The sequence below is a fragment of the Enterobacter sp. P82 genome, from assembly GCF_037053385.1.
Lineage (GTDB): Bacteria > Pseudomonadota > Gammaproteobacteria > Enterobacterales > Enterobacteriaceae > Enterobacter.
Genome location: NZ_JBALHX010000001.1, coordinates 230,685 through 288,355, shown reverse-complemented (window position 1 = coordinate 288,355; position 57,671 = coordinate 230,685). Strand labels below are relative to the sequence as shown.

General features: G+C 54.1%; 58 protein-coding genes (2 of these 58 cut by a window edge). 12 read left to right on the top strand and 46 right to left on the bottom strand.

The genetic code is table 11. The features are described 5' to 3' along the window. The 5 genes from menH to WB237_RS01320 form a co-directional block, all read right to left on the bottom strand. Positions 1 to 557: the 5' portion of a 2-succinyl-6-hydroxy-2,4-cyclohexadiene-1-carboxylate synthase gene (gene menH, locus WB237_RS01340; RefSeq protein ID WP_336209579.1), read on the bottom strand. 220 nt of this gene lie to the left of the window's left edge; the window shows 557 of its 777 coding nt (coding positions 1-557); it begins with the start codon at positions 555 to 557; the stop codon falls past the left edge of the window. After that, positions 554 to 2,224, bottom strand: coding sequence for a 2-succinyl-5-enolpyruvyl-6-hydroxy-3-cyclohexene-1-carboxylic-acid synthase (gene menD, locus WB237_RS01335; protein ID WP_336209576.1), 1,671 nt, complete (start codon positions 2,222 to 2,224; stop codon positions 554 to 556). Before menD ends, menH begins: the two co-directional genes overlap by 4 nt. A gap of 88 nt (positions 2,225 to 2,312) precedes the next feature. Continuing rightward, positions 2,313 to 3,608, bottom strand: coding sequence for an isochorismate synthase MenF (gene menF / locus WB237_RS01330; RefSeq protein WP_336209575.1), 1,296 nt, complete (start codon positions 3,606 to 3,608; stop codon positions 2,313 to 2,315). A gap of 96 nt (positions 3,609 to 3,704) precedes the next feature. Then, complete coding sequence (elaB, locus tag WB237_RS01325) at positions 3,705 to 4,010, bottom strand: stress response protein ElaB (protein ID WP_236919688.1); 306 nt, start codon at positions 4,008 to 4,010, stop codon at positions 3,705 to 3,707. Positions 4,011 to 4,063: 53 nt separating this feature from the next. Further along, positions 4,064 to 4,525 carry a GNAT family N-acetyltransferase gene (locus WB237_RS01320; protein ID WP_336209569.1) on the bottom strand — a complete coding sequence of 154 codons (462 nt, stop codon included), beginning with the start codon at positions 4,523 to 4,525 and terminating at the stop codon, positions 4,064 to 4,066. A 71-nt stretch (positions 4,526 to 4,596) separates the two neighbouring features. Between WB237_RS01320 and rbn the strand changes: the two genes are divergently transcribed. Then, positions 4,597 to 5,514, top strand: coding sequence for a ribonuclease BN (gene rbn / locus WB237_RS01315; RefSeq protein WP_336209567.1), 918 nt, complete (start codon positions 4,597 to 4,599; stop codon positions 5,512 to 5,514). Positions 5,515 to 5,578: 64 nt separating this feature from the next. After that, entirely contained in the window at positions 5,579 to 6,583 is a 1,005-nt protein-coding gene (locus WB237_RS01310) for a chemotaxis protein (protein ID WP_108090827.1), read from the top strand. 92 nt (positions 6,584 to 6,675) lie between these two features. Here WB237_RS01310 and nuoN read toward each other — a convergent pair whose 3' ends face one another. The 14 genes from nuoN to lrhA all read right to left on the bottom strand — a co-directional run bounded on the left by nuoN (position 6,676) and on the right by lrhA (position 23,184). After that, positions 6,676 to 8,133 carry an NADH-quinone oxidoreductase subunit NuoN gene (gene nuoN / locus WB237_RS01305; RefSeq protein WP_114977649.1) on the bottom strand — a complete coding sequence of 486 codons (1,458 nt, stop codon included), beginning with the start codon at positions 8,131 to 8,133 and terminating at the stop codon, positions 6,676 to 6,678. 6 nt (positions 8,134 to 8,139) lie between these two features. After that, complete coding sequence (nuoM, locus tag WB237_RS01300) at positions 8,140 to 9,669, bottom strand: NADH-quinone oxidoreductase subunit M (RefSeq protein ID WP_028016248.1); 1,530 nt, start codon at positions 9,667 to 9,669, stop codon at positions 8,140 to 8,142. Positions 9,670 to 9,745: 76 nt separating this feature from the next. Then, entirely contained in the window at positions 9,746 to 11,587 is a 1,842-nt protein-coding gene (gene nuoL, locus WB237_RS01295) for an NADH-quinone oxidoreductase subunit L (protein ID WP_336209563.1), read from the bottom strand. Next, a complete protein-coding gene (gene nuoK / locus WB237_RS01290) occupies positions 11,584 to 11,886 on the bottom strand; it encodes an NADH-quinone oxidoreductase subunit NuoK (protein ID WP_003861496.1) in 303 nt (100 codons plus the stop codon). The genes nuoL and nuoK overlap by 4 nt, the downstream gene beginning before the upstream one ends. Next, complete coding sequence (gene nuoJ, locus WB237_RS01285; protein WP_047346614.1) at positions 11,883 to 12,437, bottom strand: NADH-quinone oxidoreductase subunit J; 555 nt, start codon at positions 12,435 to 12,437, stop codon at positions 11,883 to 11,885. The genes nuoK and nuoJ overlap by 4 nt, the downstream gene beginning before the upstream one ends. A gap of 10 nt (positions 12,438 to 12,447) precedes the next feature. Then, positions 12,448 to 12,990 carry an NADH-quinone oxidoreductase subunit NuoI gene (gene nuoI, locus WB237_RS01280; RefSeq protein ID WP_003861491.1) on the bottom strand — a complete coding sequence of 181 codons (543 nt, stop codon included), beginning with the start codon at positions 12,988 to 12,990 and terminating at the stop codon, positions 12,448 to 12,450. Positions 12,991 to 13,003: 13 nt separating this feature from the next. Then, entirely contained in the window at positions 13,004 to 13,981 is a 978-nt protein-coding gene (nuoH, locus tag WB237_RS01275) for an NADH-quinone oxidoreductase subunit NuoH (protein WP_008500211.1), read from the bottom strand. Further along, a complete protein-coding gene (nuoG, locus tag WB237_RS01270; RefSeq protein WP_336209559.1) occupies positions 13,978 to 16,701 on the bottom strand; it encodes an NADH-quinone oxidoreductase subunit NuoG in 2,724 nt (907 codons plus the stop codon). Before nuoG ends, nuoH begins: the two co-directional genes overlap by 4 nt. Before the next feature lie 54 nt (positions 16,702 to 16,755). Then, complete coding sequence (gene nuoF / locus WB237_RS01265; protein ID WP_023312536.1) at positions 16,756 to 18,093, bottom strand: NADH-quinone oxidoreductase subunit NuoF; 1,338 nt, start codon at positions 18,091 to 18,093, stop codon at positions 16,756 to 16,758. Beyond that, positions 18,090 to 18,590, bottom strand: a complete 501-nt coding sequence (gene nuoE, locus WB237_RS01260) for an NADH-quinone oxidoreductase subunit NuoE (RefSeq protein WP_006176513.1) — start codon at positions 18,588 to 18,590, stop codon at positions 18,090 to 18,092. Before nuoE ends, nuoF begins: the two co-directional genes overlap by 4 nt. 2 nt (positions 18,591 to 18,592) lie before the next feature. Next, positions 18,593 to 20,395, bottom strand: a complete 1,803-nt coding sequence (nuoC, locus tag WB237_RS01255; protein WP_023312537.1) for an NADH-quinone oxidoreductase subunit C/D — start codon at positions 20,393 to 20,395, stop codon at positions 18,593 to 18,595. 89 nt (positions 20,396 to 20,484) lie between these two features. Next, positions 20,485 to 21,159: an NADH-quinone oxidoreductase subunit NuoB gene (nuoB, locus tag WB237_RS01250; protein WP_003861482.1), complete on the bottom strand. Its 675-nt coding sequence runs from the start codon at positions 21,157 to 21,159 to the stop codon at positions 20,485 to 20,487. Between the two features lie 15 nt (positions 21,160 to 21,174). After that, positions 21,175 to 21,615, bottom strand: a complete 441-nt coding sequence (nuoA, locus tag WB237_RS01245; protein ID WP_014171000.1) for an NADH-quinone oxidoreductase subunit NuoA — start codon at positions 21,613 to 21,615, stop codon at positions 21,175 to 21,177. A 630-nt stretch (positions 21,616 to 22,245) separates the two neighbouring features. Beyond that, positions 22,246 to 23,184, bottom strand: a complete 939-nt coding sequence (gene lrhA, locus WB237_RS01240; protein ID WP_336209554.1) for a transcriptional regulator LrhA — start codon at positions 23,182 to 23,184, stop codon at positions 22,246 to 22,248. A 936-nt stretch (positions 23,185 to 24,120) separates the two neighbouring features. Between lrhA and alaA the strand changes: the two genes are divergently transcribed. Then, complete coding sequence (gene alaA, locus WB237_RS01235; protein ID WP_008500204.1) at positions 24,121 to 25,335, top strand: alanine transaminase AlaA; 1,215 nt, start codon at positions 24,121 to 24,123, stop codon at positions 25,333 to 25,335. A 94-nt stretch (positions 25,336 to 25,429) separates the two neighbouring features. Then, positions 25,430 to 26,029, top strand: coding sequence for a 5'-deoxynucleotidase (yfbR, locus tag WB237_RS01230; RefSeq protein WP_028016242.1), 600 nt, complete (start codon positions 25,430 to 25,432; stop codon positions 26,027 to 26,029). Between the two features lie 40 nt (positions 26,030 to 26,069). Here the strand turns inward: yfbR and WB237_RS01225 are convergent, their stop codons facing one another. From WB237_RS01225 to yfbV, 4 genes are all read right to left on the bottom strand, one after another. Then, entirely contained in the window at positions 26,070 to 27,902 is a 1,833-nt protein-coding gene (locus WB237_RS01225; RefSeq protein ID WP_336209550.1) for an SLC13 family permease, read from the bottom strand. A 76-nt stretch (positions 27,903 to 27,978) separates the two neighbouring features. Beyond that, the gene (locus WB237_RS01220) at positions 27,979 to 28,638 is read right to left on the bottom strand and encodes a sugar phosphatase (RefSeq protein ID WP_028016240.1); all 660 of its coding nucleotides are present in this window, start codon (positions 28,636 to 28,638) and stop codon (positions 27,979 to 27,981) included. An 11-nt stretch (positions 28,639 to 28,649) separates the two neighbouring features. Then, complete coding sequence (locus WB237_RS01215; protein WP_008502874.1) at positions 28,650 to 29,144, bottom strand: YfbU family protein; 495 nt, start codon at positions 29,142 to 29,144, stop codon at positions 28,650 to 28,652. A 91-nt stretch (positions 29,145 to 29,235) separates the two neighbouring features. Further along, entirely contained in the window at positions 29,236 to 29,691 is a 456-nt protein-coding gene (yfbV, locus tag WB237_RS01210; protein ID WP_028016238.1) for a terminus macrodomain insulation protein YfbV, read from the bottom strand. Between the two features lie 337 nt (positions 29,692 to 30,028). Here yfbV and ackA point away from each other — a divergent pair, with 337 nt between their 5' ends. Both ackA and pta read left to right on the top strand, forming a co-directional pair. After that, positions 30,029 to 31,231: an acetate kinase gene (ackA, locus tag WB237_RS01205; RefSeq protein ID WP_114977643.1), complete on the top strand. Its 1,203-nt coding sequence runs from the start codon at positions 30,029 to 30,031 to the stop codon at positions 31,229 to 31,231. 76 nt (positions 31,232 to 31,307) lie between these two features. Further along, positions 31,308 to 33,449 carry a phosphate acetyltransferase gene (pta, locus tag WB237_RS01200; RefSeq protein WP_237993844.1) on the top strand — a complete coding sequence of 714 codons (2,142 nt, stop codon included), beginning with the start codon at positions 31,308 to 31,310 and terminating at the stop codon, positions 33,447 to 33,449. Positions 33,450 to 33,493: 44 nt separating this feature from the next. Here pta and WB237_RS01195 read toward each other — a convergent pair whose 3' ends face one another. From WB237_RS01195 to WB237_RS01175, 5 genes are all read right to left on the bottom strand, one after another. Next, complete coding sequence (locus WB237_RS01195) at positions 33,494 to 34,447, bottom strand: transketolase family protein (RefSeq protein WP_336209545.1); 954 nt, start codon at positions 34,445 to 34,447, stop codon at positions 33,494 to 33,496. After that, positions 34,440 to 35,270: a transketolase gene (locus WB237_RS01190; protein ID WP_336209543.1), complete on the bottom strand. Its 831-nt coding sequence runs from the start codon at positions 35,268 to 35,270 to the stop codon at positions 34,440 to 34,442. Before WB237_RS01190 ends, WB237_RS01195 begins: the two co-directional genes overlap by 8 nt. Continuing rightward, complete coding sequence (locus WB237_RS01185; RefSeq protein WP_028016233.1) at positions 35,267 to 36,658, bottom strand: PTS ascorbate transporter subunit IIC; 1,392 nt, start codon at positions 36,656 to 36,658, stop codon at positions 35,267 to 35,269. Before WB237_RS01185 ends, WB237_RS01190 begins: the two co-directional genes overlap by 4 nt. A gap of 21 nt (positions 36,659 to 36,679) precedes the next feature. Next, positions 36,680 to 36,952, bottom strand: a complete 273-nt coding sequence (locus WB237_RS01180; RefSeq protein ID WP_003861447.1) for a PTS sugar transporter subunit IIB — start codon at positions 36,950 to 36,952, stop codon at positions 36,680 to 36,682. Positions 36,953 to 37,032: 80 nt separating this feature from the next. Next, a complete protein-coding gene (locus tag WB237_RS01175; protein WP_336209541.1) occupies positions 37,033 to 37,476 on the bottom strand; it encodes a PTS sugar transporter subunit IIA in 444 nt (147 codons plus the stop codon). Positions 37,477 to 37,711: 235 nt separating this feature from the next. Between WB237_RS01175 and WB237_RS01170 the strand changes: the two genes are divergently transcribed. Then, complete coding sequence (locus WB237_RS01170; protein ID WP_028016231.1) at positions 37,712 to 38,731, top strand: LacI family DNA-binding transcriptional regulator; 1,020 nt, start codon at positions 37,712 to 37,714, stop codon at positions 38,729 to 38,731. A 3-nt stretch (positions 38,732 to 38,734) separates the two neighbouring features. Here the strand turns inward: WB237_RS01170 and yfcD are convergent, their stop codons facing one another. The 3 genes from yfcD to yfcF are packed head-to-tail and all read right to left on the bottom strand — an operon-like array spanning position 38,735 to position 40,597. Beyond that, positions 38,735 to 39,289 carry an NUDIX hydrolase YfcD gene (gene yfcD, locus WB237_RS01165; RefSeq protein ID WP_028016230.1) on the bottom strand — a complete coding sequence of 185 codons (555 nt, stop codon included), beginning with the start codon at positions 39,287 to 39,289 and terminating at the stop codon, positions 38,735 to 38,737. A 55-nt stretch (positions 39,290 to 39,344) separates the two neighbouring features. Further along, entirely contained in the window at positions 39,345 to 39,896 is a 552-nt protein-coding gene (gene yfcE, locus WB237_RS01160) for a phosphodiesterase (RefSeq protein ID WP_336209538.1), read from the bottom strand. A gap of 56 nt (positions 39,897 to 39,952) precedes the next feature. Continuing rightward, entirely contained in the window at positions 39,953 to 40,597 is a 645-nt protein-coding gene (gene yfcF / locus WB237_RS01155; protein ID WP_028016228.1) for a glutathione transferase, read from the bottom strand. Positions 40,598 to 40,736: 139 nt separating this feature from the next. Between yfcF and yfcG the strand changes: the two genes are divergently transcribed. The 4 genes from yfcG to WB237_RS01135 all read left to right on the top strand — a co-directional run bounded on the left by yfcG (position 40,737) and on the right by WB237_RS01135 (position 43,271). Beyond that, on the top strand, positions 40,737 to 41,366 hold the full coding sequence (gene yfcG / locus WB237_RS01150) for a GSH-dependent disulfide bond oxidoreductase (protein ID WP_336209536.1): 630 nt from the start codon (positions 40,737 to 40,739) through the stop codon (positions 41,364 to 41,366). 75 nt (positions 41,367 to 41,441) lie between these two features. Next, positions 41,442 to 41,810 (top strand): dihydroneopterin triphosphate 2'-epimerase, encoded by a 369-nt coding sequence (gene folX / locus WB237_RS01145; RefSeq protein ID WP_028016226.1) that lies wholly within the window; start codon positions 41,442 to 41,444, stop codon positions 41,808 to 41,810. Positions 41,811 to 41,823: 13 nt separating this feature from the next. Further along, complete coding sequence (locus WB237_RS01140; RefSeq protein WP_336209533.1) at positions 41,824 to 42,717, top strand: TIGR01777 family oxidoreductase; 894 nt, start codon at positions 41,824 to 41,826, stop codon at positions 42,715 to 42,717. 44 nt (positions 42,718 to 42,761) lie between these two features. After that, positions 42,762 to 43,271: a GNAT family N-acetyltransferase gene (locus WB237_RS01135; RefSeq protein ID WP_336209531.1), complete on the top strand. Its 510-nt coding sequence runs from the start codon at positions 42,762 to 42,764 to the stop codon at positions 43,269 to 43,271. A gap of 49 nt (positions 43,272 to 43,320) precedes the next feature. Here WB237_RS01135 and hisP read toward each other — a convergent pair whose 3' ends face one another. The 15 genes from hisP to pdxB all read right to left on the bottom strand — a co-directional run bounded on the left by hisP (position 43,321) and on the right by pdxB (position 57,342). Beyond that, positions 43,321 to 44,094, bottom strand: a complete 774-nt coding sequence (gene hisP / locus WB237_RS01130) for a histidine ABC transporter ATP-binding protein HisP (protein WP_028016220.1) — start codon at positions 44,092 to 44,094, stop codon at positions 43,321 to 43,323. A gap of 8 nt (positions 44,095 to 44,102) precedes the next feature. Beyond that, positions 44,103 to 44,819 (bottom strand): ABC transporter permease, encoded by a 717-nt coding sequence (locus WB237_RS01125; protein ID WP_336209529.1) that lies wholly within the window; start codon positions 44,817 to 44,819, stop codon positions 44,103 to 44,105. Continuing rightward, on the bottom strand, positions 44,816 to 45,502 hold the full coding sequence (locus WB237_RS01120; RefSeq protein WP_114977630.1) for a histidine ABC transporter permease HisQ: 687 nt from the start codon (positions 45,500 to 45,502) through the stop codon (positions 44,816 to 44,818). Before WB237_RS01120 ends, WB237_RS01125 begins: the two co-directional genes overlap by 4 nt. A gap of 88 nt (positions 45,503 to 45,590) precedes the next feature. Further along, complete coding sequence (hisJ, locus tag WB237_RS01115) at positions 45,591 to 46,373, bottom strand: histidine ABC transporter substrate-binding protein HisJ (protein WP_008502592.1); 783 nt, start codon at positions 46,371 to 46,373, stop codon at positions 45,591 to 45,593. Between the two features lie 226 nt (positions 46,374 to 46,599). Continuing rightward, entirely contained in the window at positions 46,600 to 47,382 is a 783-nt protein-coding gene (gene argT / locus WB237_RS01110) for a lysine/arginine/ornithine ABC transporter substrate-binding protein ArgT (RefSeq protein ID WP_336209526.1), read from the bottom strand. A 291-nt stretch (positions 47,383 to 47,673) separates the two neighbouring features. Continuing rightward, positions 47,674 to 48,243, bottom strand: coding sequence for a UbiX family flavin prenyltransferase (locus tag WB237_RS01105; RefSeq protein ID WP_108090840.1), 570 nt, complete (start codon positions 48,241 to 48,243; stop codon positions 47,674 to 47,676). 89 nt (positions 48,244 to 48,332) lie between these two features. Continuing rightward, positions 48,333 to 49,850, bottom strand: a complete 1,518-nt coding sequence (gene purF / locus WB237_RS01100; RefSeq protein WP_049005877.1) for an amidophosphoribosyltransferase — start codon at positions 49,848 to 49,850, stop codon at positions 48,333 to 48,335. A gap of 33 nt (positions 49,851 to 49,883) precedes the next feature. Next, on the bottom strand, positions 49,884 to 50,372 hold the full coding sequence (gene cvpA, locus WB237_RS01095) for a colicin V production protein (RefSeq protein ID WP_000262116.1): 489 nt from the start codon (positions 50,370 to 50,372) through the stop codon (positions 49,884 to 49,886). A gap of 165 nt (positions 50,373 to 50,537) precedes the next feature. Next, positions 50,538 to 51,236 carry a cell division protein DedD gene (dedD, locus tag WB237_RS01090; protein ID WP_114977628.1) on the bottom strand — a complete coding sequence of 233 codons (699 nt, stop codon included), beginning with the start codon at positions 51,234 to 51,236 and terminating at the stop codon, positions 50,538 to 50,540. After that, entirely contained in the window at positions 51,226 to 52,494 is a 1,269-nt protein-coding gene (gene folC / locus WB237_RS01085) for a bifunctional tetrahydrofolate synthase/dihydrofolate synthase (RefSeq protein WP_336209521.1), read from the bottom strand. Before folC ends, dedD begins: the two co-directional genes overlap by 11 nt. 70 nt (positions 52,495 to 52,564) lie before the next feature. After that, positions 52,565 to 53,470, bottom strand: coding sequence for an acetyl-CoA carboxylase, carboxyltransferase subunit beta (gene accD / locus WB237_RS01080; protein ID WP_003861408.1), 906 nt, complete (start codon positions 53,468 to 53,470; stop codon positions 52,565 to 52,567). A 154-nt stretch (positions 53,471 to 53,624) separates the two neighbouring features. After that, positions 53,625 to 54,284, bottom strand: a complete 660-nt coding sequence (locus WB237_RS01075; RefSeq protein ID WP_336209519.1) for a DedA family protein — start codon at positions 54,282 to 54,284, stop codon at positions 53,625 to 53,627. A gap of 28 nt (positions 54,285 to 54,312) precedes the next feature. Then, complete coding sequence (gene truA / locus WB237_RS01070; RefSeq protein ID WP_028016212.1) at positions 54,313 to 55,125, bottom strand: tRNA pseudouridine(38-40) synthase TruA; 813 nt, start codon at positions 55,123 to 55,125, stop codon at positions 54,313 to 54,315. Then, positions 55,125 to 56,138 carry an aspartate-semialdehyde dehydrogenase gene (locus WB237_RS01065; protein WP_049005881.1) on the bottom strand — a complete coding sequence of 338 codons (1,014 nt, stop codon included), beginning with the start codon at positions 56,136 to 56,138 and terminating at the stop codon, positions 55,125 to 55,127. The genes truA and WB237_RS01065 overlap by 1 nt, the downstream gene beginning before the upstream one ends. Before the next feature lie 67 nt (positions 56,139 to 56,205). Beyond that, positions 56,206 to 57,342, bottom strand: coding sequence for a 4-phosphoerythronate dehydrogenase PdxB (gene pdxB, locus WB237_RS01060; RefSeq protein ID WP_336209517.1), 1,137 nt, complete (start codon positions 57,340 to 57,342; stop codon positions 56,206 to 56,208). Between the two features lie 113 nt (positions 57,343 to 57,455). On the opposite strand from pdxB, the gene flk reads away from it, so the two are divergent. After that, positions 57,456 to 57,671 carry the 5' end (the start) of a flagella biosynthesis regulator Flk gene (gene flk / locus WB237_RS01055; protein WP_028016209.1) on the top strand. Its footprint extends 789 nt past the window's final position, so the window shows 216 of its 1,005 coding nt (coding positions 1-216); it begins with the start codon at positions 57,456 to 57,458; its stop codon lies beyond the right edge, outside the window.

Genomic DNA, 57,671 nt, shown 5'->3' with positions numbered 1-57,671 from the left:
GCCAGCGATGTCGCCTCCAGCATCATCGCCAGATTCAGGCCGTTGTTCTGGCTGCGCAAAGTAATCAGCACTTTACGTTGGGTCTCCGTCAGGGACGCAAAGACGGGCTGCTGATACCAGTCAGTAAAGACTTTATCCAGCGGTTCAGTACGAAAACGCTGTGCCCAGCGGTGATCAGATACCCGCCGCGTGTTGCGCTCTTCGTCATCCTGCAGACCCGGATGTCCACCTTCCACAATCACCCCCAGCAGCCCCTGTGGCTGCTGACAGGCATGGAACATCGCAATGCGGCCGCCGAGGGAGTACCCGATAAGCCAGAAGTTAAGTATGTTGTAACTAAGTAAGGTTCGGGTGAGCATATTGCTCATCTCGTTGAACCCCGTCACGCCAATGCTCCCGGATCCACCGTGCCCCGGCAGATCCAGGTACAGCCGGGGATAATTGCTGAGCATCTCGCCAACGACCTGCCACTCACGGCAATCCCCGGAGAAACCGTGCAAAAAGACCAGCCAGGGATAACCTGGTTTTCCAGCCTGTTGCACACCCGAGAGGATCACAGCTGGCTCACCTGTGCCAGCAGGCTTTGCAGCATCTGCGCGCCGTCAGCATCATTCACCACCAGCTCAATCAGCGTTGCTCCCGGCTGTTTCCAGGCGGTGCTCAGCGCCATATCAAGCTGTTCCCAGTTTTCCGGGCGATGGTATTTCAGGCTGAACATCGCCGCGGCATGTTCAAACTGGACATTCTGCGGCATCAGGTAAAAGCGTTCACGCTCGCTTTGCGGCGTTGGCAAAAGAGAGAAGATCTGCCCACCATTGTTATTGACCACAATCAGCACAAACGGGGCCGACGCCTGTCGTAGCAGCGCCAGCGCGTTGAGATCGTAGAGTGCGGAGAGATCGCCCACGATTGCCAGCGTCGATTTCGCGCTGGCGCGCTGCACGCCAGCTGCCGTTGAGATCAGCCCATCAATGCCGCTCGCGCCACGGTTGCTGTAAACCGGGTAACCCGCAGGCAGCTTCGAAAACGCGTCAATCAGGCGCACAACGAGGCTATTGCCGACAAACAGTTGCCCCTGCTCAGGCAGATACTGGCGAATACGGTGCGCCAGCCCGGCTTCACTCAATGCTTCACAGTGCGCTTTGGTGAGCTCCCACGCCTGACGCGAAAGCTCCGGGATCGCCACGGCCCAGGGTTTGCGTTTTTCCGCCGGATGGAGCGTAAGCCAGGTGTCGATACTGCTGACCAGACGACGCCCGCGATGGTGCGCCGGGTCGAGCCGTCCTTCCAGCGGATCCACCAGCCAGTATTCTTCCGGGGTGCACGTTGCCTGCCATTGCAGTAATCGCTTACCGGTTAAACTTGAACCAAGCTGGACAACAATCTGCGCCTGCGAAAGCTCAGTGACGGCTTTCGCATTTCCCAGCCAGAGATCGGCACACGGTAGCGGCTGACCGGTCTGAGAGAGCACGTCACCAATCAGCGGCCAGCCAAGTGTTTGCGCCCATTCAGCAACCAATTTGCCTTCAGCAGCGCTCATGCGCCCGGCGATAACCACGCCGCGTTTTTGCCGCCAGAAGAACCAGTCGCGTTGTTTTGCACTCTCAAGCTGCGTCTGCTCGCGCAGCCACGGTTTTTCGCTTTCCCACCAGTCACCAAGGGTGTGCTGCCACTCAAGGCCGGTGTTGTCCAGTTCGCCGTATAAGGGTTCGGCAAACGGGCAGTTGATATGCAACGCCCCACTGCGCAATGTCTCCATGGCGTGATCGACGGTGGATACCAGCCAGCTTGCCGGGATATCCTGCGTGGGACGCGGCAACGAGATTGTCTGCGAAGGGTGCGAGGAAAAGAGTCCCGGCTGACGAATAGCCTGATTGGCGCCGCAGTCGATAAGCTCAGGTGGGCGGTCAGCCGTCAGCAGGATCAGTTTTTCACCGGTTAAACCGGCTTCAATCAGTGCCGGATAGAGGTTCGCCACGGCAGTACCGGAGGTGACAATCACCGCTACAGGCTCTTTGCTGACCTTCGCCAGCCCCAGTGCCAGATGGCCAAGACCGCGTTCATCAAAATGGGTATGGTGAATGAATGCCCGGTTTTCAGCGGCCGCCAGCGTCAGCGGCGTTGAGCGAGAACCCGGCGCAATACACACGTGCCTGACGCCATGGCGCGTCAGGGCTTCAAGGATCACCGCCGCCCAGCGCCGGTTAAAAGAACTTACTGACATGAGATTGTCCGGAATCAAGATTACGACACAGTATAAATAATAGAAAAATTTGGAATTTTGATATGAATCGGGAATGCACGAATCAGTATTAATCCCTAAGGAGCAGAGAACGCAACCCTGCAGCTTTGTTTTCTATCTCCTGCCACTCCTGCTCCGGGTCAGACCCGCTGACAATTCCGGCTCCGGCGTACAGCCGCAGGGCCTCATCCTGGACACGTGCAGAGCGTAATGCCACGCAGAACTCGCTTTGTTCGGGTGATAAATACCCGGCCGACCCGGCGTACCACTCGCGGTTAAAGGGTTCAACATTCTCAATAAACGCCCGTGCAGGTTGACGCGGCAGCCCGGCAACGGCCGCCGTAGGCTGCAGAATATGTAAACACTGCTCATCACTGGCCTGTTTCAGCTCGGTCCAGATACAGCGGCGCAAATGCTGCACTTTGCGCAGGCGCACAACCTGAGCAGGCAACACATCAAGCGTCTGGGTAAAGTGCTGAAGGCGCTGACAGATATCTTCCACTACCAACATATTTTCGCGTTGGTTTTTATCATCATTCAGCAGCCATTCACCCAGACGCTGGGCTTGCTTATCATCAACATGACTGGCGACCGTGCCCGCCAGCGCTTCGGTACGAAGCAATTTTCCCCGCCGCCGCCAGAGACGCTCGGGCGTTGAGCCGAGAAACGCATTGCTGGCGTCGAAAACCATGCAGAAATGATAGCAATTTAAATTCAGGGCGCGGCTGGCGGCCATCAGTGCGACAGGGTTAACGCGCTGTTTAAACTGCAGATCGGTTGCCCTGGCGAGGACCACCTTTTCAAATTCACCGCGCGCGATAGTCTCTGTTGCCTTCCGGATAAGCTCCAGCCATTCCTGCTTTTGCGGATGATGGGTTTCGCACTCAACCTGCACAGACAGCGGGCGGATAAGTCTGGCGGCATGGAGTTGCTGCAGAAAATCCAACGCGGTGCGGGCATCGTCCTGAAGAGAGTCATCGCTCCACAGTTGCAGGCGCAACGTGGCATTTCCGGCGGAACGTCGCCAGAGCAGGCGAGGTAAAAAGAGACTGCCCTGCTCCGGGTTAAACGCATTCAGGCCGCAGATACGGGTATCATTTACCGCATTCTGCTCACGCAAAAACTGCGAGGCTAACGCCAGCGAGGAGAATTGGGTGACAGCCCCCAGAGCAGCCAGTTCCTCATCACCATTACGCTGTTGCCAGTAAAACTGGGGATAGCACTGCTGCGCGCCAAGCCAGGCAAGCGGATCGAAAGCATCGTTTAACGGGAAAGTGACGTCGAAATGACGTAGACCGGGTATTGCGGGTAACGCTTGCGTAAGCTGACTACGCAGATGCTCCAGCGCGAGGAAAATCGAATTCACGCGAACCTCTCCCTGTTGAAACCTCATATTATACGGGGTACTGGTTATAAATAGCAGTACCCACGTATAGGGAGTGGTTAAGCGTTAAACATAAAATTAACGACGAGCCAGAAGCAGCCCAAACACTAACCCGACAGCTGCGCCCACACCAATGCCTCTCCACGGTTTTTCGTGAACATAATCATCGGCACGATAAACCGCCTTTTTGGCACGGTAGTAGTACGTGTCGGACGCATGGCTGACGCGGTTTTTAACGTCATGTAGCGCCTGTTCTGCACGTTCTTTCAGCTCAATATATTTCTGATCGGCAGGGTCGCCCGACGAACGTAATACTTCTTCCAGCGTTTCTCTCAATAACGTCAGGTCGTCATCGATACGGGTATCCCAGGATTGAAATGACATATTTTTCTCCATGTTAGTACACCAGTTCGCTAACTATAGCCAACGACGCCCCATTATGCCTGCTTCGCCTCCCGCGCCATACCAATGTGCGGAATACCGTCTTCGTCATACACATCAGTGACCGGCGTGAAGCCAAAATAGCCGTAGAAAGATTGCAGGTGAGCCTGCGCGCCCAGGTATAACGCCTTGTCCGGCCACTGTTTCTGGCATGCCTCCAGCGTTTTTTCCATCAGCCGATAGCCCAGTTTTTCACCGCGCGCGTTACCACTTATGATGACACGACCTATCACCACAGGCTCGAAATCGTCTTCGCTTTTCAGAATCCTCGCATACGCCACCAGCTCGTTATCTCGCCAGCCGAGGATATGGCGGTTCTCGCCGACGAGATCGTCGCCGTCGATGTCCTGATACGGGCAGGTCTGTTCTACCACAAACACTTCGCAGCGCAGTTTGAGCAGTGCATACAGTGAATTAACAGTGAGCTCGCTATGGTGTAAATCTTGCCACTGGATCATGTCAGTCTCCTTCCTGGGGTTCATCACGTTATACTAAACCCCTCCCCGTTCGGCAAAGGGCTGATTGCGTTATGGAACTGATTTTTCTGGGTACGTCCGCTGGCGTGCCAACTCGCTCACGAAATGTGACCGCGATTCTGCTGGATCTTAAACACCCAACCCGGGGTGGGCTATGGCTGTTTGACTGCGGTGAAGGTACGCAGCATCAGCTGTTACATACCGCTTATCACCCAGGCAAGCTGGATAAAATTTTTATCACTCATCTGCATGGTGACCATCTGTTTGGCCTGCCTGGTCTGCTGTGCAGCCGTTCAATGGCCGGGAACGCTAACCCGCTGACGATTTACGGGCCTGAGGGTATCCGGGAATTTGTTGAAACCACGCTACGCCTCAGTGGGTCCTGGACTGATTATCCGCTGGAGGTGGTTGAGATCACCGGCGGGCTGGTTTTCGATGATGAGGATTATGTCGTCACCGCTCACCCTCTTAACCACCCGGTAGAGTGCTATGGTTACCGCATTGAAGCGCATGACAAACCCGGAGCACTGGATGCCGCCGCGTTAATTGCCTCGGGGGTAAAGGCCGGGCCGCTGTTCCAGCGTCTGAAGCAGGGAGAGACGGTCACGCTGGAGGATGGGCGTGTGATTAACGGTCAGGATTATCTCGCGGCACCCCAACCCGGCAAAAAACTGGCAATTTTTGGCGACACAGCCCCGTGCCCGACAGCATTGAGACTGGCTCAGGGCGTGGATGTCATGGTACATGAAGCGACACTTGAAACGGCCATGGAAGAGAAAGCCAACAGCCGGGGGCATAGCTCAACACGCCAGGCGGCAGAACTTGCCCGTGACGCGGGCGTCGGGAAACTGATCGTTACCCATGTCAGCTCGCGCTACGATGCTCAGGGATGTGAAGGCCTGCTGGCTGAGTGCCGCGCAGTGTTCCCGAAATGTGAGCTGGCAGAAGATTTCACTCAAGTCAGCGTTTAGTCCTTCATTTTTCCCTCAGGATGCCGATAACGATTAAAAGGTCAGCATTTCTCTCGAGGGTAGAATGGATAATTTCCAGAAAGATATTGATGACAGGGCGAATCTGACCCTGTCGAACCGTTTTGAACTGTTGTTATTCCGGCTGGGCACGTCTCTGAACGAAAATAAATCAGAGCTTTTTGGCATTAACGTTTTCAAGTTGCGTGAAATTGTGCCGATGCCAGAGTTCACGAAACCCGCCGGGATGAAATCACCGCTGATGGGTATGGTAAATATTCGCGATCAGGTGATTCCGGTGATCGACCTGGCCGCCGTAGCGGGTTGTAAACCGACAACGGGGCTGAACATCCTGCTGATCACAGAATATGCCCGCAGCGTGCAGGCGTTTGCCGTGGAATCCGTTGAGAACATCATGCGCCTCGACTGGAAACAGGTACACGCGGCGGAAACCGCCGTCAGCGGACGTTACATCACCAGTATCGCCTGTCTGGACGAGAAGACTGATACCAACGAACTGGCGATGGTGCTCGATGTTGAGCAGATTCTGTATGACATCACCCCAGCTAACCACGATCTGCACGCCACTAATCTGCAAACCACAAAATTCCATATTAAGCCGGGTGCTGTCGCAATTGTCGCGGAAGATTCCAAAGTCGCACGCTCCATGCTGGAGAAAGGTTTGCAGGCGATGGAGATCCCGGCGCAGCTACATATCACCGGTAAAGATGCGTGGGAAAAAATTGGCGTTCTCGCTGCTCAGGCGCAGGCGGAAGGGGTCCCGATCACTGATAAAATTGCCCTGGTGCTGACCGACCTCGAAATGCCAGAGATGGACGGTTTTACGCTGACGCGCAAAATCAAAACCGACCCGGTACTGAAAGATATTCCGGTGGTGATCCACTCGTCGCTTTCTGGTAACGCCAACGAAGATCATATTCGTAAAGTGAAAGCTGACGGGTATGTGGCGAAATTTGAACTGAACGAGCTGTCATCGGTGATTGAGGAAGTACTGGATCGTTCGATGAAGAAGATTGATGGGCCGTTGATTAGCAGGAAGCAACTGGCTTAAGCATGGTGCGGGCTGGTGCCCTCACCCCAGCCCTCTCCCACGGGGAGAGGGAGAAAACCATAAAAAAACCCGCCGAGGCGGGTTTTTTGTTTTTACATCAGTGGCATCGCATGCTGCACGATATCAATCAGCGGCTGCGGATAGATACCAAAGATCAGCACCAGCAGCGCGGAGATGAGTACCACAATACCACCGGCACTGTACTGCCAGTTGGTTGGGGCATCACGGTTGAGCTGCTGAGGTGCACTCAGATACAGACTCACCGCCACACGCAGGTAGTAATACAGACCGATTGCAGAGCCGATAACCACGCCCGCAGTCAGCCACCACAGGTGCGCCTGCACACCGACGGCCAGCACGTAAAACTTACCGATAAAGCCCAGTGTCATCGGGATACCCGCCAGAGAGAGCATCATCACTGTCATCACTGCAGAGAGAATCGGACGGTGCCAGAACAGACCACGGTAGGAGAACAGTGAATCCGCATCAGGGCCACGGTATGGGCTGGACATCAGGCTCACCACACCAAACGCGCCGAGGCTGCTGAACAGGTAACCTGCCAGATACACGCCCACGGTTTCCATCGACATCTCACCGCTCTGCAGCGCAATCAGTGCCACCAGCAGGTAACCCAGATGGGAGATAGACGAGTAGCCCAGCAGACGTTTGATATTGGTCTGGCTCAGCGCCATCAGGTTACCGAAGATGATGGATACGAACGCGATAATGCCGAGCACAACGCGAACCGCTTCACTATCACCCACCGGTGCATACAGGAACAGACGCATGACCACACCGAAGATAGCGATTTTGCTCGCCGTCGCCAGGAAGGTGGAAACCGGTGCCGGAGCACCCTGGTATACGTCTGGCGTCCACAGGTGGAACGGAACCAGAGACAGTTTGAAGCCGAGGCCAACAATCATCATGCCCAGACCCGCCAGCAGCAGCGGCTCATGCAGCATGCCGTCGCCGAGGCTCTTGCCGAGCGCAACGAAGGAGAGGTTACCAGACTGTGCATACAGCAGCGCGATACCGAACAGCAGGAAGGACGACGCAGCAGCAGACAGAATGGTGTACTTGATACTCGCTTCCAGTGAGCGCTTCTGACGGAAGGCATAACCAATCAGACCGAACAGCGGCAGAGAGATCAGCTCAATACCGAGGAACAGCGCGGCCAGGTGGTTCGCATTCGCCAGCAGAATGCCGCCCAGCGCGGCAATCAGTACCAGCAGGTAAAACTCTTCTTTGTTGTCGTTGTAGCCTTCAAGCCACGGATACGCAAAGGTACAGGTTGCCAGGCTCGCCAGCAGGACCAGACCCGTGTACAGCATGGCATAGCCGTCAACGCGCATCAGCGGGGTGACATCCATCGCGCCCGCCTGGCCAACAAACCAGAGAGAAACCAACGCAGCGTTCAGACCCAGAACGGACAGGGTCGCATTCAGGAAGTGATTGCGTCGCCACGCAATGGAGAGCATCACAACCACCACCGTCAATCCGACGATCAGCAGCGGTAGCAGCGCGATCAGTTGTTGTGGAGTTATTGTCATGGCGAATTACGGCCTTGTAGTAGAAGCAGAATTAACAAACCACTGCTGGATATTGCCCATCGCGGAGTGCGAGGTATCCAGAATCGGCTGCGGATAGAAGCCCAACAGCACCAGCAGTACGACCAGCAGCAGGATGATGAACAGCTCACGCAGCGACATCCCCGGCAGTTCTTGTGCAGCAATTTCGCTCTTCGCTTTACCGAAGTAGGCACGGTGCAGCATCGCCAGCGAGTAGACGGAAGCGAACACCAGACCGAAAGTCGAAACCACGGTAATGACCGGAACCACTTTGAAGCTGCCGAACAGAATCATAAATTCGCCGACGAAGTTACCGGTGCCAGGCATACCCAGAGTAGCCACCGCGAAGAACATGGACAGCGCTGGCAGCCATTTAATTTTGCTCCACAGGCCGCCCATCATACGCATATCGCGAGTGTGCAGACGTTCGTACAGCTGACCACACAGGATGAAGAGGCCGGCTGCGGACAGACCGTGCGCAATCATCTGGATCACCGCACCCTGGTACGCGAGCTGGCTGCCGGTGTAGATAGCAATCAGTACAAAGCCCATGTGGGAAACGGAGGTGTAAGCAATCAGACGCTTAATGTCGTACTGCGTGAAGGCCATCCAGGCACCGTAGAAGATACCGATCACACCCAGCCACATGGCAATTGGCGCGAACTCAGCGGACGCATTCGGGAACAGCGGCAGCGCGAAACGCAGCAGACCATAAGCTGCGGTTTTCAGCAAGATGCCCGCCAGGTCAACGGAACCCGCCGTTGGTGCCTGGGAGTGCGCGTCTGGCAGCCAGCCGTGCAGCGGAACCACAGGCATTTTTACCGCGAAGGCGATGAAGAAGCCCAGCATCAGCAGGTATTCAACGCCGTGAGACATTGGCGTCTTCAGCAGGTCTTCATAGTTGAACGTCCAGACTCCGGTCGCATCGTGGTGAACAAACACCAGCGCCAGAATGGCAATCAACATCACCAGACCACTCGCCTGGGTATAGATGAAGAACTTGGTTGCCGCCGTGATACGCGTTTTACCGTCGGACGCCTTGTGGCCCCACAGCGCGATCAGGAAGTACATCGGCACCAGCATCATCTCCCAGAAGAAGAAGAACAGGAACATGTCGATGGCAAGGAACACGCCGATAACGCCGCCCAGGATCCACATCAGGTTCAGGTGGAAGAAGCCCTGGTATTTTTCGATTTCTCGCCAGGAGCAAAGTACCGCCAGAACGCCGAGCAGACCGGTCAGCACCACCATCAGCAGCGACAAACCGTCGATGGCCAGGTGGATCGTAATGCCGAAACGTGGGATCCACGGCAGGATAAACTCAGACTGCCACTGCGGAATACCCGCAGACTGGGTCAGAGAGTAGCCACCCTGCAACCACAGTTGCAGACCAAGCGCGAGCGTCAATCCCATGGTGATCAGCGCGATCCAGCGCGGCATCTTCACGCCGAAGCGTTCAGTCTGCCAGCACAGGAAGCCGCCGATGAAGGGAATTAATATTAGCCAGGGTAGTAACATGGCGATTTACATTCCTTTTAAAGGCCCCCAGCAGGGGCCTGATTTTCAACGAATTCGAATAAAATTCACTTAACGATCAACGCAACACCATCAGCAGCGCCAGCACGACTACCGCACCGATGCTCATGGACGCCACATACCAGCGCAGGTAACCGTTCTCGCTGAACAGCAGGCCTTTACCTGCAAAGCGGGAAAGGATCGCCGGGATATTCATCATGCTGTTCAGTGGATCGCGTTTCACCAGCCACGCAACACCCAGGAACGGTTTGACGAAAATCATATCGTACAGCCAGTCGAAGCCCCATGCGTTGTACCACCAGGTGCCCAGCAGACGGCCAGGCGCACTGTTGGCAACAGACGTCACCAGCGTACGTTTACCCAGCCACAGCCACGCAGCGATCAGGATGCCCGCGATAGCGACCACACCGGAGGTGATTTCAAGCGTCAGGACGCGACCGTGCTCAAGCTCGGTGGTGTCCGGGAGTACGCCCTGCAGCGGTGGCACAATCATTGCGCCAACGAAGGTGGAGAGTACCAGCAGCACAATCAGCGGCAGGTGATGAGTAATCCCCTTCCCTGCGTGAGCGTGAATTTGTTCTTTACCGTGGAATACGATGAAAATCATACGGAAGGTATACAGGGAGGTCATGAATGCACCGACCAGACCCGCAACCATCAGATTGATATGACCATTCGCCATGGCACCCGCAAGGATTTCGTCCTTACTGAAGAAGCCCGCAGTGATCAGCGGCAGTGCCGCCAGCGCCGCACCGCCCACCAGGAAGCAGACATATACCAGCGGGATGGACTTACGCAGTCCGCCCATCTTGAAGATGTTCTGCTCGTGATGGCAGGCCAGAATCACAGAACCGGATGAGAGGAACAGCAGCGCTTTAAAGAACGCGTGTGTCATCAGGTGGAAAATGGCTGCGTCCCACGCCTGAACGCCCAGCGCCAGGAACATGTAACCAATCTGGCTCATGGTAGAATACGCGAGAACGCGTTTGATGTCGGTCTGCACCAGCGCGGCAAAGCCTGCCAGCACCAGCGTAACCGCACCAACGATACCCACCAGATGCAGAATTTCCGGGGTCATCAGGAACAGGCCGTGGGTACGTGCAATCAGGTAAACACCAGCGGTAACCATGGTCGCAGCGTGGATCAGCGCGGAGACAGGGGTTGGACCCGCCATCGCGTCGGCCAGCCATGTTTGCAACGGCAGCTGTGCGGATTTACCTACAGCACCACCCAGCAGCATCAGCGTTGCCCACCACAGCATGTCATTGCCTGCAGCGAAGTGCGCCGGCGCCAGTTCCACCATTTCGCGGAAGTTCAGCGTGCCCAGTTCGTTGTAAAGAATGAACAGCGCGAAAGCGAGGAACACGTCACCCACACGGGTCACGATGAACGCTTTCATCGCCGCTGCGCCATTCTTCGGATCAGTGTAGTAGAAACCGATCAGCAGGTAAGAACACAGACCCACACCTTCCCAGCCCAGATACATCAGCAGCAGGTTATCGGCCAGAACCAGAACCACCATGCTGGCGATAAACAGGTTGGTGTAGGCGAAGAAGCGGGAGTAACCCTCTTCACCGCGCATATACCAGGAGGCGAACATGTGGATCAGGAAGCCCACGCCGGTCACCACGGAGAGCATGGTCAGCGAGAGACCATCCAGCACCAGGTTGAAACCGATGTTGAAATCACCGACCGACATCCAGGTCCACAGCGGTACGCTGAAAGGCTGACGTCCGTTATTGAAGAAGTCGATACCCGCGTACGCCGTCACCAGCGCAGCCAGACCGATAGAGCCAATGCCTACGGTCGCAGACAGATTCTCAGACCAGCGGCCACGAGAAAACGCCAGCAGCACGAAGCCAATCAGCGGAAAAATAATGGTTAAGGCAAGCATGTTCATCCACGCAACTCACTTACTGAATCGATGTTCAGGTTCTGGCGGCGACGATGGAGCTGCAGTAACAGCGCCAGGCCAATACTCGCTTCGGCAGCCGCGAGGCTGATGGCGAGAATGTACATCACCTGACCATCGGTCTGGCCCCAGTAGCTTCCGGCGACCACGAAGGCCAGCGCGGAGGCGTTAATCATGATTTCCAGGCCGATCAGCATAAACAGCAGATTGCGGCGGATAACCAGACCGGTCAGACCCAGAACGAATAAAATCGCAGCGAGGATCAGTCCATGTGTTAAGGGGATCATGCGCGCTCCTCCGTTTTTCTTTTCGCGCGGTCGTCAGTGCGGTTGCTCAGCACTTCGCCAGCACGCTCTTCGCGGCCAACGTGGAAGGCAACAACCAGACCAGCCAGCAGCAGCATCGACGCCAGTTCCACCGCCAGAACGTATGGGCCAAAGAGTGTAATACCGACCTCTTTCGCGCTGATCGGCGTGCCGTCGATGCCCTGATCGTTAACACCCAGAATGGCGTAAACAATCACCACCAGCATGATGGCCGACAAAATTGCCGGGCCAATCCACACCTGCGGTTTTAACCACTGACGTTCCTGCTCAATTTCAGAGCCGCCCAGGTTCAGCATCATCACCACGAACACGAACAGAACCATAATGGCCCCGGCGTAGACGATGATTTCCAGCGCACCGGCAAAGTGCGCGCCCAGTGCGAAGAACACCCCGGAAATGGCCAGCAGCGAAATGATTAAGTACAGCAGCGCATGCACCGGGTTGGTGTGCGTGATCACTCGCAGCGTAGCCAGGATGGCGATAAGGCCACAGATATAAAAAGCGAATTCCATTGCCCTCTCCTTACGGTAACAGGCTCTTGACGTCGATAGGCTTAGCTTCGTTCTCTGCTTCGCCCTTATCTTTGCCGTCGATTGCCATACCCGCCATCCGGTAGAAGTTATATTCCGGGTATTTGCCCGGACCGGAAATCAGCAGATCCTCTTTCTCGTACACCAGATCCTGACGCTTGTACTCACCCAGTTCGAAGTCTGGAGTCAGCTGAATCGCCGTGGTTGGGCACGCTTCTTCACACAGACCACAGAAGATGCAGCGTGAGAAGTTGATGCGGAAGAACTCAGGATACCAACGGCCATCTACCGTCTCTGCTTTTTGCAGAGAGATACAGCCTACCGGACACGCTACCGCACACAGGTTACAGGCAACGCAGCGCTCGGAACCGTCCGGATCGCGCGTCAGCACGATACGGCCACGGTAGCGCGGCGGCAGATATACCGGTTCTTCCGGGTACATCCGGGTTTCGCGTTTCGCAAACGCGTGCAGGCCGATCATCCAGATACTGCGTACCTGGGTACCGAAGCCTACCAGTAATTCTTTTAAGGTCATGGTCTATAGCCCCTTATGGCTGCTGCCAGAGAATGACAGCCGCCGTTACCAACAAGTTGACGAGCGTCAGCGGCAGGCACACTTTCCAGCCGAAGGACATTACCTGGTCATAACGCGGACGAGGTAACGCTGCGCGAATCAAAATGAACATCATCATGAAGAACGCGGTTTTCAGCGCGAACCAGATGAACGGCGGTAAGAACGGGCCATGCCAGCCACCAAAGAACAGCGTTACCATCAACGCGGAAATGGTGACAATACCGATGTACTCGCCCACGAAGAACAGACCGAATTTCATACCGGAATATTCAATGTGGTAACCGTCGGCCAGTTCCTGTTCGGCTTCTGGCTGGTCAAACGGGTGACGGTGACACACCGCCACGCCCGCGATAGCAAAGGTAATAAAACCAAAGAACTGCGGGATAACGTTCCAGATGTCAGCCTGGTTGTTGACGATGTCGGTCATGTTAAATGAACCGGCCTGCGCCACCACGCCCATCAGGGAGAGCCCCAGGAACACCTCGTAGCTCAGCGTCTGCGCGGAAGCACGCATCGCACCCAGCAGCGAGTATTTGTTGTTACTGGACCAGCCTGCGAACAGCACCGCGTAAACCGCGAGTCCTGCCATCATCAGGAAGAACAGAATGCCGATGTTCAGGTCAGCCACAACCCAGGTCGGGCTGACAGGAACGATGGCAAACGCCAGCAGCAGCGAGGTGAAGGCGATCATCGGTGCCAGAGTAAAGATCACGCGGTCGGAGAAGCGCGGGATCCAGTCCTCTTTAAAGAACATTTTGATCATGTCCGCAACCAGCTGGAGTGAACCACCCCAGCCCACGCGGTTCGGTCCGTAACGGTTCTGGAACAGACCGAGCAGACGACGTTCACCAAAGCTCATGAACGCGCCGCAGGTGACAACCACCAGCAGGATGACAATCGCTTTCAGAATGCTGAGCAGGATGTCGATAAGATCCGGCGTTAACCAACTCATGCTTTTGCCTCCTGCAGATTATCAAGACGCGCACCCGCCAGTACCGGCGCGATGCCAGGCATACCCATTGGCAGACCCACCTGCCCTGCTGTCAGGCCTTCAGAAATAATCAGCGGCAGGCTGATTGTCTGACCGTCGTAGCTAAAGGCGATGTTCGCGCCAGCATTAACGCCAAGCTTCGCGGCATCCGCCGGGTTGAGCTTGATGTATGGCTGCGGCATACGTTGCTGGAATACCGGAGAGCGCTGGGACAGCTCGTCGCTACCAAACAGATGGTAGTACGGCGCGATACGCCAGTTCCCTTCCTGAGCCTGGAAGCTCGCCGGAACAGTCGTGAAGAAGTCCAGACCGGTTTCGGAGGCTTCGATCAGACGCACACCAGGGTCGCCGTGACGCAGAGAACCGCCCACTTCCGCCTGGAACTTGTTCCATGCCTGCGGGGAGTTCCAGCCCGGTGCCCATGCGAATGGGATCTGTGAACGCGGGGCAGACGGCTGGTTGTTACCTTCCATTGAGAAGGCGAACATGGTGTCTTTATCCTGCGGCTGACGCGGTTCGTGCACGCTGATGTTGGCGCGCATTGCGGTACGGCCACTGTAACGGTGCGGTTCACGCGCCAGTTTCTGGCCACGAATGCGGAAGCTCGCTTCAGGGGCAGCATCTTTAATGCCTGCCAGCTGAGGCAGTTTTTCGACAACCGCGTCGATAACGTGGTCGAGCTGCGTCCAGTCCACTTCACGGCTCTGCACGGTGCTGTGCAGGGAGTGCAGCCAGCGCCAGCTTTCCAGCATCACAGTGCTGCTGTCGTAGTACGCCGGGTCGTAAACCTGGAAGAAACGCTGTGCGCGGCCTTCGTTGTTGATAACGGTACCGTCGCTTTCTGCGAAGCTTGCCGCAGAGAGGACCAGGTGCGCTTTATCCATAATCGCCGTACGCTGATGGTCAATCACCATCACCAGCGGCGCTTTGGAGAGCGCGGCGTCAACGCGTGCGGCAGAAGCATGGCGATGCAGGTCGTTTTCCAGCACCACAACTGCGTCAGCGGCACCGGATTCCAGTTCGCTCAACGCAGCTTCCAGCGAGCCGCCGCCAATCATACCCAGACCAATGCTGTTAACCGCACGGGCAACCATGGTCACGCCAACGTCAGAACCGCGGCCTTTCAGGGCTTTGGCAACGTTCGCTGCCGCCTGAATGATCTCCGCGCTTCCGGCGTTAGTACCAGAAATAATCAGCGGTTTCTTCGCACCCGCCAGCGCCTGAACAATCACGTCGACCTTGTTTTGCAGGTCGCGATCCAGTTCAACGGCTGGAGAGTTGTTGTCCAGAGCGTGTGCAATCGCGAAGCCAAGACGGGCCTGATCTTCAACCGGGGCGCAGTAGGTCCACGCCGCAATATCATCCAGACGGGTGTTGTCGACGTTGGTCACAAACAGAGGATGTTTCGCGCGCTGACCGATGTTCAGGATTGCAGCAATCTGCCAGTCAGCCACTTTCTGTGCTGCTGCCATTTCACGTGCTTTCCCTTTCACCGCCTGGCGAACCGCCAGAGCCGCGCGAGCGCCGGTCTGAGTCAAATCTTCACCCAGCACCAGAACTGCATCATAAGATTCGATTTCGCGCAGCGCAGGGGTATGAATACCACCTTCACGCAGCACTTTCAGGACCAGTTGCAGACGTTCCTGCTCGCCCTGGGCAATACCGGTGTAGAAGTTTTCCGCCCCAACCAGTTCACGCAGCGCGAAGTTGCTTTCGATGCTGGCGCGCGGGGAACCGATACCGATCACTTTCTTCGACTGGCGCAGAATATCTGCCGCGCCCTGCATCGCCTGTTCAGCATTCAGGGTGATGAAGTCGTCGCCACGGCGCTGAACCGGCTGACGCGGACGGTCTTTCAGGTTCACATAGCCATAGCCGAAACGACCGCGGTCGCACAGGAAGTAGTGGTTAACGGTACCGTTATAACGGTTTTCGATACGACGCAGTTCGCCGTAGCGTTCACCCGGGCTGGTGTTACAGCCGAGAGAACACTGCTGGCAGATGCTTGGTGCAAACTGCATGTCCCATTTACGGTTGTAGCGCTCGGAGTGCGTTTTATCGGTGAATACGCCGGTCGGGCAGATTTCTACCAGGTTACCGGAGAATTCGCTTTCAAGCGTACCGTCTTCCGGACGACCGAAGTAAACGTTGTCATGCGCGCCATATACGCCCAGATCCTGGCCGTCTGCGTAGTCTTTGTAGTAACGCACGCAGCGGTAGCAGGCAATGCAGCGGTTCATTTCGTGAGAGATGAACGGCCCCAGGTCCTGGTTACGGTGGGTACGCTTGGTAAAGCGATAGCGACGGAAACTGTGACCGGTCATTACGGTCATATCCTGAAGGTGGCAGTTACCCCCCTCTTCACAGACCGGACAGTCGTGCGGGTGGTTAGTCATCAACCATTCCACAACGCTTTCGCGGAACTGTTTGGCTTCTTCGTCATCAATCGAAATAAAGGTGCCTTCGGTGGCTGGCGTCATACAGGACATCACCAGGCGACCACGCGTGTCTTCCGCGTTTTGATATTGCTTCACCGCACACTGGCGGCAAGCACCGACGCTGCCCAGCGCCGGATGCCAGCAAAAGTACGGAATATCAAGGCCGAGCGACAGACAAGCTTCCAGCAGGTTGTCCGCCCCGTTGACCTCATATTCTTTGCCGTCTACATGAATCGTAGCCATTAGCATGCTTCCAGTTGGCTCGGTCGAAACCGAGCGTTAATCAAAATTCTGTCTTTACCAGCGCGCTTTCAGCAGGTTCGGCTGAATCCCATTAATGGCATGGGTATTGCTGAACGGCTGCTTGATGCCTGCTTCGAATTCGTCGCGGAAATATTTAATCGCGCTCTGCAGTGGTTCGACGGCACCCGGTGCGTGGGCACAGAAGGTTTTGCCTGGGCCTAAGAATCGACACAGTTGCTCAAGTGTCTCGATATCACCCGGCTGGCCTTCGCCACGCTCGATAGCACGCAGGATCTTCACGCTCCACGGCAGACCATCACGGCATGGCGTACACCAGCCGCAGGACTCACGGGCGAAGAACTCTTCCAGGTTACGTACCAGCGATACCATGCCGATCTCGTGGTCGACAGCCATCGCCAGCGCCGTACCCAGACGGCTGCCTGCTTTACCAATGCTTTCGAATTCCATTGGCAGATCAAGGTGGGCCTCAGTCAGGAAGTCTGTCCCTGCCCCACCCGGCTGCCAGGCTTTGAATTTCAGGCCATCACGCATACCGCCAGCATAGTCTTCAAGAATTTCACGCGCGGTCGTACCGAACGGCAGTTCCCAGACGCCTGGGTTCTTCACGCGACCGGAGAAGCCCATCAGCTTGGTACCCGCATCTTTGCTTGAAGAGATGCCCTGATACCACTCCACACCATTGGCGAGGATAGCCGGAACGTTACACAGGGTTTCGACGTTGTTTACGCAGGTCGGTTTACCCCATACACCGGAGCTTGCCGGGAACGGTGGCTTGGAACGCGGGTTCGCACGACGACCTTCCAGGGAGTTAATCAGCGCGGTTTCTTCACCGCAGATATAACGCCCGGCACCGGTGTGCACGAACAGTTCGAAGTCAAAACCAGTACCCAGAATGTTTTTACCGAGCAGACCCGCTTCGGTGGCTTCGGCAATCGCGCGACGCAGGTTTTCTGCCGCTTCGATATACTCACCACGCAGGAAGATGTAGCCACGGTACGCTTTCAGCGCGAACGCGGAGATCAACATACCTTCCACCAGCAGGTGCGGCAGTTGCTCCATCAGCAGGCGGTCTTTATAGGTGCCCGGCTCCATTTCATCGGCATTACACAGCAGGTAACGGATGTTCATGGATTCGTCTTTTGGCATCAGGCTCCACTTCAGACCCGTGGAGAAGCCTGCACCACCGCGCCCCTTCAGGCCGGAATCTTTTACCGCGTTAACGATATCGTCCGGTGCCATGCCACCCAAGGCTTTACGCGCACCGGCATAGCCGTTTTTGCTCTGATATTCGTCGAGCCATACCGGCTGTTTGTCATCGCGCAGACGCCAGGTCAGCGGATGGGTCTCAGCAGTACGAATTACCGTTTTCATTTGTACTGCTCCAGCAGGTCAGGAATGGCTTCCGGCGTCAGATGGCTGTGAGTGTCCTCATCAATCATCATGGTCGGCCCCTTGTCGCAGTTACCCAGGCAGCAGGTTGGCAGCAGAGTAAAGCGACCATCGAACGTGGTCTGGCCAGGCTTGATATTGAGCTTCTTCTCAATTGCTGCCTGAATGCCCTGATAACCGGTAATGTGACAAACGACGCTGTCACAGTAGCGGATCACATGGCGGCCTACCGGCTGACGGAAGATCTGGCTGTAGAACGTGGCTACGCCTTCTACGTCACTGGCCGGAATACCCAGCACTTTTGCGATCTCATAGATCGCCCCATCCGGCACCCAGCCACGCTGTTTCTGTACGATTTTCAGCGCTTCAATGGACGCCGCACGCGGGTCTTCGTAGTGGTGCATCTCGTGCTCAATGGCTGCACGCTCTGCTTCACTCAGCTCAAAAGCCTCGGTCTGTGGTTGTTGATTTTCGTGCATAATTAGCGGTCCACATCTGACATAACAAAATCGATACTACCCAGATACACAATCAGGTCGGAGACCAGACTGCCGCGGATGGCGGACGGGATCTGCTGCAGATGCGCAAAACTCGGCGTACGCACGCGGGTACGGTAGCTCATGGTGCTGCCGTCACTGGTCAGGTAGTAACTGTTAATACCCTTGGTCGCTTCAATCATCTGGAAGGATTCTTGTGCCGGCATTACCGGGCCCCAGGAAACCTGCAGGAAGTGGGTGATCAGGGTTTCGATATGTTGCAGCGTGCGCTCTTTCGGTGGCGGCGTCGTCAGCGGGTGATCCGCTTTGAACGGGCCTTCCGGCATGTTGTTGAGGCACTGCTCAAGAATGCGCAGACTCTGGCGCAGCTCTTCCACTTTCAGCATCACGCGGGTATAGCAGTCGGAAACACCGCCGCCAACCGGGACTTCAAAGTCGAAGTTCTCGTAGCCAGAGTAAGGACGGGCTTTACGCACGTCGAAATCAATACCGGTCGCACGCAGACCTGCACCTGTCGTACCCCACTCCAGCGCCTCTTTCGCACCGTAGGCAGCAACGCCCTGGGAACGGCCTTTCAGAATGGTGTTACGCAGTGCGGCTTTCTCGTAAGAGGCCAGACGTTTTGGCATCCAGTCGAGGAATTCACGCAGCAGACGGTCCCAGCCGCGCGGCAGATCGTGTGCCACACCGCCAATACGGAACCAGGCCGGGTGCATACGGAAACCGGTAATTGCTTCAACCAGATCGTAGATTTTCTGACGGTCGGTAAAGGCGAAGAAGACCGGGGTCATCGCACCCACGTCCTGAATGAACGTAGAGATGTACAGCAGGTGGCTGTTGATACGGAACAGCTCGGACAGCATAACGCGGATCACGTTAACGCGATCCGGCGTAACGATACCCGCCAGTTTCTCAACGGCCAGCACGTATGGCATTTCATTTACGCAGCCGCCGAGATATTCGATACGGTCGGTATACGGAATGTAGCTGTGCCAGGACTGACGCTCACCCATCTTCTCAGCACCACGGTGGTGGTAGCCGATGTCAGGCACGCAGTCGACAATCTCTTCACCGTCGAGCTGAAGAATAATACGGAATGCACCGTGCGCAGACGGGTGGTTTGGACCGAGGTTAAGGAACATGAAGTCCTCGTTGTCGGTACCGCGCTTCATGCCCCAGTCTTCCGGCTTGAAGGTCAGAGCTTCCATCTCCAGATCCTGCTTGGCTTTGGTCAGCTCAAATGGATCGAATTCGGTGGCACGTGCCGGGTAGTCTTTACGCAGCGGATGGCCAGTCCAGGTCTGCGGCATCATGATGCGCGTCAGATGCGGGTGGCCGTCGAAGGTCATGCCGAACATTTCCCAGGTTTCACGCTCATACCAGTTGGCGTTCGGGAAAAGTTTGGTGATCGTCGGCAGATGCATGTCGTTTTCAGACAACGCCACCTTGAGCATGATATCCGTATTGCGGTCTATTGAGATCAGGTGGTAGAAAACGGAAAAATCCGCAGCAGGGAGGCCCTGGCGGTGGGTACGCAGACGTTCATCCATGCCGTGTAAGTCAAACAGCATGACGTACGGTTTTGGCAATTTCTTGAGGAAATCGACAACTTCCAGTAATTGTTCACGCTTCACCCAAACAACGGGTACCCCGGTGCGGGTAGCCTGAACAGTAAAGGCATCCGGCCCAAAACGGTTGCGCAGTTCGCCAATGACTGGGTCATCCAGATGATCCCGGGTCTGCCAGGCGGCTTCTTGCGCGGTTAAGTCGGTCATATTGTTCACCATTGCAAATGGTCCGTGGTGACTGTTAAGCCTGGCTTCGCGCTATTTGAGTAGTGATATGCGAAGGTGTTCTCCAGGCCCACAGGCGCAAATTAAATTTCGTCAGGCGTACGCAGATTGGTGACGGCAATACGTTCACCACGTTTACGCTCGCGCTCAGACTGCATGTTCGCGCGATACACACCCTGATCGCCAACAACCCACGACAGTGGGCGACGTTCTTTACCGATAGACTCCTGCAGCAGCATCAGCGCCTGCATGTAAGCTTCCGGACGTGGCGGGCAACCTGGGATGTATACATCCACTGGAATAAATTTATCTACGCCCTGCACGACGGAATAGATGTCGTACATACCGCCAGAGTTTGCACATGCGCCCATGGAGATAACCCATTTTGGCTCCAGCATCTGGTCATAAAGACGCTGAATAACAGGTGCCATCTTGGTAAAGCACGTACCGGCCACCACCATCAGGTCAGCCTGACGTGGGGAAGCACGCAGTACCTCTGCCCCAAAACGCGCAACGTCATGCACCGCAGTGAATGACGTCACCATTTCAACGTAGCAGCAAGAAAGGCCAAAGTTGTATGGCCAGATGGAGTTCTTACGACCCCAGTTGACCATATCGTGCATGGCATGCTCGAGTTTGCCCATGTACACGCTTTTATTGACTTCTTGCTCCAGGGGGTCGGTTACGATCTCCTGTTTTTGCAGGGGGTAACGGTCATTCTCACCGTTAGGATCTATGCGGGTGAGCGTATAATCCATCTTATTGCCTCGCTGTTACTGCTGACGATTAGAGATACTGTTTTCCGGGTTGATGTGTTCACGACGTGAACGCGCAGGCGTCCAGTCAAGCGCGCCAATACGCACCAGATAAACCAGACCGGCCAGTAGCACTAAAATGAAAATTGCGGCCTCGACAAAGCCCACCCAACCACTTTCGCGGATGGACGTTGACCATGCGAAAAGGTAAAGCGCTTCCACGTCAAAGATGACGAAGAACATGGCTACCAGATAGAACTTGGCAGACAGGCGTAAGCGAGCGGAACCTACGGAATCAATACCTGATTCGAAAGGTGTGTTTTTGTGCCTTGCACGGGCGCGACCGCCCAGGAACCAGCCGCCGACTAACATCAGGCAGCACAGGCCAATGGCTACAATAAGAAAGATTGCGAATGCCCAGTGATGAGCGATGACTTCTGTGGATGTTGACATACTCATTGCTTACTCATCAAAAGTGATACCTACGACACTGCTCTTGCTGGCAGATGGGCATCACATCGATTCATGGGGAGGAACAAATAACCTTACACTAACTGTCAGAAATGAGACGGAGACAGCAAAATGATGGGGTTTTTTACTCCTTTCTATAACCTTTTGTCAACTTTAACAAAGGTTTCTTCACATTAAATTACATCGAGCGATTCTCATTAACATTTGGTGCCCTTTAACCCTGGTGGGTGCATGACTTTCCGTCAAATGTATGTTGTTGAATCGTGTCCGTTTCGGAAGTAAAAAAAATAACCCTCCTATTTTGACAGGATTTGCCAGCGATTCCTCCCCCCAAATAGGAGTATTTTCTTGATCTGCGACACGCTTTTGTTAATTCAACCAAGAAAACGGCAACATATTTCCTGTTTTTTTAACATGGGAGGGATAGGGGTGACGTGAGAACAGAAAACGGACAAGTTTTAAGCAAAATAACTTATATTATTGATAAATAAAAAATATTTATAGAATCCATGTCGCATAAGTGGATATTATTGCCAAAAAAAAGCCACTGCATGCAAAAATCACATGAGTGGCCTTTTTTTACACTTACATTTTGTTACCAGAATTTTGAGCTATTGATCACTCAAAATCACCTTCAACGATCAGGGAGTCATCCCCCCCTTCGGAGGTAACGTGTTCGAACTGCCACGGGTTATGGTAGTTTTCCATTGCCTCAAACACCACTTTCGCCAGCTCGTTATGGCTGGACGAGTTGTGGCAGAGCAGATATTCCGTATCGGGCAACACCGGAAGACCATCAGACTTACCCAACACACGCAGATCAGGGCTCATCATCTCTACCGGGCGTGCCGTTACGCCAAGTCCTGCTTTCACAGCAGCGCGAACCGCTGGCAACGTGGAAGCCACATACGCTAAACGCCACGGAATATTGGCTTCATTTAACGCCGTCAGCACCATATCGCGGAAAGGACTCGGGTCATCCAGTAAAACCAGTGGAACAGGCTCCCCTTTTTGCAGCACATATTCTGCTGCGCAATACCAGTGCGTTGGCGATGTACGCAACGTCAGGCAATCAAACTGCCCGGGACGATGCGTGGTGACCACCAGGTCGACCTTTTTCTCATCTAACATCTCAACCATAAAGGCATTGCGTTTTACGCTCACATCCAGCGCAAGCTTCGGATAAACCGAACTAATTCGATTGAGAAGGAACGGCAATATCGTATCTGCTGACTCATCAGATGCACCTAACGTTAGCACCCCCTGGAGGTTGCTAAACATTAATGACATACATGCTTCATCATTAAAGCGAAGAATTTTCCTGGCATAACCCAGAAGCTGAATACCGTGTTCCGTTAAGAGTTTATTACGCCCGTGACGGGCAAAAAGCTCTTTACCAACCAGTTGCTCCAGCCGCTGCATTTGCTGGCTAACGGCGGACTGGGTTCGGCAAACGGCGGCAGCAGCAGCTGCAAAAGTGTTGAGATCAGCGACCGCAACAAACGTTCTCAGCAGATCGAGGTCGAGATTCATTATCGGACGATTTGCATTTATCATATCTATTCACTTTCAGGTTGCTCGTGCGGAGCTGCCCGGGTTGAAGCTGTGTGTAACAGTTAAGCAATTCCCTCTGAAGGTTTTCCCTCGCATCCCGGCCCGGCAGACTGCCTGACAGATAGTTATTGTGCTGCTTTATATCAACAGTCAGAAAGCACGTTTCATGACGTTATTTTTATTCTCTTAAACGTTCAGGATAATTAGATGTTCGCAGGTTTATGTAAATTACATTAAAGGTACAACACCTTTTCTGCCATCTATATCGCAGCGCTGTCAACGTAGCGGGAAATGTTCGACACATTCCAGCCAGAGATAACTCCAACAATAACAATCAATTAATTCAGATAAGCAGTTCCAGATAAACAAAACATATGCCTCTGTCACCTGCTTTCCTGAAAGACATCTTAACCCAAATCCACTTTATTTATAAGTCTTATTGCAATATTGCGGATTAAAACGGGTTGTTAAGCTTCTAAACTGATTTTATTAATATTAACTAAAGTTGCATTTTGTTCGTTAATAATAAATAAATTTTAATTTAGATTAAGGTCTTTCATTAATAATGCTTAACATTAATTTCACATGAGTAACTTTTAGCCACATCATGCTATTACGGTAAAATGTAGCAAGCATTCAGGTTTTACGAAAAGTCACGCAGCGTGACTTACCCACGGTACTGCTCGCCACTTATTTTCACCAGCACAATATACAGTATTTTTTAAAATTAACAGTACAATCAACCTAAGCATGTGCTATGTGCATAACTTTAAGACAGTAAAGCTGTGTATTAATAGCGAAATAGATTCACCAGACTTTTGCTCTCTTCACAAAATCTTCTACTGCACACCCTTCAAAACGAAGCGAGGGGGGAGTACATTGTTCCGTGCTGACTTCCACGGCAGGGAGTGGCAATAATAGCGAAAAGGTTAAAGGTTCATGTCCCCTATCGAAAAATCCAGCAAGCTAGATAACGTCTGTTATGACATCCGCGGCCCGGTTCTGAAAGAGGCAAAACGCCTTGAAGAAGAAGGCAATAAGGTTCTGAAACTCAACATTGGTAACCCTGCGCCATTTGGTTTTGAAGCGCCGGATGAAATTCTGGTTGATGTGATCCGTAACCTGCCCACCGCACAAGGCTATTGCGATTCAAAAGGACTTTACTCCGCGCGTAAAGCCATCATGCAGCACTACCAGGCACGCGGTATGCGCGATGTTACCGTTGAAGATATCTACATCGGCAATGGTGTTTCTGAACTGATCGTGCAGGCGATGCAGGCGCTGCTGAACAGTGGCGACGAGATGCTGGTACCTGCGCCGGATTATCCGTTGTGGACGGCTGCCGTATCACTGTCCAGTGGGAAAGCGGTGCACTATTTGTGCGACGAGTCTTCTGACTGGTTCCCGGATCTCGATGATATTCGCGCGAAAATTACCCCTCGTACGCGTGGCATCGTGATTATTAACCCGAATAACCCAACGGGTGCGGTTTATTCCAAAGAACTTCTGATGGAGATCGTCGAGCTCGCTCGTCAGCACAACCTGATCATCTTTGCCGATGAAATTTACGACAAGATCCTGTATGACGCGGCGCAGCACCACTCTATCGCCGCGCTGGCCCCGGACCTGCTGACCGTTACCTTTAACGGTCTGTCTAAAACCTACCGTGTGGCGGGTTTCCGTCAGGGCTGGATGGTATTGAACGGCCCGAAAAAACACGCCAAAGGTTATATTGAAGGGCTGGAGATGCTGGCCTCAATGCGTTTATGTGCCAACGTACCGGCGCAACACGCGATCCAGACGGCGCTCGGTGGCTATCAGAGCATTAGTGAGTTTATTGTCCCTGGAGGTCGTCTGTACGAACAGCGTAACCGTGCATGGGAACTGATCAACGACATCCCTGGCGTTTCGTGCGTGAAGCCAAACGGGGCACTCTACATGTTCCCGAAAATTGACGCGAAGCGCTTCAATATTCATGACGACCAGAAAATGGTGCTCGATTTCCTGCTGCAGGAAAAAGTGCTGCTGGTTCAGGGAACGGCGTTTAACTGGCCGTGGCCGGATCACGTCCGTATCGTCACCCTTCCGCGCGAAGACGATCTCGAAATGGCCATCAGCAGATTCGGGCGATTCCTTTCCGGCTATCATCAGTAATCTTAAAAATCAGGCTACCTCGGTAGCCTGATTTGCATCTTCCCTCCCCTCCCCGCACAATGAAGTCTGTCGCAGTGAAGACAAAAGGTACCTTATGAGTCAGAGTCATTTCTTTGCCCATCTCTCCCGCCTGAAACTCATCAACCGCTGGCCGCTGATGCGCAACGTGCGCACTGAGAATGTATCGGAGCACAGTTTGCAGGTTGCCATGGTTGCTCATGCGCTGGCCGCCATTAAAAACCGCAAATTTAACGGCCAGGTCAACGCGGAGCGCATTGCTTTGCTGGCGATGTACCATGACGCGTCTGAAGTGCTGACCGGCGATCTGCCTACTCCAGTGAAATATTTCAACTCACAGATTGCGCAGGAATATAAGGCCATCGAGAAAATTGCCCAGCAGAAGCTGATAGATATGGTGCCGGAGGAGTTACGCGATATCTTTGAGCCGCTGATCGATGAGCATCAGTACACGGAAGATGAAAAGTCACTGGTCAAACAGGCCGATGCGCTATGCGCCTACCTGAAGTGTCTGGAAGAACTCTCTGCAGGAAACAACGAATTTTTACTGGCGAAAACGCGTCTGGAGAAAACGCTTGAATCCCGCCGCAGCGAAGAGATGGATTATTTTATGCAGGTGTTTGTACCGAGCTTCCATTTATCGCTGGACGAGATTAGCCAGGATTCGCCGTTGTAACTTTTGCCGGGTGGCGGCTTCGCCTTACCCGGCAAAATTCTCAGAAGGGGAACAGGACCGGTATCAATACCACGCACACCAGCATCACCAGCACGGTGAACGGCACGCCCAGTTTCACAAAATCGCTGAATCGGTAGTTCCCCGGCCCCAGTACCAGGGTATTGACCGGTGAAGAGACTGGCGTCATAAACGCTGCTGATGCCGCCATCGCCACCATCATCGCAAAGGGATACGGCGATACGCCCATGGATTTCGCCATCGCCAGCGCAATCGGCGCCATCAATACCGCCGTCGCAGTGTTTGAGATAAACAGACCGATGGTGGCGCACATAATAAACAGGCAGACCATCATCATGTACGGCCCATACCCGCCGCCAACGTCCATCAAACCTTTAACGATCAGATCCACCCCGCCGGTTTTTTGCAGCGCCAGGGCGAAGGGCATCATGCCGACAATTAATATAATGCTCGGCCAGTGAATCGCTTTATAAGCACTTTCGGCATCAATACAGCGGAATTTGCCCATCAGTAAACAGGCAATAATCGCCGCCACAGGATTAGGAATTTCATCGGTCAGCATCAGCGCGACCATGAGCACCAGACAAAAAATAGCGTGGGGAGCCTGACTGTGAGCCGGAGAGGCATCGCTCTCTTCAACTGGCATGTTGAGCACCACAAAATCACGCCCTTTTTGCCCGAGCTGGCTGATGAGCTTCCAGTTACCGACGACCAGAAAAATATCCCCCAACTGGAGAGGCTCATCCACGACGGCCCCATCCATCGCGACGCCATCACGCTTCAATCCCACCACGTTTAAACCATAGCGGGTTCGGAAACCGATTTCGCGCACGGTTTTGCCCAGTAATTCCGATTCCGGGATCAGCGACACTTCGGCCATGCCGACATCAAGAGCCTGGTCTGAGAAATACTCCCCGCGCAGCACCATCGGCTCCAGCATTTGCTCGCTGCAGAATTCACGTAGATCCACATCTGCGGTGGACATATCAATCAGCAGGACATCCCGCGCACGGAATTCCGAAACCCCGTTAACATTGACGATAACCCGGCGAAAACGACGCCAGCGCTCTACACCGATCACATTCGCGCCATAACGCTCACGCAGCCTCAGGTCGTCAAGCCGCTGCCCGACCATCGGCGAGCCGGGGCGAATGGCCAGACGGCGGGCACGCCCGGTGAGACGGTACTCTTTGATCAGATCGCGGAAGGTACGTCGCTTCCAGCCCTCTTTGGTTTTATCCTGCTTTTCCCCTTTCAGAGCAAAACGGGTCAGCAGCATGTAGACCACACCCAACAGCAGAATGACCAGCCCAAGCGGGGTGACGCTGAAAAAACTGAACCCCTGGAATCCTTCCCGGATCAGCTCGCTGTTAACAACCAGGTTTGGCGGCGTTGCCACCAGCGTCATCATACCGCTGATCAAACCGGCAAAACTCAGAGGCATCATCAGGCGCGACGGCGAGGTCTGCATCCGCATGGAAACACTCAGCACCACCGGGATAAAAATCGCGACCACGCCCGTTGAGCTCATAAACGCCCCCAGCCCGGCAACGGTCAGCATCAGATAAATCAACATCTTTGTTTCACTGCTACCGGCCACCTTCACCAGCCATGCTCCCATGATGGTTGCTACGCCGGTGCGCACCAGACCATCACCAATAATAAACAGGGCGGCAATCAGAATGACGTTGGGATCGCTGAACCCGGAGAAGGCTTCCGGCAGCGTGAGCGTACCACTCAGCACAAAAGCAACGATGATAAACAAGGCGACCGCATCCATGCGAACCTTGCCCGTGGCGAAAAGAATGATGGCGATTAAAAGCAGGCTAAGGACCCAAATCAGTTCACCGTTCACAACATGTCCTTGTCAGTGGGAGATGAGAATTTTTTACCATAAAAAAGCCCCAACAATGTGGGGCTATATCATGGGATTACATTTTCAGCGAGACGGTTACAACGCCGTCAGGTGCTTTTGAAACAGCCAGTGCCGTCAAAGAATCAAGCACAAAGTCCGCTTCACTCAGCCGGGGGGAGCCCGTCGGAACGTTGACGGCGATAACGTGGCTACCGGCGTTTAACCCGGCAAGGACACCTGCCGCTGCATCTTCCACCACTACACACTCTGCCGGAGCGAGCCCCAGCAATTCAGCCCCCAGTAAAAAAGCGTCGGGTTCCGGTTTTCCGCGCTTAACGCGCTCCGCCGTGATAAACACTTCGGGCGTTGGCAGGCCTGCCGCCTTGTGTCGGGCGTGAGCAACCGGCACGGAACCGGAGGTGACAATCGCCCATGGGATCTGTGCCTCGTTCAGATGCTCAAGCAGTTCGCGTGCCCCTGGTAATGCAGTGATGCCGTCCGTATCGGTGGCTTCAATGTGTTCCAGGTATTTGAACTCCGCCTGAATGTCGTCCTCAGAGCGTCCGGCCAGGAAGTGCCTTAGCGAGGTTATGGCCTGTTTGCCATGGATAAAATTCAGCACCTCCTGATGGTCGATGCCATGTCTGTCAGCCCAATGGCACCAGGATCGCTCCACAACCGGCAGCGAATCCACCAGCGTACCGTCCAGATCAAACAGAAAACCTCTACACTGCACACGCACCTCCGTCAGGCATTAATGATTTGTTGAATTTCGTTGCTGCTTAAATGGTACTGGCGTGGACAGGCATGCCACGCGCTCAACATGCGCTGGTATTTATCCCACATTGGGGTCTGCGCGTTGAAACCGTGAGTGCCCGCATCAAAGTGGGTATAACGCCCCTCGGTATTCACCATAAAGCGAACATAGCTCAGATAACGCGCTTCTGTAGCAGCATCAAAGCCTAAGAAGGTGACACGGCGCTCGTCAATGGACTGCTGATCTTTAAGATTCGTCCAGGACACATGCAGGGCGTGATACATCTCCATAATGTCGATCACGATGCGGCAGGTTTCTTCTTTCAGCTCACCAAACTCGCGATCCAGTTCGCGCATTTGCAAACCAAAGCCGCGTTCGACGATGGTCTGCAGGCGGCTGTAGCGCGCAGCGTTATCGGGATCAAGCATAGTCATCATCTTGTACTGGTTAGACAAAATCAGACGTTGAGCATGGGTCATTTCCATCTTTCGACTCCTGTAGCGCATTGCACTTAAAAAAAAGACACGGTAACTGATTGTTACTGTGCCTTCTTTTAATAGTCGTTTCGATGATCAATCACAAATCATCGAGGAATGTTTTATCAAGTTGCTTAAAAGCTCGCTTAAGCGTGTCGGCCAGCGCCTGATAATCCGGCTTACCTTCGACCGGGGCAAGCGCCTGGCCTGCCTCTTCCAGTTTTCCGCGCACTTCATAAAACCAGTGTAAAATAGAAGGCGGAAGCGGTGTGATGGAGCGTTTACCTAACCACCAGAGCCCCTGCATTGGCAGACTTAACGCGAAGAGCGCCGTCGCGACCGCCGGACCAAGCTGACCACCCAATGCGATTTGCCAGCACAGGGTAAAGATAGCAACGGGAGGCATAAATCGAATCGCATAGCGCGTTGCGCGGATGGTGCGATTCTCTATAAACATGGGTGCAAGACGCTTTTCCATCGGCCACGTCTTTGCGTAATGCTGTCCCCGACGAAACAGACTAAAGAAATTTACGGTCGGGTTCTCTGGTGTCGACATGGCTGTACCTCAACTTCACATATAAAATTTAAAATTTTCGTGCAAAACCACAACAGGTGATGACAACGTTCAAAATCTTTTGTCATCCCTACCCCGTATCGGGTATCCTGTGCCAGCCTGATAGGGCCATAGACGAGAATCATTAACTCGTCAAATTATCGCATATTATGCCATTGTCTGAAAAATGTTCAAAATGGCATAAAATCATAGGTATTTCTTTCATCATGCCAGAATGTTCGTTTGGCATGATGTTAATCATAAATGTCTGAGTCATCATGCGTTACGCTGTTAGACTCACTGACGTTTTTTTAGCCACGTATCAATAATAGGTACTTCCATGTCGAGTAAGTTAGTACTGGTTCTGAACTGCGGTAGCTCCTCACTGAAATTCGCCATCATCGATGCGCTCAACGGTGACGAATACCTCTCTGGTTTGGCCGAATGTTTCCATCTGCCTGAAGCACGTATCAAGTGGAAGATGGACGGCAGCAAACAAGAAGCGGCTTTAGGTGCAGGCGCCGCTCACAGTGAAGCGCTGAACTTTATCGTTAACACTATTCTGGCACAAAAACCAGAACTGTCTGCTCAGCTGACTGCGATTGGTCACCGTATCGTCCACGGCGGCGAAAAATACACCAGCTCCGTCGTGATCGACGAAACTGTTATTCAGGGCATCAAAGATGCTGCCTCATTTGCACCGCTGCACAACCCGGCGCATCTGATCGGTATCGCTGAAGCGCTGAAATCCTTCCCGAATCTGAAAGATAAAAACGTGGCCGTGTTTGACACCGCGTTCCATCAGACCATGCCGGAAGAGTCTTACCTCTATGCCCTGCCATACAGCCTGTACAAAGAGCACGGTGTTCGTCGCTACGGCGCGCACGGCACCAGCCACTTCTATGTAACTCAGGAAGCGGCAAAAGTACTGAATAAGCCAGTTGAAGAACTGAACATCATCACCTGCCACCTGGGCAACGGTGGTTCTGTTTCTGCTATCCGCAACGGTAAATGCGTTGATACCTCCATGGGTCTGACCCCACTGGAAGGTCTGGTGATGGGTACCCGTTCCGGTGACATCGACCCGGCAATCATCTTCCACCTGCACGACACCCTGGGCATGAGCGTTGACCAGATCAACAAAATGCTGACCAAAGAGTCTGGCCTGCTGGGTCTGACCGAAGTCACCAGCGACTGCCGTTATGTTGAAGACAACTACGCAGAAAAAGAAGACGCTAAACGTGCAATGGACGTTTACTGCCACCGTCTGGCGAAGTACATCGGCTCTTACACTGCGCTGATGGAAGGCCGTCTGGACGCGGTTATCTTCACCGGTGGTATCGGTGAGAATGCGGCAATGGTGCGTGAACTGTCCCTGGGCAAACTGGGCGTTCTGGGCTTCGACGTTGATCACGAGCGTAACCTGGCTGCCCGTTTCGGCAAGTCTGGCTTCATCAACAAAGAAGGCACCCGCCCAGCTATCGTTATCCCAACTAACGAAGAGCTGGTCATCGCGCAAGACGCAAGCCGTCTGACCGCCTGATTCCACACCGCCAGCTCTGCTGGCGGTGCTGTTTTGTAACCCGCCCAATGTCGGCGGTAACGAAAGAGGATAAACCGTGTCCCGTACTATTATGCTGATCCCTACCGGAACCAGCGTCGGCCTGACCAGTGTCAGCCTTGGCGTTATCCGTGCTATGGAACGCAAAGGCGTTCGTCTGAGCGTCTTTAAGCCAATCGCCCAGCCTCGTGCCGGTGGCGATGCGCCAGACCAGACCACCACCATCGTTCGTAAAAACTCCAATCTGCCAGCGGCTGAACCGCTGAAGATGAGCCACGTTGAGTCTCTGCTGTCCAGCAACCAGAAAGACGTGCTGATGGAAGAGATCATCGCCAACTACCACGCTAACACGCAAGACGCGGAAGTGGTGCTGGTTGAAGGTCTGGTCCCGACCCGCAAACACCAGTTTGCCCAGTCTCTGAACTTCGAAATCGCGAAAACCCTGAACGCAGAGATCGTTTTCGTGATGTCTCAGGGCACTGATACCCCTGAGCAGCTGAACGAGCGTATCGAACTGACTCGCAGCAGCTTCGGCGGCGCGAAAAACACCAACATCACTGGCGTAATCGTTAACAAACTGAATGCGCCAGTTGATGAGCAGGGCCGTACTCGCCCTGATCTGTCCGAGATCTTCGACGACTCCTCCAAAGCGAAAGTCATCAAAGTTGACCCGGCTAAACTGCAGGAATCCAGCCCGCTGCCAGTACTTGGCGCGGTACCATGGAGTTTCGATCTGATTGCCACCCGTGCAATCGACATGGCGCGTCACCTGAACGCCACCATCGTTAACGAAGGCGACATCAATACCCGCCGCGTGAAGTCCGTGACCTTCTGTGCGCGTAGCATTCCGCACATGCTGGAACACTTCCGCGCAGGTTCCCTGCTGGTGACCTCCGCAGATCGTCCTGACGTCCTGGTTGCAGCGTGCCTGGCCGCGATGAACGGCGTGGAAATCGGCGCTATCTTGCTGACCGGTGCCTACGAGATGGACCCGCGCGTCAGCAAACTGTGCGAACGCGCGTTTGCCACTGGCCTGCCAGTCTTCATGGTGAACACCAACACCTGGCAGACCTCCCTGAGCCTGCAGAGCTTCAACCTGGAAGTGCCGGTTGATGACCACGAGCGTATCGAGAAAGTTCAGGAATACGTTGCTGGCTACATTAACGCAGACTGGATCGAATCCCTGACGGCGACCTCCGAGCGCAGCCGTCGTCTGTCTCCTCCTGCATTCCGTTACCAGCTGACCGAGCTGGCGCGTAAAGCGGGCAAACGTGTTGTTCTGCCAGAAGGCGACGAACCACGTACTGTTAAAGCGGCGGCTATCTGTGCAGAGCGCGGCATCGCGACCTGCGTGCTGCTGGGCAACCCGGACGAGATCAACCGCGTGGCGGCCTCTCAGGGCGTTGAACTGGGTACAGGCATCGAAATCGTTGACCCGGAAGTGGTTCGCGAAAGCTATGTTGCACGTCTGGTTGAGCTGCGTAAGAGCAAGGGTATGACCGAAGCCGTTGCGCGTGAACAGCTGGAAGACAACGTGGTGCTGGGTACGCTGATGCTGGAGCAGGACGAAGTTGACGGCCTGGTTTCCGGTGCTGTTCACACTACTGCGAACACCATCCGTCCACCGCTGCAGTTGATCAAAACCGCTCCAGGTAGCTCTCTGGTTTCTTCCGTGTTCTTCATGCTGCTGCCTGAACAGGTTTATGTTTACGGTGACTGTGCGATTAACCCGGATCCAACTGCAGAGCAGCTGGCTGAAATCGCTATCCAGTCTGCTGACTCCGCGATTGCCTTCGGTATCGAACCACGTGTGGCAATGCTCTCCTACTCTACCGGTACCTCTGGTGCAGGTAGCGATGTAGAGAAAGTCCGTGAAGCAACTCGTCTGGCGCAGGAAAAACGTCCTGACCTGATGATCGATGGCCCGCTGCAGTACGATGCTGCGGTTATGGCTGACGTTGCGAAATCCAAAGCGCCGAACTCTCCGGTTGCAGGTCGCGCGACCGTGTTCATCTTCCCAGATCTGAACACCGGTAACACCACCTACAAAGCGGTACAGCGTTCTGCAGACCTGATCTCCATCGGGCCAATGCTGCAGGGTATGCGCAAACCTGTGAATGACCTGTCCCGTGGTGCGCTGGTAGACGATATCGTCTACACCATCGCGCTGACCGCGATCCAGTCTTCACAGCAGCAGTAAGTTTTACTGCAACAAAAAGGCGACCTCACGGTCGCCTTTTTTATTTACAGTAGCTCTCTCGCCGCCGACACAATGTCATGTGCCGTCAGGCCATACTCCTTCTGCAGGAAATCCTGTGTCCCCACCTGGCCATAACGCTCCTTCACGCCAACCCGACGCATCGGTACCGGGCAGGTTTCTACCAGCACTTCCGCAACGGCTGAACCCAGCCCGTTATGAATGCTGTGGTTTTCGCAGGTGACGATACGCCCGGTTTTCTCGGCGTAGTTTTTCACCAGCATCCGGTCGATAGGCTTCAGGGTAAACATGTCGATGACCGCCGCGCTGACGCCCTCCTTCTCCAGCTGACGCGCCGCTTCCAGTGCTTCCGCCACCATAATGCCATTGGCAATCAGGGTAATATCGGTGCCTTCGCGCAGCACATTGCCTTTGCCGATGGTAAACGTCGAGCCAGGCGCGTACACGCTCGGTGCCTGCTTACGGATGGTGCGCACCCAATAAAAACCGTCGAGATCGATAAGCTGGCGCAACACGTCTTCAAACATTACCGCGTCGGTGACTTCCAGCACCACTGAATGCGCCAGACCGCGAACGATGCCCATGTCTTCAAACGACATATGCGTTCCGCCGTTATGACAGGCCGTCACACCCGCATCAGAGGCTATCACCTTCACGTTGTTGTGCTGGTAGTCAAGGGACATAAACAGCTGGTCAAAACAGCGACGGCTGGCGAAGGCGGTAAAGGTATGAACAAACGGTTTGCGCCCGGTAAGTGACAGTCCTGCCGCCGTACCAATTACGTTCGCTTCCATGATGCCGCAGTTAATCACATGCTGCGGATAATCACGCGCCACGCTATCCATCGCCATAGAGCTCATCAGATCCGCTTCAAGGGCGATAATCTCACTTCCCGCCTCAATCTGCTTAGCCACAAAACCCGCGTAGACTTTACGCATCTCAATGGCATCTTTCTGTCCTGCTGGTGCAACCTTAATCATGTGTAGCCTCCAGTTGGCGGATAGTCTCATCGAGGGCCGCTTTACTCTCTGCGGTCAATCGCAGATGGTGCGAGTTACTGAGCTGCTCCAGATACGGCACCCCCTGCCCTTTAATGCTGTCCAGGATCACCACTCTTGGGCGAGCATCTTTCGCCGGAACCAGAGAGGTCACTTCCAGCAGCGCCGGAATATCGTCTCCTTTGACCGTCACCACGTCATAGCCAAAAGCGCGGAATTTTCCTTCCAGGTCGAACGCACAGATAATATCGTCCAGCTCGCCATCCAGCTGCTGCTTGTTCCAGTCCACGAATATCGTCAGGTTATTCAGACGATGGTGCGCAATAAACTGGAAGGCTTCCCAGCACTGTCCTTCGTTCAACTCGCCGTCACCGACAATGCAGAAGACTCTGTTTGGCCGCCCTGCCAGCTTGTGCGACAGCGCCATTCCCCCGGCAATGGAGATCCCTTGCCCCAAGGATCCCGTGGTGGCATCCACGCCACGCGTTTTCAGGCGATCCGGATGGCTTGGCAGTCGGGTACCGTTCTGGTTCAGCGTGCTCAGTTCTTCCACCGGGAAGTAACCCTTGATCGCCAGCGTGCTGTAGAGCGCCGGGCCCGCATGACCTTTCGACAGGACAAAGTAGTCACGCTCTGGCCAGTCCGGATCGGCCGGGTCGATTTTCATCACCGCGCCGTACAGCACGGCCAGCGTTTCAACCACCGACATACTGCCACCGTAGTGTCCAAAGCCCAGCCGCGTCAGGGATTTCAGCGTCTCAAGACGGATCTGACGCGCGAGTTCGGTTATCTCTTTCTCATTCATGATTTGGCTCCGGTGTTTTCCTGCGCGTTACCGCCTGCAGGTTTGTTTTTCGCGAAGACGTTGTACGCCACCAGCAGCGCGAATAGCGCCACAACCAGCCCGGTAATGGCAAGCGGCGACAGGAAGCGCGCCAGGTTGCCGAGCACAATCCCAACGGCGCCGAAATCAGCGTCCGAGAACGTTGTGTTAGCAAAGCCAATTGCGCCCAGCACCGGAAGCAGCAGCACCGGCAGGAAGGTGATCAGCAACCCATTGGCAAAGGCGCCAATCATTGCCCCACGACGTCCACCTGTCGCGTTCCCAAACACGCCCGCCGTTGCACCGGTGAAGAAGTGCGGCACTACGCCCGGGAGGATCAGCACCCAGTTAAACTGGCCGCAGATGATCAACCCCACAATCCCACCCAGAAAGCTGAACAGGAAGCCAATCAGCACCGCGTTTGGCGCATACGGATAGACCACCGGGCAGTCCAGCGCCGGGCGTGCATTGGGCACCAGTTTTTCCGAGAAGCCGGTAAAGGCCGGAACGATTTCCGCCAGGATCAGGCGCACACCCTGCAGGATGATGAACACGCCCGCCGCGAAGGTAATCGCCATGATGATGGCGTACACCAGGTAGTTCTGACCGCCGCTGAAGGTGGCCTCAACGTATTCACGCCCGGCACTCACCGCCATGATCAGATAGATAATCATCATGGTCAGCGAGATGGAGATAGAACTGTCGCGAAGGAAGCTCAGGTTCTTCGGCAGGTTCATCTCTTCGGTTGAGCGGGAGCCTTTGCCAACCTTGCTGCCAATCCAGCCGGACAGCACATAGCCCAGCGTGCCGAAGTGACCAAAGGCGATATCGTCGTTACCGGTGATACGCTTCATATAACGCTGCGCGATGGCCGGGAAGAAGGCCATTACCAGACCGAGGATCAGCGAGCCGGTAAAGACCAGCCCTACGCCTTCAAAGCCCGCTACCGTCAGGATCACACCAATCATGCACGCCATGTAAAAGGTGTGATGCCCGGTCAGGAAGATATACTTCAGGCGGGTAAAGCGCGCGACGATAATATTCGCCACCATCCCGAAGGCCATAATCAGTGCGGTTGCGGCACCGTATTTCTCAAGCGCAATCGACACAATCGCTTCATTGTTTGGAATAATCCCCTGGATAGTAAAAGCGTGCTCAAACATGCCGCCTAAAGGATTTAATGACCCTACCAGTACTGTGGCCCCCCCCCCCAGCACAATAAATCCCAGGATAGTTTTAATTGTCCCTTTCACCACGTCCGAAAACGCTTTTTTCTGTGCAACCAAACCGATTAACGCAATTAACCCCACCAGCACCGAAGGGACTTTTAATATATCAACAACGAAATTCAGCGTTTCAAGGATAAACATATCCACCTCGCCTAATCAGGGTTATTGTCTTTCGAACCAGGCACGCAGTTGCGCTTCAAGTTCGTTGATGTCGATGATGTTGTTGATCACCACCAGCTGGCTTTCCGGCACGCTGGCGCTGGCCGCAATGTCTTTTGCCATCACGAACAGGTCGGCCGCGCCCGGTGTGGCCGAGGAGAGATCGGAGTGTTCAACCTCGGCCTCAATCTCCAGCTTTTTGAGCACCTTTTTGATATTCATTTCGACCATAAAACTACTGCCCAGGCCAGAACCGCAAATAGCCATGATTTTCATTGTTGTCCCCTTTTTTTGAGTAAAGCACGCCCCATCACGCCAGCGCGTAATGTTGTGAAAAATCGGATTAAAGAATTAAATCAGCAGCGGTCAATAATCGTTTTAATTTCCTCCAGAGTATTCGCCTGATGTAATTCAGCCATATCTTCATCGCTGGAAAACAGCTCAGCCAGCGCAGAAATCATCTCGATATGGCTATGTTTGTCCGGCGCCGCGAGCATAATAATGACATCGACAGGGTCAAACTCACCGGCACCAAAAGAGACGCCCTGTTTTAGTTTTAATAAAGACAACCCCAGTCCTTTGGCTCCTTCCTCCGGCCGCGCATGCGGCATCGCCAGCCCTGGTGCCAGCACATAGTAAGGTCCTAATGTACGATGTTGCTCAACGATCGCCGTGACGTATTCCGGCGCGATAACCTGCAGATCCAGCAACGGTTTTGCGCATATCTCCAGCGCCTGCGGCCAGCTTTCAACGCTTTCCTGAATCGTAATGGTTGCATCATATATCCATTTTTTCAGCACTTTTCACTCCCGCCACACTGCAAAAGATGAGCAAACTTTATTCAACACATCAATACCTGACTGCGATCATGATCACAAAGATAGCGCTACCAGTCGCTAACATTCAGAAATGTGATAGCGCTATCAAATTGTAATCATGGTGTGAAATCACAGCAAAAAAAGGGATTTAGGGCGTATACTGCCTGTCACGTGAAACGAAGGAAAATAAGAACGCGTCTGGTCAGCAGGAAGGTGTATGTCTCTAACCCGAAAACGGCGCAGTACCGGTAAAGTGACACTCGCCGATGTCGCACAGCTTGCCGGTGTGGGCACGATGACCGTGTCCCGTGCACTCCGCACGCCCGAACAGGTTTCCGATAAACTGCGAGAAAAAATTGAAGCCGCGGTGCAAGAGTTAGGTTATATGCCCAATCTTGCAGCCAGTGCACTGGCCTCAGCCTCGTCATGGACGATTGCGATGGTCGTTCCTAATCTCTCCGAGGCCGGCTGTTCAGAGATGTTCGCCGGGCTACAGCAGGTGCTGCAGCCTGCCGGCTATCAGATCATGCTGGCAGAATCCCAGCATCGTCTTGAACAGGAAGAGAAGCTGCTGGAGACACTGCTGGCGTCGAATATTGCCGCCGCCATTTTGCTCAGTGTTGAACACACTGACACTGTTCGCCACTGGCTGAAAAATGCCTCCATTCCGGTAATGGAAATGGGGGCCATGCGTGCCGATCCGATTGATATGAATATCGGGATTGATAACGTAGCGGCCATGTACGAACTGACGGAAATGGTAATTAAACGCGGCTATCAAAATATCGGTCTGCTGTGCGCCAACCAGGAACAGTGGATTTTCCAGCAGCATTTACAGGGCTGGTACAAAGCGATGCTTCGCCACCATATGTCACCGAACCGGGTCATTAACGCTGCCATGCCGCCAGTTTTCTCGACCGGCGCCGCGCAACTGCCCGAATTCCTGCTGGCATGGCCTGAACTGGATGCGCTGGTGTGCGTCTCAGACGAACTGGCCTGCGGTGCTCTGTATGAATGTCAGCGCAGGCGAATCAAGGTACCAGACGATCTGGCGGTGGTAGGCTTTGGCGACAGCGATGTGAGCCGCGTCTGTCAGCCGCCGCTGACGACAATGGCAGTGCCGCATCGTAAGATTGGGATTGAAGCCGGGAAAGCACTTCTGGAACGTCTGAATGACGGAGACTGGCGCGATCAAAAGCCCATCGCGTCCAGTCTGTGTCTGCGAGAGAGTTGCTAAGGCTTACTCAGCCTCTTCCTCTTTCTCTGATTTGGTCGACTCGTTATTCGCGTTACGGCTCATCCACAGTGCCAGCGCTTTTAATGAATCTGGAGTGAACTCGTCGCAACGCGCGGTAATTTCTTCCGGCGTCATCCAGTTCACTTCGCTGACTTCTTCTTCCTGCAGGGCAAACGGCCCGTGAGAGACGCAGCTAAACAACCCGCCCCAGACGCGGCAGTTTTCATCCTCAAAATAGAACTGCCCATGTTCGGCAAACGGTACGCCCGCAATACCTAACTCTTCTTCCGCTTCACGACGCGCGGAATCCAGCAGCACTTCATCTGCCTGGACCACACCGCCTGCAGTGGCATCCAGCATACCCGGGAGAAAATCTTTGGTGTCCGTGCGGCGCTGAACCAGAATTTTACCCATACCGTCATGAACAACGATATATGTCGCACGATGACGCAGACGTTCCGCACGCATTTGTTCGCGGCTGGCCTGCGCGATCACTTCATTCTCTTCGCTGACAATGTCAACCCACTCTGTACTTGCCAAATGATTCTGCTCCACCATCGGGAAACCTTCTCGTCTAAGCGCTCTTTCGGCGCGTTTGCAGTTGAGGTGTAACTTACGGATTAATCGCTACCTGCGCAATAACTTGCTGATCATTAAGTGCGATAACGCTTAACGTATTTCCATCGAGCATGCCATAGCTCGCAGGGTATCCGCCTTTGGGTATGCTGACCGACCCCGGGTTAAAGTGATAAATCTCACCGTGCTTTTCAGCAACCGGAATATGAGTATGACCGTAAACCAGGACATCGCCAGCCGCCAGCGCCGGGAGATTATCCGGGCTAAAAAGATGCCCATGCGTCAGAAACAGGCGACTTTTTTCCAGCAGTACCTGTTGCCACGGCGCGGTAAGGGGGAAATGCAGCAGCATCTGATCGACTTCGCTGTCGCAGTTGCCGCGAACGGCGATGATGCGCGAGGCATGCTGGTTAAGCTTTTCCGCCACTTGCGCCGGGGCATAACCTTCCGGTAGCGCATTACGCGGGCCGTGATTGAGCACATCGCCCAGAATAATCAGCCACTGCGCACTGCTTTGCGCAAACAGGGAAAGAACACGCTCGGTAGCGGGCAGCGATCCATGGATATCCGACGCAAACATTAGTTTCATCAGTCACTCCTCAGGAAAACAAACTGCCCTTATCATACCTGAAGCGCCAGGGGTTATCAGCCCGCACGCTTAGCGGAGAGTGCCACATAGCGCTGCACAGAAGCTCGCTGCCATTGAAACGCAGCATAATCCACCAGCAGTTGCGGCACTTCATCACCGTTGAGGATTAAACGGTTTAACATTAACGCCAGATCGGCGTCGGCAATGCACCACTCCCCAAACAGGTTCGGGTTGCCATGCGCAAGCAGTGAGGTAGCGGTTTCAATCAGTTTTTGCGCGCTTTCTGTGCCTTCTGCGCTCAGGGCTGGCTTTTTCACCCCGGCAAACACGACGTCCGTCGAGCGTTCCACACGAATCGGTACCAGATCGCTACGCAGCCACGCCTGGATCTGCCTCGCCCTGGCACGCTTTTGCAGATCGTGAGGATAGATGCGCTCCCATTCTGGTGGCGCGAACCGATCTTCCAGATATTCATCAATCGCTGACGATTCGCTCAGCGCAAATCCATCAATTTCCAGCACCGGTACGCGTCGGGTCAGGTCATAACCCTGCCACTGCGGTTTGAGATGTTCACCACCATCAAGATCAACGGTCTTCAGCGTAAAAGTGAGCCCTTTTTCGGCCAGCGCAACGTATACGCTCATTACATAGGGAGAAAAGAAATTCGCATCGGACCACAACGTGATTACAGGCTGGTTCATAACATCCTCATAGGCTGATCGGTTTTTACTCAACATATAATCTCTTTGCCTCGCTGTCACTTGATGAAAACTCACGATTTACAACAACCACCTATACTCATTTTCATGACACCATTATTCACATGGAGAGGCGTTGAAAATGATCGACCTTTATTATGCCCCTACCCCAAACGGCCAAAAGATCACCCTCTTTCTTGAAGAAGCCGAACTGGATTACAGGATCATTCGCGTGGATATCAGCAAAGGTGAACAATTCAGCCCTCTCTTTCTGGCTATCTCACCAAACAATAAAATTCCAGCCATCATTGATAACCAGCCAGCAGATGGCGGCAGACCATTGAGTCTGTTTGAATCCGGTGAAATTTTGCTCTATCTGGCGGAAAAAACCGGCAAACTGTTGAGCGGTGAATTGCGCGAACGTCACCATACCTTGCAATGGCTGTTCTGGCAGGCGAGCGGATTGGGTCCCATGCTGGGGCAAAATCACCATTTTACCGCTTACGCCCCGCAGCCCATTCCCTATGCGATAGAACGCTACCAGGTAGAAACTCAACGGCTCTACGGCGTCCTGAATCGTCGGCTGGAGAAAACGCCATGGCTCGGGGGCGATCATTACAGTATTGCTGATATTGCCTGCTGGCCATGGGTGAATACCTATGAAAAACACCGGATTGACCTTGCCTCTTACCCGGCGGTGAACAACTGGTTTGAGCGTATTCGGACCCGCCCGGCCACCGAACGCGCAATACAAAAAATCCAGCAGATTTAACCTGATATGAGGCTGGGTGCCTGCGAGCCTCTCATGTATTATGAGCAGGAAATACTGACACGGAGAAGACCTGCAATGTCACAGCCAGACGCTATTATTCGTATAAAAAATTTACGCTTGCGTACCTTCATCGGTATCAAAGAGGAAGAGATCGCCAACCGTCAGGATATTGTCATTAATGTGGTCATCCACTACCCGGCAGATAAAGCGCGGGCCAGTGAAGACATTAATGATGCGCTGAACTACCGCACAATAACCAAAAACATCATCCAGTACGTGGAAAATAACCGCTTCTCTCTGCTGGAAAAATTAACTCAGGATGTGCTCGACATCGCACGCGAACATCACTGGGTCACTTATGCTGAAGTAGAGATCGATAAACTTCACGCCCTGCGTTACGCCGATTCCGTCTCAATGACGTTAAGCTGGCAACACCAGGCGTAAACCTGGAGGTTGTATGAAGATTTTGCTGACCGGCGGTACAGGACTGATTGGTCATCATCTCGTTGCGCGCCTGCAGGCGCTGCATCACGACATTACCGTTGTGACGCGCAGCCCGGAGAAAGCACGCCAGGTGCTGGGGACGGGTGTCGACATCTGGAAAAATTTGTCCGAGCAGCAAAATCTGGACGGCTTTGACGCCGTCATCAACCTGGCAGGTGAACCCATCGCCGATAAACGCTGGACGGAAGAGCAAAAACAACTGCTCTGCAGCAGTCGGTGGAACATTACCGAAAAGCTGGTCGAGCTTATTCGCAATAGCCACACGCCGCCTTCGGTGTTGATTTCAGGCTCAGCAGTGGGCTATTACGGCGATCTCGGCGAAGTGGTAGTGACCGAGGAAGAGCCACCCCATAACGAGTTTACCCACAAACTCTGCGCCCAATGGGAACGCATCGCCTGTGCCGCGCAGAGCGATCATACCCGTGTCTGCCTGTTGCGAACCGGCATCGTGCTTGCGCCGAAAGGGGGTATTCTGGCGAAGATGCTTCCCCCTTTCAGGCTCGGGCTCGGCGGGCCAATCGGTAATGGCCGCCAGTATATGGCGTGGATCCACATTGACGATATGGTGAACGGCATTCTCTGGCTGCTGGATAACGATCTACGCGGGCCATTTAATATGGTTGCACCGTATCCGGTGCGTAATGAGCAGTTTGCTCATGCGCTGGGGCACGCCCTGCATCGTCCGGCGATTTTACGTGTCCCTGCAACGGTAATTCGCCTGATAATGGGGGAAGCATCGGTGCTGGCATTAGGCGGGCAACGGGCGCTGCCAAAACGGCTGGAAGCGGCCGGGTTTGCATTCCGCTGGTATGACTTAGAAGAAGCGCTGGAGGATGTGGTGCGGTGAATATGCTACATTCATACGTCATGTCCAGATGAAATGGCGTAATAATGGCAACCATCACCACCCCCCGGCTTCACCTCACCCCTTTCGAACCCTCTGACTGGGCCTTCTTCCGCTCACTGCGAGAAGATCGCAGCATCATGCGCTATATGGCCGCCATCGCGCCGGAAAAAGAGACCCGACGCGTATTTGCCGCACGTCTGGCGGCAGCGCATGTGTTTGTTATCCGTATGCATGATGATGCGTCGCCGCTCGGGGATATTGGCCTGCAAATCAGCACAGAAAACCGCGAAGAGGCCGATATCGGCTATACCGTCGTGCCTGCTGCTCAGGGACAAGGCATCGCCAGCGAGGCGCTGCGCGCGGTGTGTGACTATGCGTTTAACCAGACCGGCGTGAAAGCGATTAACGCCTACGTGCTGGCAGATAACGGCGGCTCGGTGCGAGTATTAGAGAAAGCCGGGTTTGTACGCACGCAGTTGCTGGAAAAGGCGTACGAGATTGACGGTGTGCGCTATGACGACTGGGTGTATCGGCTGGAGTGCGGTACAGTTTGATGCCCTCACCCCATCCCTCTCCCAAAGGGGAGAGGGAGAAAGGCAAAATCTACTTCAGTGAGCCCTTCAGGAACTGCTGCAAACGCGGACTTTGCGGGTTTGCCAGCACCTCGTCCGGATGCCCCTGCTCTTCTATTTTCCCCTGATGCAGGAAGATAACGTGGTTCGAGACGTTACGGGCGAAGCCCATCTCGTGCGTCACCACCACCATCGTTTTCCCCTCTTCGGCCAGCTTCTGCATAATGCGCAGCACTTCGCCGACGAGTTCTGGATCGAGCGCGGAGGTCGGTTCGTCAAACAACAGCACCTCGGGTTCCATCGCCAGTGCGCGGGCGATGGACACACGCTGCTGCTGACCACCGGAGAGATGCACCGGGTATTTCATCTGCTGCCGCTCGTCGATACCCACTTTCGCCAGGTATTTCACCGCGCGCTCGCGGGCTTCCTGCTTGCTCAGGCCAAGCACCTGAACCGGTGCTTCCATCACGTTCTCCAGCACCGTCATATGGCTCCAGAGATTGAAGTGCTGGAACACCATGGTCAGACGCGTACGCAACAGGCGCAGCTGGTTCTTATCTGCAACCTTCAGTTGACCGTCTTTATCACGTACCAGATTGATATTCTGCCCGCTCACCACAATCGAGCCTTCACTCGGTTTTTCGAGGAAGTTGATGCAGCGCAGGAAGGTACTTTTCCCCGAGCCGGATGAGCCGATGATACTGATCACGTCGCCCGCATTCGCCTGCAGCGACACCCCTTTCAGCACTTCATGTTCGCCGTAGCGTTTGTGCAAATCAATAACGTTTAATTTGTTCTCAGCCATCATCTTTCTCAGTGCGTCGAAGAAGGTTTTATATGCTGCAACCAGCGTTTTTCAGCCTTACGGAACAGGCTAATCAGAACATAAGAGATAATTAAATAGAGCACTGCCGCAATGCCAAACGCAGTAAACGGCTGATAGGTCGCGGAGTTAATATCGCGCGCAATTTTAAGCAGATCCGGCACCGTCGCGGTAAAGGCGAGCGCGGTGGAGTGCAGCATCAAAATCACTTCGTTACTGTACGCCGGTAGCGCGATACGCAGCGCCGACGGCAGAATTATGCAGCGGTAAAGTTTCACTGACGAGAAACCGTACGCGCGTGCCGCTTCGATTTCCCCGTAAGGCACGGAACGAATTGCCCCCGCGAAAATCTCAGTGGTATAGGCGCAGGTATTGAGCGTCAACGCCAGCACCGTACAGTTCAGGCCACTGCGGAAGAACGCATTCAGCATCTCAGTGCCTTTTACGATCTCCAGCGTGTACATCCCCGAATAGAACACCAGCAGCTGCACGTACAGCGGTGTGCCGCGAAACACGTAGGTAAACAGCCATATAGGGAACTGGATATATTTTTTGTTCGACACACGGCCAATGGCAAGAAACACCGCCAGAATGCCGCCCATCACCACGGAGGAGATCAGCAGCCAGAGCGTAATCGCCACACCGGTAAAGCGATAGCCATCTGTCCACAGCAGCGATTTCCAGTATTCCTGAATAATCTCAATCACAGGTCAGCCCTCTTCACACCCACGGAGTAGCGACGCTCGAGCAGAAGCAGCACACCATTGGAGACGGTCGTAAAGACCAGATAAATCACACCACAGACCACCGCAAAGTAGAACGGCTCCCAGGTGCTCTTGCCCGCCAGCTGAGTCGCTTTAACGACGTCTTCCAGACCGAGCAGCGAGACCAGCGCCGTCGCTTTGAGGATAACCTGCCAGTTGTTACCGATACCCGGAAGCGCGTAGCGCATCATGGCCGGGAACATGATTCGGCGAAACGTTTGTGAGGAGGTAAAACCAAATGCGGTTGCCGCCTCAATGTGACCTTTCGGCACGGCCATGTAAGCACCGCGGAAAGTTTCAGTGAAGTAGGCTCCGTAGATAAAACCGAGGGTGATAATACCAGCCACCATCGGGTCAATATCAATTTGTCCCATGCCCATCGCGTCCGTCGCGCTGTTCAGCGCAATCTGCAGACCGTAGAAGATAAGCAGCATCAACACCAGATCAGGAACACCGCGAATGAGCGTGGTATAGCCTTCAAAAATTAACGCCAGTGGTTTGTTAGCTGAAAGCTTCGCACCGGCACCCGCCAGACCTATCAGCACCGCCAGCACCACGGAGCTGATAGCCAGCTCAAGGGTGACAAGCGCGCCCTGTAAAATAACGCCAGAAAATCCGTACAGCATACCGCGAGCCCTGTCGTATCGTGAGTGGTGGAACCGTGTCTTTTCCCCTCCCACTTCGGGAGGGGCCGCACGTTATTTGACGGGGCGATTAGCCGCCGTAAACATTAAAATCGAAGTATTTTTTCGCCAGTTTGTCGTACGTGCCGTCAGCGCGCATTTCGGCAAACGCTTTGTTCAGTGCTTCACGTAATTCGTTGTCTTCTTTACGAAGGCCCATACCGGTGCCCACGCCAAACAACTTCACATCCTTAATGGACGGACCGCCAAACTTGTAATCTTTACCGACCGGCGTCTTCAGGAAGCCTTCGCTCGCCGCGACTTCATCCTGGAAGGCCGCATCAATACGGCCTGCCGTCAGGTCTGCGTAGATATTTTCCTGGCCCTGATAGGAGACAATTTCAATCCCTTTCGGTGCCCAGTGTTCGTTACCGTAGGTTTCCTGTGTGGTGCCCTGCAGTACGCCAACACGTTTGCCTTTCAGCGACTCCAGCGTTGGTTGAATGTCAGACGATTTCGCCACCACCAGACGGGAATCGGCCGCGTAGAGTTTGTCCGTGAAGGCAATCTCCTGCTGGCGTTTTTCGGTGATAGAGAGTGAGGACATAATCACGTCGATTTTTTTGGCTTTCAGAGAAGGGATCAACGCGTCCAGTGGGTTCTCAACGTAGGTGCACTGTGCTTTGATGCGTTTGCACAGCTCATTGGCCAGATCGATGTCAAAACCAACCAGTTCACCCTTAGAATTCTTTGACTCGAACGGAGCATAGGTAGGATCGGTACCAATACGAATTTTCTGCGGAATTGCTGCGAATGCCGCGGTGGCGCTGGAAAAGGCCAGTACCAGAGATAGTGACAACACGAGTTTTTTCATATCTGTCCTCAACAAACTGTCTTCATACGGGATTTTTACGACGACGGGGTGGTGCTAATGTGCCATCAATCCCCTCTGACAGGCAAAGATTAATGCCTTTCAGCTGGGATTTTTTGCATTATAAATGCGTAAGTATGCACAAAGCGATCCAATACAGTGCAACAAATGCACTGCATTGGGTCAACCACTCCCGTAACGCACTTTTCTGGTGCGTCACCGCCAGGTGTTATTCACCGTATACGTTGAAGTCGAAGTATTTCTTCGCCAGTTTGTCGTAAGTACCGTCTTTACGCAGCTCTGCGAACGCTTTGTCAAAGGCGGCTTTCAGCTCGGTATCATCCTTACGCAGGCCAATACCGGTACCGTCACCAAAGTACTTTTTGTCCTTCACTGACGGGCCTGCAAACGCGTAGTCTTTACCCGCAGGCTGCTTCAGGAAGCCTTCGCTTGCGGCCACTTCATCCTGGAATGCCGCATCCAGACGACCTGCTGCCAGGTCAGAGTAAATCAAATCCTGGTTCTGGTACGCGACGACGTCTACGCCCTTCTCACGCCAGTTTGCATTGGCGTAACCTTCCTGAGTTGACCCCTGAAGCACACCGACATGCCTGCCTTTCAGCGAGTCAATGGTTGGCTTGATAGGGGAACCTTTCGGCGCAATCAGACGAGAATCCGCAGCGTAGAGCTTGTCAGAGAAGGCAATCTCCTGCTGACGCTTTTCGGTGATGGAGAGAGAAGAGATAATGGCGTCGATTTTCTTGGCTTTCAGCGACGGGATTAATGCGTCGAAGTCGCTGCCCACCCATGTGCATTTCACCGCAATGCGTTTGCACATTTCATTTCCCAGGTCGATATCAAACCCCACAAAATCGCCTTTCGCATCCTTGGAAGAGAATGGCGCGTAGGTTGCGTCTGTACCGATACGAACTGTCTGTGGAAGCGCTGCGTAGCTACCTGCTGCCGCACTTAACCCCACGAGCAAAGACAGAGCCAGAACCGTCTTCTTCATACATTTACCCTCAAGTACCGTGATTTTATTATGTATTGTGTTGTGTGTTGTGTTGCAGGCTTCATCTTGCAGGTCTTATGCCACATTGCCGTCTGGTCAAAACTTCGACGTTAAATATGTTAATAAAACGTTGCGATATTGCCTTAATGGTGAAAGATAGCAGGTCTGCCGAACGAACCGGAAAGAGAAAAAGGGAAAAAACGAATTAAATGTCGAGGATATGATCGCCGTTGCATAATTGCCCTGAAACAGGGCAACATCTCTTTTCATGCACCTTGCTTGTGCACAGAATCAAGCTCCCTGCCAGCGAGTGAACAGATCTTCGGGCAGGTCGATATCAAACTGATCCAGTACACGGTTAACGGTCTGGTTAATCACATCATCCAGTGAGACAGGACGATGATAAAACGCCGGCACCGGTGGCATAATCACCGCACCCAGCTCGGCGGCCTGGGTCATTAAGCGCAAGTGGCCCAGATGCAGCGGTGTTTCCCGCACACAAAGAACCAGAGGGCGGCGCTCTTTCAACACCACATCTGCCGCGCGCGTCACCAGCGTGTCGGTATAGCTGTTCACAATGCCGGAAAGCGTTTTAATAGAACAGGGCAGGATAACCATGCCGGCGGTTTTAAATGAGCCTGAGGAGATGCTGGCGGCGATATCGCGGGCATCGTGAACGACATCTGCCAGTGTCTGAACGTCACGCAGGGAGAGATCGGTTTCCAGAGAGAGCGTTTGCCGTGCCGCCTGACTCATCACCAGATGGGTTTCCACTTCCGCCACGTTACGCAGAACCTGTAACAGACGTACGCCGTAAATCGCGCCACTGGCACCGCTGAGCCCAACAATGAGTCGTTTCATGATTTTCGCCCTTACTGATTTCAGGGCAGACTGTGCAGGATTTTGCGGGGAGTTGCAAGTGAGGGCGAATACCCTCACTTGCAGAGACATCAACCTTCGTTGTGCATCTCTAAACTTTCGAGATCGTTTTGCAACTGGACGGCTTTCGCATCGTCGTTGCGCAGCGAATCCAGATAGTCGAGGTACTTCTGGTCAACATCTTTGGTCACGTAGACGCCGTTGAAAACGGAGCACTCGAACTGCTGAATCTCTGGGTTCTCAGCACGCACTGCGTCGATGAGATCGTTCAGATCCTGGAAAATCAGGCCATCAGCGCCGATGATCTGGCGAATTTCATCCACTTCACGGCCGTGAGCGATCAGCTCGTTGGCGGTTGGCATATCAATACCATACACGTTCGGGAAGCGAATTTCTGGCGCTGCGGAAGCCAGGTAGACTTTCTTCGCACCCGCTTCACGCGCCATCTCGATAATCTGCTCTGAGGTAGTGCCACGGACGATGGAGTCATCCACCAGCAGAACGTTCTTATCGCGGAATTCCGCACGGTTAGCGTTCAGCTTGCGGCGCACGGACTTACGACGCAACTGCTGGCCTGGCATGATGAAGGTACGGCCAACGTAGCGGTTCTTCACAAAGCCCTGACGGTACGGCTTATCCAGAATGCGGGCGATTTCCAGGGCGATATCGCAGGAGGTTTCCGGAATAGGAATAACCACATCGATGTCGAGATCATCCCACTCGCGGGCAATTTTTTCACCCAGCTTGGTACCCATGTTTACGCGCGCGCTGTAAACGGAAATCTTGTCAATGAACGAGTCCGGACGCGCGAAGTACACGTATTCGAACAGGCACGGATTGCTGACCGGGTTATCTGCACACTGGCGGGTAAACAACTGACCCTTCTCAGTAATGTAGACCGCTTCACCCGGGGCTACATCACGCAGGAATTCGAAGCCCAGGGTATCCAACGCCACGCTCTCAGAGGCAACCATATATTCGGTACGACCATCGCCCAGGTCGCGTTTACCGAGCACCAGCGGACGAATGCCGTTTGGATCGCGGAAGGCCACCATGCCATGACCGATAATCATCGCCACGCAGGCGTACGCACCACGGATCTGGCGGTTTGTGGCAGCAATGGCAGCAAAAATGTTGTCTGCTTCCAGCGGATAGTGACGGAAATTATCCAGCTCGCTGGCGAACACGTTGAGCAGGATTTCAGAATCAGAGGTGGTGTTAATGTGGCGACGTTTCTCTTCGAACAGCTTTTTACGCAGCTCGTGCGCGTTGGTCAGGTTACCGTTATGGGCAAGGGTAATGCCATACGGTGAGTTGACGTAGAAAGGCTGTGCCTCAGAGGCGCTGGAACTGCCAGCAGTAGGATAACGAACGTGACCGATCCCCATATTACCTTGCAGACGCTGCATATGGCGGGCTTCAAACACATCGTTTACCAGGCCATTCGCCTTACGTAAACGGAAGCAGTTGTTTGCATCAATGGTGATGATACCCGCAGCATCCTGCCCACGGTGCTGAAGCACCGTTAACGCGTCATAAATCGACTGGTTTACCGGCATGAAACCGGCGATACCGACAATACCGCACATTCGTCTTTTCCTCGTTAAGCCACATCTCAGGGTTTATGCCCTGGGCAAAAAACTCGACGAGCTTTGCAGATAGTCAAAGAACCATCTGATGATGAAGCTGAACTCTGGAATGAGCTGCGATTTCTGCCAGTCTTCACTTTTGGAGAACCCGGTGAAGGTATCCAGGAAGAACAGGATCGCGGCTACAATCAGCACGCCTCGTAATGCCCCGAAACAGATCCCGAGCACCCTGTCCGTTCCTGACAGACCGGTTTTCTCGACCAGCTGACCTATCACGTAATTCACGATAGCGCCAACAATCAGCGTCGCGATAAACAGCACCGCGATAGCGATTCCATTTCGGACCAGTTCATCTTCAAAGCCCGTGAACCAGACAGACAGGTAAGTGTAGTAATGACTGGCAACAAAGAAAGCACAACCCCATGTCACCAGCGATAACGCTTCACGAACAAAGCCACGGATCAGGCTAACCAGACAGGAAAAACCAATCACCGCAATGATGGCGTAATCAATCCAGACCATATGTGTCCCACGATTTAACGCCCTGTCATCCAGTTCGGGGCGAATTCTAACAGAAAAAGAAAACGTTTGCGTAGGGATTTCCTTCCCGCGCGTAAATAAAAAAGGCGCTGAAAAAATGTTCAACGCCGTGGCCTATCGCCTCTCTCTTTCAGGAGCAGGTCGTACTTAGTTAGCGCTGTAGCTCATCACTACACCACTCAGACCGGAGATCTGCTTCAGCTCGCCGAGCGAACCTTTCAGTTTGTCTTTAGACGCCTCTGGCCCCACGAGGATACGGGTAATTTTACCCTGCACCGGCGTGGAAGGTGAAGTGTAAACACGATACCCCGCACTGCGCAGTTTCCCCACCACCTCATTGACTTTATCCGCATTTTTCAGCGCACCAAGTTGCACAACGTAAGCTTTGCCCGTTGGGGCTGCAGCCTCTTGCTGAGCCGGTTTCGCTGGCGGAGCTGTCTCTGAAGCAGCGGCCAGCTGTTCTGCTGTTTTATCGCGCTGTGGTTTAGGCTGAGGTTTGTCGACCGGCTTCGGTTTTTCAACAGGTTTAGGCTGCTCTACCGGCACAGGGTCGATCTCATTGTTGCTCGTTGCCGCCAGACGAGACGGGTCGAGCGACGGTGCTGCGGCATCGCCCGCACGGATCTCTTCTGCCGCACCTTCCGGTGGCTGAGCAGGAAGCGCCTGCGTCGCCGCAGGGAGCATATCCGGCTCATCGCGGTCACCCGGTTTAGGGACCAGCGGAATAGCGGCAAACTCATCCTGATAATGCTTTTTCTGCCCGTCGAGCAGACCCGGGAGGATAATCACCCCAAGCGCGACCAGCACAATGGTTCCTGTTAAACGGTTCTGAAACTTACTCGCCACCGGTTCTCCCCGCGTCCATCACTTCCATGACATGTGCTACGGTGTGGAATGAGCCACACACCAGCACGGTATCTTCTGGTTTAGCATCCGCCATCGCGGCATGCCAGGCCTGAGCCACGCTATTGTAGATTGCGCCTTTGCCAAGATGTTCCATCAGTTGCTCAGCTGTTGCGCCACGCGGCCCCTCCAGAGGAGCACAATACCAGCTATCGACCACACTCTCCATGCAGGCCAGCGTCCCGCCGATATCTTTATCATGAAGCATACCGATAACTGCCAGTACGCGCCCGGTTTTTGGTAACGATTTAAGACGTCCGGCAAGATAAGCCGCCGCATGTGGGTTATGGGCCACATCCAGAATGAGACGTGGTGACTCGCTGACGATCTGGAAACGCCCGGGCAGAATCGCGTTCTGTATACCATCGCGGATCGCCTGCTCGCTGACCGCGAGGCCGCTGGCGCGCAGTGCCGCCAGTGCCGTTGCCGCGTTAGGCTGTGGCACCTGCGGCAGAGGCAGATTGTCCAGCGCGCCCTGCGCATCACTAAAGCGCCAGACATGGTTCAGCACTTCATACTGCCAGTCAACGTCGCGGCGCAGCAGACGCGCGCCCTTCTCGTTTGCCACATCCGCAATGGTATGCGGCATATCCGGCTCGCCGACCACGGCGGGCTTATCTGCGCGGAAAACACCGGCCTTCTCGCGGCCAATGCTTTCACGGTCCGGTCCCAGCCAGTCGGTATGATCCAGCGCGATGCTGGTGACCACCGCCACATCTGCATCCACCATATTGGTGGCATCAAGACGTCCGCCGAGGCCGACCTCAAGGATCACCACATCGAGTTGCGCCTGCTTGAACAGCCATAGCGCCGAAAGCGTTCCGTATTCGAAATAGGTTAATGAGATCTCACCGCGCGCGGCTTCAATTTCCGCAAACGAGGCCGTATGTGCCGATTCCGGTAACTCACTGTTCTGCACGCGAACCCGTTCGGTATAGCGTACCAGGTGTGGAGAGCTGTAAACGCCAACCTTATAACCCGCAGCCATCAGAATGGATTCCAGCGTACGGCAGGTCGTCCCTTTACCGTTGGTGCCCGCGACAGTAAAAACGAAAGGCGCAGGTTTCAGCACATCAAGACGCGCAGCGACCTGGCTTACGCGCTCAAGGCCCATATCAATGGTTTTGCTGTGCAGGTTTTCCAGATAAGAAAGCCACGCGGCCAGGGGCGACGTGGCTTGGGGAATGCTTTTATTTTCCATGATGCCCGGTTGTCATTAACAGTTTAGAAAGCAAAAGGGCAGCGCCAACCGGCCCTGCCCTTTTCAGTTATCAGGCCTCGGGTTCCTGATCCGGTACCACCACGCCTTCGCGCGGCTCATCCGGGTTTGGCGCTGGCAGGTTCATCAGCTTCGCCAGAATGCTCGCCAGTTTCAGGCGCATTTCCGGACGACGGACGATCATGTCGATGGCGCCTTTTTCGATGAGGAACTCACTGCGCTGGAAGCCCGGCGGCAGTTTTTCACGCACGGTCTGCTCGATAACGCGAGGACCTGCAAAGCCGATCAGCGCTTTTGGCTCAGCGATGTTCAGATCGCCCAGCATCGCGAAACTTGCGGAGACGCCACCCATGGTTGGGTCGGTCAGCACAGAGATGTAAGGCAGACCACGCTCCTGCATTTTTGCCAGTGCCGCAGAGGTTTTCGCCATCTGCATCAGAGACATCAACGCTTCCTGCATACGCGCACCGCCAGAGGCAGAGAAGCAGATCAGCGGGCAGTTGTCTTCCAGCGCCTGCTCGACGGCACGCACAAAACGCGCCCCCACCACTGAACCCATTGAGCCGCCCATAAAGGAGAACTCAAACGCAGCGGCAACAACCGGCATCTCATGCAGGGTGCCTTTCATGACGATCAGCGCGTCTTTCTCGCCGGTCTCTTTCTGTGCAGAGGCCAGACGATCTTTGTATTTTTTGGAATCGCGGAACTTCAGCACGTCTTTTGGCTCAAGCTCGCTACCCAGTTCTACCAGAGAACCTTCGTCCAGCAGGCTATGCAGGCGGTTACGCGCCGACATACGCATGTGGTGGTCACACTTCGGACACACCTCTAGGTTGCGTTCCAGCTCTGCGCGATACAGAACCTGGCCGCAGCTATCACACTTCGTCCATACCCCTTCAGGAATGCTCGCTTTGCGCGTTGGGGTAATGTTGCTTTTAATTCGTTCAATCCAGCTCATTGATAACCTTTCTGCCTGAACCTGGTCGTATGCCAGTTTTGCTATAAGAGGCGAATAATGCCATTTTTGCCTCCAACAGACCATGAATGTTGCACATTAAAACATAACAGCCCGAAACTTTGGATAAAAAAGTGGTCGAACCGCCAGTGTGCATTTACTTCGCTTGTTTCGCCGCCGCACGTTTGTGACGAATAACCTCAATCACGCCAGGCAGTACAGAAAGCACAATAATCGCTACAATCAGTAACTTAAGGTTTTCCTGAACCACCGGCAGATCGCCAAACAGGTAGCCTGCATAGGTAAACAGCAGTACCCACAGCAGCGCGCCAACCACGTTATATGCCGCAAAGTGACGATAGGACATATGTCCCATTCCCGCCACAAACGGCGCAAATGTACGCACAATAGGCACAAAGCGTGCAAGGATAATGGTTTTCCCACCATGGCGTTCATAAAACGCATGGGTCTTGTCTAAATAGCTACGACGGAAAATTTTCGAGTCTGGGTTACTGAAAAGCCGCTCACCAAATACTCGTCCAATCGTATAGTTGACCGCATCACCCACAATGGCGGCAATCACCATCAGTACAACCATCAGATGCACATTCAAATCATTGGTCGGTAATGCTGATAACGCCCCGGCGACGAACAACAGCGAATCCCCAGGTAAAAACGGGGTGACGACCAGACCGGTTTCACAGAACAGAATGAGGAACAGAATAGCGTAAACCCAGACGCCATACTGTGCGACAAGCTCCGCCAGATGAACATCAATATGCAGGATGAAATCAATCAAAAAACGAATTACGTCCATATTGTTTAAGCCCTAATTGCACCTTTGTTTAGTCCGCTAAAAATAGCGGGCCCATTGGCGGTTTCGGCAGGTCAAACCGATCCGGATAGTCTACCGAGACCAGATACAACCCCTCCGCTTTCGCCGTGGCTGCCGCAAGCGTTCTGTCCTTCGCTGCCAGCAGTTCAGCAATCCAGCTCTCCGGCTGGTGTCCGGCACCCACTTCCATCAGGCTGCCCACAATATTCCGTACCATATGATGTACAAAGGCATTGGCTTTGATATCCACCACCACATACGCGCCAAAACGGCTGACGTTTATGTGCATGACATTACGCCACGGCGTGCGGGACTGACACTGCACCGCACGAAACGAGGTAAAGTCATTTTCACCAATCAGACACTGTGCCGCACGATGCATACGTTCAGCATCAAGCGGTTCATAAAAATGCGTCACGCCCTGGCTTAACACCGCTGGACGAAGACGTTGATTGTAGATGACATAACGGTAGCGACGCGCCGTGGCGCTGAAGCGCGCGTGAAAATCATCCGGCACAGCTTTCACCCAACGAACAGCAATGTCACCAGGTAAATTCGCATTTACACCCAGCGTCCAGGCGGCATCTTTACGCACGGCAGTGGTTTCAAAGTGAACCACCTGCCCCGTGCCATGAACACCCGCGTCCGTACGGCCCGCGCACAGGACGTTAATTGGCTCGTTTGCCACCTGAGAGAGCGCTTTCTCCAGCTTCTCCTGGACGCTGCGCACCTCATTCTGACGCTGCCAGCCATAGTATTTACTGCCATCGTACTCAATACCGAGGGCAATTTTATGAACTGGCTTTTGATCCACGTCTGACATCAGTACAGGTACTCCTGTACCAGTTTTTCAGCGATTTTGACCGCCATCAGCGCACCGCCGAAACGAACGTTGTCAGCAACGGACCAGAACTGAACCTGCTCCGGCATACCGTAATCGTTACGCACGCAGCCAACGGAAAGATGCGCGCTACCGGTGGCATCGCCCACCTGGGTCGGGAACTCGCTCTCTTCGGAAAGCACAATGTCTTCTCCACGACCAAACGCATCGCGCGCTTCTTCTGCCGCCAGCGGACGCAACGCTTCAAAACCTACCATCTGCGCGTGACCGTAGAAGACCGGCGACTGCACGACATTCGCGGAGATCATCAGGCCGTCGTCCTGCAGAATTTTACGAACTTCATCGACGATCCGGCGCTCTTCGCGCACGGAACCCTCGCGATCTGGCAGCAATGGCAGCATGTTGAACGCCAGCTGACGACCAAAGAAATCGTCTTCGTCAATCGGGATGCCGTTCAACAACTTCGCGCTCTGACCGGCCAGCGCATCGACGGCCTTTTTGCCATTTGCGGAGGCGGACAGCAGACTGGTGACAGTAATACGCGACAGGCCGCCGTCGTCGATAAGTGGTTTCAGAGCGGTCAGCAGCTGGCTGGTCAGGCTGTTTGGTACCGCGATGATATTGCGATTACGGTAATCAGCCAGCACAAACGGGTTCACGTCCGGCACCACCAGCGGCACATCCGGCTCCATGGAGAACAGACCGCTCAGGTCGATCACCAGACAGCCTGCGTTAGTCGCCTCTTCAATGTAAGCAGCAGTGGCTTCAACGCCCGCGGCGAAAAATGCCAGCTGCGCCTGCGTCCAGTCGAACGCTGCCGCATCCTGAACCATCACGGATTTACTGTTGAAACGCAGATGCTCACCCGCGCTATCGGTACGCGCCAGCGCATAGATATCGCCCACCGGGAACTGACGCTCAGCAAGGGTTTCGAGTAGGGCTTCGCCCACGGCACCCGTGGCACCTAAAATGGCAATGTTCCAGCCTTCAGACATGGTGGTTTACTCCAGAAATAAAAAAGCGTCCCTGTCGGAGTATCCGACAGGGAGCATTAAGAAGACATTAATGTGCCGGGTGATGTACGGCGTTAAAACCCAGTTTATGCAGCAGCGTTGCAGCCTTTGCGTCATCGCAAATCACATACAGAGAGGACCACTCGCGGCGCTCTACATAGTTTTTGCGCAGCTTGTCAAACTCTCCCGGGATCCCCGCCACCTTACGCAGTAGTGCATCATCGCGGCGCACATCATACACCAAATGCACCAGCCTTTTCAGCGTCGCCTGATCGAGCGGACCATGCAGCGTAATGCGGCCAAATTCAGGTGCAGGCAGTAAGGTATCCAGCGCGACCTGCTGCGGATGCCCAATAAAGGCACTGTAGGCTTCGAAGACCTGAGTCGTGCCGCGCGCTTTCCCCTCGAGGGTGTAACCGGCGATATGCGCAGTACCCACGTCCACCTTGTTAAGCAGCTCAACGTTGAGATCCGGCTCTGGCTCCCAGACGTCCAGCACCACGCTGAGGTCTTGTCCATCATTCAGACATGTCAGCAGCGCGGCATTATCCACCACCGGACCGCGGCAGGCATTTATCAGAATAGTGCCAGGTTTCAGACGACGGATCAGGGCTTCGTCGGCAAGATGCAGCGACTTATACGGCCCTTCTTTAAACAACGGCGTGTGGAAAGTGATCACATCGCACTGTTCAACCAGTTCATCCAGCGGGCGGAAATCCCCTTCCTCACCGTTGTCTTTGCGCGGAGGGTCGCACAGCAGAGTACGAATACCCAACGCTTCCAGACGTTTTTGCAGGCGTCCGCCCACATTACCCACACCGACAATCCCTACGGTACGATCCTGCAGCGCAAAACTGTCACGCTCGGCAAGCATCAGAAGGGAGGAAAAAACGTATTCCACTACAGCAATGGCGTTACAGCCCGGCGCGGCGGAAAAACCGATCCCCGCCTGCTTAAGCCATTTGTCATCCACATGATCCGTCCCTGCCGTTGCGGTCCCGACGAACTTAATCGCTTTACCGGCGAGCAACGCCTCATTTACTTTGGTCACCGAGCGCACCATCAGCGCATCTGCATCATCCAGTTCGTTAACCGGGATTGGACGACCAGGGACAGCCTTAACGTTACCCAGGCGGCTAAACAGCTCACGGGCATAAGGCATATTTTCATCAACGAGGATTTTCACGTCTGAGTACCTGTTTGAGAGGAAGAAAACCTGCCAAGTGTGCCATAATCTGGCCGCCAGGCATATACGTATGCCAGGTTTACGCTGAGTTTTGACTTTAAGGATTTTTGACGATGCAGCCCATTTCAGGTACGCCGCCACGCCCTCCGGGTGAAGGCCCTGTCACGCCGAACGTTGCCGGTGAACAACCGCTATCCACCCAACAGCGCACCGTGCTGGAGCGACTGATCACGCGCCTGATTGCGCTGACGTCACAGCAAAACGCGGAAGTCTGGGCTGGGGTTAAGCATGATTTAGGTGTCCGGAACGATGCACCGTTGCAGTCGCGC

Bases quoted from the DNA above. Each gene is read 5' to 3' on its own strand.
- WB237_RS01170 (WP_028016231.1), top strand. From the start codon at position 37,712: ATGTCTCTAACCCGAAAACGGCGCAGTACCGGTAAAGTGACACTCGCC.
- WB237_RS01215 (WP_008502874.1), bottom strand. From the start codon at position 29,144: ATGGAAATGACCCATGCTCAACGTCTGATTTTGTCTAACCAGTACAAG.
- WB237_RS01135 (WP_336209531.1), top strand. From the start codon at position 42,762: ATGGCAACCATCACCACCCCCCGGCTTCACCTCACCCCTTTCGAACCC.
- nuoE (WP_006176513.1), bottom strand. From the start codon at position 18,590: ATGCACGAAAATCAACAACCACAGACCGAGGCTTTTGAGCTGAGTGAA.
- cvpA (WP_000262116.1), bottom strand. From the start codon at position 50,372: ATGGTCTGGATTGATTACGCCATCATTGCGGTGATTGGTTTTTCCTGT.
- hisJ (WP_008502592.1), bottom strand. From the start codon at position 46,373: ATGAAAAAACTCGTGTTGTCACTATCTCTGGTACTGGCCTTTTCCAGC.
- accD (WP_003861408.1), bottom strand. From the start codon at position 53,470: ATGAGCTGGATTGAACGAATTAAAAGCAACATTACCCCAACGCGCAAA.
- WB237_RS01320 (WP_336209569.1), bottom strand. From the start codon at position 4,525: ATGATCCAGTGGCAAGATTTACACCATAGCGAGCTCACTGTTAATTCA.
- yfbV (WP_028016238.1), bottom strand. From the start codon at position 29,691: ATGTCGACACCAGAGAACCCGACCGTAAATTTCTTTAGTCTGTTTCGT.
- nuoN (WP_114977649.1), bottom strand. From the start codon at position 8,133: ATGACAATAACTCCACAACAACTGATCGCGCTGCTACCGCTGCTGATC.
- WB237_RS01140 (WP_336209533.1), top strand. From the start codon at position 41,824: ATGAAGATTTTGCTGACCGGCGGTACAGGACTGATTGGTCATCATCTC.
- nuoL (WP_336209563.1), bottom strand. From the start codon at position 11,587: ATGAACATGCTTGCCTTAACCATTATTTTTCCGCTGATTGGCTTCGTG.
- argT (WP_336209526.1), bottom strand. From the start codon at position 47,382: ATGAAGAAGACGGTTCTGGCTCTGTCTTTGCTCGTGGGGTTAAGTGCG.
- WB237_RS01190 (WP_336209543.1), bottom strand. From the start codon at position 35,270: ATGAATGAGAAAGAGATAACCGAACTCGCGCGTCAGATCCGTCTTGAG.
- WB237_RS01105 (WP_108090840.1), bottom strand. From the start codon at position 48,243: ATGAAACGACTCATTGTTGGGCTCAGCGGTGCCAGTGGCGCGATTTAC.
- nuoK (WP_003861496.1), bottom strand. From the start codon at position 11,886: ATGATCCCCTTAACACATGGACTGATCCTCGCTGCGATTTTATTCGTT.
- nuoF (WP_023312536.1), bottom strand. From the start codon at position 18,093: ATGAAAACGGTAATTCGTACTGCTGAGACCCATCCGCTGACCTGGCGT.
- yfbR (WP_028016242.1), top strand. From the start codon at position 25,430: ATGAGTCAGAGTCATTTCTTTGCCCATCTCTCCCGCCTGAAACTCATC.
- WB237_RS01065 (WP_049005881.1), bottom strand. From the start codon at position 56,138: ATGTCTGAAGGCTGGAACATTGCCATTTTAGGTGCCACGGGTGCCGTG.
- alaA (WP_008500204.1), top strand. From the start codon at position 24,121: ATGTCCCCTATCGAAAAATCCAGCAAGCTAGATAACGTCTGTTATGAC.
- truA (WP_028016212.1), bottom strand. From the start codon at position 55,125: ATGTCAGACGTGGATCAAAAGCCAGTTCATAAAATTGCCCTCGGTATT.
- purF (WP_049005877.1), bottom strand. From the start codon at position 49,850: ATGTGCGGTATTGTCGGTATCGCCGGTTTCATGCCGGTAAACCAGTCG.
- yfcD (WP_028016230.1), bottom strand. From the start codon at position 39,289: ATGGTGGAGCAGAATCATTTGGCAAGTACAGAGTGGGTTGACATTGTC.
- yfcG (WP_336209536.1), top strand. From the start codon at position 40,737: ATGATCGACCTTTATTATGCCCCTACCCCAAACGGCCAAAAGATCACC.
- WB237_RS01185 (WP_028016233.1), bottom strand. From the start codon at position 36,658: ATGTTTATCCTTGAAACGCTGAATTTCGTTGTTGATATATTAAAAGTC.
- ackA (WP_114977643.1), top strand. From the start codon at position 30,029: ATGTCGAGTAAGTTAGTACTGGTTCTGAACTGCGGTAGCTCCTCACTG.
- hisP (WP_028016220.1), bottom strand. From the start codon at position 44,094: ATGGCTGAGAACAAATTAAACGTTATTGATTTGCACAAACGCTACGGC.
- lrhA (WP_336209554.1), bottom strand. From the start codon at position 23,184: ATGATAAATGCAAATCGTCCGATAATGAATCTCGACCTCGATCTGCTG.
- WB237_RS01195 (WP_336209545.1), bottom strand. From the start codon at position 34,447: ATGATTAAGGTTGCACCAGCAGGACAGAAAGATGCCATTGAGATGCGT.
- menD (WP_336209576.1), bottom strand. From the start codon at position 2,224: ATGTCAGTAAGTTCTTTTAACCGGCGCTGGGCGGCGGTGATCCTTGAA.
- WB237_RS01120 (WP_114977630.1), bottom strand. From the start codon at position 45,502: ATGCTGTACGGATTTTCTGGCGTTATTTTACAGGGCGCGCTTGTCACC.
- WB237_RS01310 (WP_108090827.1), top strand. From the start codon at position 5,579: ATGGATAATTTCCAGAAAGATATTGATGACAGGGCGAATCTGACCCTG.
- yfcE (WP_336209538.1), bottom strand. From the start codon at position 39,896: ATGAAACTAATGTTTGCGTCGGATATCCATGGATCGCTGCCCGCTACC.
- WB237_RS01075 (WP_336209519.1), bottom strand. From the start codon at position 54,284: ATGGACGTAATTCGTTTTTTGATTGATTTCATCCTGCATATTGATGTT.
- nuoC (WP_023312537.1), bottom strand. From the start codon at position 20,395: ATGGTGAACAATATGACCGACTTAACCGCGCAAGAAGCCGCCTGGCAG.
- folC (WP_336209521.1), bottom strand. From the start codon at position 52,494: ATGGAAAATAAAAGCATTCCCCAAGCCACGTCGCCCCTGGCCGCGTGG.
- elaB (WP_236919688.1), bottom strand. From the start codon at position 4,010: ATGTCATTTCAATCCTGGGATACCCGTATCGATGACGACCTGACGTTA.
- nuoJ (WP_047346614.1), bottom strand. From the start codon at position 12,437: ATGGAATTCGCTTTTTATATCTGTGGCCTTATCGCCATCCTGGCTACG.
- nuoB (WP_003861482.1), bottom strand. From the start codon at position 21,159: ATGGATTATACGCTCACCCGCATAGATCCTAACGGTGAGAATGACCGT.
- nuoM (WP_028016248.1), bottom strand. From the start codon at position 9,669: ATGTTACTACCCTGGCTAATATTAATTCCCTTCATCGGCGGCTTCCTG.
- rbn (WP_336209567.1), top strand. From the start codon at position 4,597: ATGGAACTGATTTTTCTGGGTACGTCCGCTGGCGTGCCAACTCGCTCA.
- nuoA (WP_014171000.1), bottom strand. From the start codon at position 21,615: ATGAGTATGTCAACATCCACAGAAGTCATCGCTCATCACTGGGCATTC.
- nuoG (WP_336209559.1), bottom strand. From the start codon at position 16,701: ATGGCTACGATTCATGTAGACGGCAAAGAATATGAGGTCAACGGGGCG.
- nuoH (WP_008500211.1), bottom strand. From the start codon at position 13,981: ATGAGTTGGTTAACGCCGGATCTTATCGACATCCTGCTCAGCATTCTG.
- nuoI (WP_003861491.1), bottom strand. From the start codon at position 12,990: ATGACCTTAAAAGAATTACTGGTAGGCTTCGGTACCCAGGTACGCAGT.
- folX (WP_028016226.1), top strand. From the start codon at position 41,442: ATGTCACAGCCAGACGCTATTATTCGTATAAAAAATTTACGCTTGCGT.
- WB237_RS01180 (WP_003861447.1), bottom strand. From the start codon at position 36,952: ATGAAAATCATGGCTATTTGCGGTTCTGGCCTGGGCAGTAGTTTTATG.
- yfcF (WP_028016228.1), bottom strand. From the start codon at position 40,597: ATGAACCAGCCTGTAATCACGTTGTGGTCCGATGCGAATTTCTTTTCT.